The sequence below is a fragment of the Dyadobacter flavalbus genome, from assembly GCF_006149045.1.
Taxonomy (GTDB): Bacteria; Bacteroidota; Bacteroidia; order Cytophagales; family Spirosomataceae; genus Dyadobacter; species Dyadobacter flavalbus.
Window position 1 is genome coordinate 57,672 of the sequence record NZ_VBSN01000013.1, and the last position, 57,671, is coordinate 115,342.

Annotated in this window: 56 protein-coding genes (2 of these 56 cut by a window edge); 31 read left to right on the forward strand and 25 right to left on the reverse strand. The window is 45.0% G+C overall.

What is annotated here, in order from left to right; all coding sequences use genetic code 11:
* A protein-coding gene (locus tag FEM33_RS01790; protein WP_201747682.1) for a GLPGLI family protein crosses the window boundary here: on the reverse strand, positions 1-224 show its beginning. It extends 526 nt beyond the left edge of the window; only the first 224 of its 750 coding nucleotides appear in the window; its start codon is at positions 222-224; its stop codon lies off the left edge, out of view.
* A 19-nt stretch (positions 225-243) separates the two neighbouring features.
* Complete coding sequence (locus FEM33_RS01795) at positions 244-3,045, reverse strand: TonB-dependent receptor domain-containing protein (protein ID WP_310588799.1); 2,802 nt, start codon at positions 3,043-3,045, stop codon at positions 244-246.
* Between the two features lie 272 nt (positions 3,046-3,317).
* Here FEM33_RS01795 and FEM33_RS01800 point away from each other — a divergent pair, with 272 nt between their 5' ends.
* Positions 3,318-3,827 (forward strand): metallophosphoesterase family protein, encoded by a 510-nt coding sequence (locus FEM33_RS01800; protein ID WP_139010410.1) that lies wholly within the window; start codon positions 3,318-3,320, stop codon positions 3,825-3,827.
* A gap of 6 nt (positions 3,828-3,833) precedes the next feature.
* On the opposite strand, the gene FEM33_RS01805 is transcribed toward FEM33_RS01800, so the two are convergent.
* From FEM33_RS01805 to FEM33_RS26255, 4 genes are all read right to left on the reverse strand, one after another.
* Positions 3,834-5,060 (reverse strand): M20/M25/M40 family metallo-hydrolase, encoded by a 1,227-nt coding sequence (locus FEM33_RS01805; RefSeq protein ID WP_139010411.1) that lies wholly within the window; start codon positions 5,058-5,060, stop codon positions 3,834-3,836.
* A 42-nt stretch (positions 5,061-5,102) separates the two neighbouring features.
* Positions 5,103-5,414, reverse strand: a complete 312-nt coding sequence (locus FEM33_RS01810) for a MerR family transcriptional regulator (RefSeq protein ID WP_138279703.1) — start codon at positions 5,412-5,414, stop codon at positions 5,103-5,105.
* 42 nt (positions 5,415-5,456) lie between these two features.
* Positions 5,457-5,885: an SRPBCC family protein gene (locus FEM33_RS01815; RefSeq protein WP_139010412.1), complete on the reverse strand. Its 429-nt coding sequence runs from the start codon at positions 5,883-5,885 to the stop codon at positions 5,457-5,459.
* A gap of 213 nt (positions 5,886-6,098) precedes the next feature.
* Positions 6,099-6,275, reverse strand: a complete 177-nt coding sequence (locus tag FEM33_RS26255) for a hypothetical protein (RefSeq protein ID WP_161597050.1) — start codon at positions 6,273-6,275, stop codon at positions 6,099-6,101.
* Between the two features lie 184 nt (positions 6,276-6,459).
* Between FEM33_RS26255 and FEM33_RS26495 the strand changes: the two genes are divergently transcribed.
* Entirely contained in the window at positions 6,460-6,630 is a 171-nt protein-coding gene (locus tag FEM33_RS26495; RefSeq protein WP_201747683.1) for a hypothetical protein, read from the forward strand.
* A 21-nt stretch (positions 6,631-6,651) separates the two neighbouring features.
* On the opposite strand, the gene FEM33_RS01820 is transcribed toward FEM33_RS26495, so the two are convergent.
* Positions 6,652-7,119 carry a response regulator gene (locus tag FEM33_RS01820; RefSeq protein ID WP_139010413.1) on the reverse strand — a complete coding sequence of 156 codons (468 nt, stop codon included), beginning with the start codon at positions 7,117-7,119 and terminating at the stop codon, positions 6,652-6,654.
* 384 nt (positions 7,120-7,503) lie between these two features.
* On the opposite strand from FEM33_RS01820, the gene FEM33_RS01825 reads away from it, so the two are divergent.
* From FEM33_RS01825 to FEM33_RS26500, 6 genes are all read left to right on the forward strand, one after another.
* Positions 7,504-9,795: an Rv1355c family protein gene (locus FEM33_RS01825; RefSeq protein ID WP_139010414.1), complete on the forward strand. Its 2,292-nt coding sequence runs from the start codon at positions 7,504-7,506 to the stop codon at positions 9,793-9,795.
* Positions 9,795-10,496: a hypothetical protein gene (locus FEM33_RS01830; RefSeq protein WP_139010415.1), complete on the forward strand. Its 702-nt coding sequence runs from the start codon at positions 9,795-9,797 to the stop codon at positions 10,494-10,496. The genes FEM33_RS01825 and FEM33_RS01830 overlap by 1 nt, the downstream gene beginning before the upstream one ends.
* Positions 10,497-10,561: 65 nt before the next feature.
* Positions 10,562-12,667, forward strand: coding sequence for a sensor histidine kinase (locus FEM33_RS01835; protein ID WP_229214038.1), 2,106 nt, complete (start codon positions 10,562-10,564; stop codon positions 12,665-12,667).
* A complete protein-coding gene (locus FEM33_RS01840) occupies positions 12,657-13,757 on the forward strand; it encodes a sensor histidine kinase (protein WP_139010417.1) in 1,101 nt (366 codons plus the stop codon). The genes FEM33_RS01835 and FEM33_RS01840 overlap by 11 nt, the downstream gene beginning before the upstream one ends.
* A complete protein-coding gene (locus FEM33_RS01845) occupies positions 13,754-14,146 on the forward strand; it encodes a response regulator (RefSeq protein ID WP_139010418.1) in 393 nt (130 codons plus the stop codon). Before FEM33_RS01840 ends, FEM33_RS01845 begins: the two co-directional genes overlap by 4 nt.
* Before the next feature lie 637 nt (positions 14,147-14,783).
* Positions 14,784-14,933, forward strand: a complete 150-nt coding sequence (locus FEM33_RS26500) for a hypothetical protein (protein ID WP_171036436.1) — start codon at positions 14,784-14,786, stop codon at positions 14,931-14,933.
* Here the strand turns inward: FEM33_RS26500 and FEM33_RS01855 are convergent, their stop codons facing one another.
* The 4 genes from FEM33_RS01855 to FEM33_RS01870 all read right to left on the reverse strand — a co-directional run bounded on the left by FEM33_RS01855 (position 14,934) and on the right by FEM33_RS01870 (position 19,859).
* Positions 14,934-15,638: an L-ribulose-5-phosphate 4-epimerase gene (locus FEM33_RS01855; RefSeq protein ID WP_139010419.1), complete on the reverse strand. Its 705-nt coding sequence runs from the start codon at positions 15,636-15,638 to the stop codon at positions 14,934-14,936. It abuts the gene before it with no gap.
* Between the two features lie 11 nt (positions 15,639-15,649).
* Positions 15,650-17,140 carry an L-arabinose isomerase gene (gene araA, locus FEM33_RS01860; RefSeq protein WP_139010420.1) on the reverse strand — a complete coding sequence of 497 codons (1,491 nt, stop codon included), beginning with the start codon at positions 17,138-17,140 and terminating at the stop codon, positions 15,650-15,652.
* Positions 17,141-17,152: 12 nt separating this feature from the next.
* The gene (locus tag FEM33_RS01865) at positions 17,153-18,847 is read right to left on the reverse strand and encodes a ribulokinase (protein WP_139010421.1); all 1,695 of its coding nucleotides are present in this window, start codon (positions 18,845-18,847) and stop codon (positions 17,153-17,155) included.
* 307 nt (positions 18,848-19,154) lie between these two features.
* Positions 19,155-19,859: an NUDIX hydrolase gene (locus tag FEM33_RS01870; protein ID WP_139010422.1), complete on the reverse strand. Its 705-nt coding sequence runs from the start codon at positions 19,857-19,859 to the stop codon at positions 19,155-19,157.
* Between the two features lie 431 nt (positions 19,860-20,290).
* Between FEM33_RS01870 and FEM33_RS01875 the strand changes: the two genes are divergently transcribed.
* Positions 20,291-21,133: an endonuclease/exonuclease/phosphatase family protein gene (locus FEM33_RS01875; protein WP_139010423.1), complete on the forward strand. Its 843-nt coding sequence runs from the start codon at positions 20,291-20,293 to the stop codon at positions 21,131-21,133.
* Between the two features lie 210 nt (positions 21,134-21,343).
* The gene (locus FEM33_RS01880; protein WP_229214039.1) at positions 21,344-22,018 is read left to right on the forward strand and encodes a DUF4369 domain-containing protein; all 675 of its coding nucleotides are present in this window, start codon (positions 21,344-21,346) and stop codon (positions 22,016-22,018) included.
* Positions 22,019-22,066: 48 nt separating this feature from the next.
* Here the strand turns inward: FEM33_RS01880 and mtgA are convergent, their stop codons facing one another.
* Entirely contained in the window at positions 22,067-22,753 is a 687-nt protein-coding gene (gene mtgA / locus FEM33_RS01885; protein WP_139010424.1) for a monofunctional biosynthetic peptidoglycan transglycosylase, read from the reverse strand.
* A gap of 134 nt (positions 22,754-22,887) precedes the next feature.
* Between mtgA and FEM33_RS01890 the strand changes: the two genes are divergently transcribed.
* Positions 22,888-24,168, forward strand: coding sequence for a DUF2851 family protein (locus tag FEM33_RS01890; protein ID WP_139010425.1), 1,281 nt, complete (start codon positions 22,888-22,890; stop codon positions 24,166-24,168).
* Here FEM33_RS01890 and FEM33_RS01895 read toward each other — a convergent pair.
* The 4 genes from FEM33_RS01895 to FEM33_RS01910 all read right to left on the reverse strand — a co-directional run bounded on the left by FEM33_RS01895 (position 24,165) and on the right by FEM33_RS01910 (position 27,186).
* Positions 24,165-24,368 carry a hypothetical protein gene (locus FEM33_RS01895; protein ID WP_138279686.1) on the reverse strand — a complete coding sequence of 68 codons (204 nt, stop codon included), beginning with the start codon at positions 24,366-24,368 and terminating at the stop codon, positions 24,165-24,167. The genes FEM33_RS01890 and FEM33_RS01895 overlap by 4 nt on opposite strands.
* Positions 24,369-24,439: 71 nt before the next feature.
* Entirely contained in the window at positions 24,440-25,876 is a 1,437-nt protein-coding gene (locus tag FEM33_RS01900; RefSeq protein WP_139010426.1) for a CCA tRNA nucleotidyltransferase, read from the reverse strand.
* Positions 25,877-26,032: 156 nt separating this feature from the next.
* On the reverse strand, positions 26,033-26,404 hold the full coding sequence (locus tag FEM33_RS01905) for a globin domain-containing protein (protein ID WP_139010427.1): 372 nt from the start codon (positions 26,402-26,404) through the stop codon (positions 26,033-26,035).
* An 8-nt stretch (positions 26,405-26,412) separates the two neighbouring features.
* Complete coding sequence (locus FEM33_RS01910; RefSeq protein ID WP_138280613.1) at positions 26,413-27,186, reverse strand: AMP nucleosidase; 774 nt, start codon at positions 27,184-27,186, stop codon at positions 26,413-26,415.
* Between the two features lie 50 nt (positions 27,187-27,236).
* Between FEM33_RS01910 and FEM33_RS01915 the strand changes: the two genes are divergently transcribed.
* The gene (locus FEM33_RS01915) at positions 27,237-27,686 is read left to right on the forward strand and encodes a type I restriction enzyme HsdR N-terminal domain-containing protein (RefSeq protein ID WP_139010428.1); all 450 of its coding nucleotides are present in this window, start codon (positions 27,237-27,239) and stop codon (positions 27,684-27,686) included.
* Positions 27,687-27,768: 82 nt separating this feature from the next.
* Here FEM33_RS01915 and FEM33_RS01920 read toward each other — a convergent pair whose 3' ends face one another.
* Together FEM33_RS01920 and FEM33_RS01925 are read right to left on the reverse strand one after the other, a co-directional pair.
* Positions 27,769-28,380 (reverse strand): YceI family protein, encoded by a 612-nt coding sequence (locus FEM33_RS01920; protein ID WP_139010429.1) that lies wholly within the window; start codon positions 28,378-28,380, stop codon positions 27,769-27,771.
* A gap of 49 nt (positions 28,381-28,429) precedes the next feature.
* Positions 28,430-28,891, reverse strand: a complete 462-nt coding sequence (locus FEM33_RS01925; protein ID WP_139010430.1) for a MarR family winged helix-turn-helix transcriptional regulator — start codon at positions 28,889-28,891, stop codon at positions 28,430-28,432.
* Between the two features lie 262 nt (positions 28,892-29,153).
* On the opposite strand from FEM33_RS01925, the gene FEM33_RS01930 reads away from it, so the two are divergent.
* The 3 genes from FEM33_RS01930 (at position 29,154) to FEM33_RS01940 (ending at position 32,366) form a co-directional block, all read left to right on the forward strand.
* Positions 29,154-29,729, forward strand: coding sequence for a Maf family nucleotide pyrophosphatase (locus FEM33_RS01930; protein ID WP_139010431.1), 576 nt, complete (start codon positions 29,154-29,156; stop codon positions 29,727-29,729).
* Between the two features lie 36 nt (positions 29,730-29,765).
* On the forward strand, positions 29,766-31,283 hold the full coding sequence (locus FEM33_RS01935) for an alpha-amylase family glycosyl hydrolase (protein WP_139010432.1): 1,518 nt from the start codon (positions 29,766-29,768) through the stop codon (positions 31,281-31,283).
* A 72-nt stretch (positions 31,284-31,355) separates the two neighbouring features.
* Positions 31,356-32,366 carry an SMP-30/gluconolactonase/LRE family protein gene (locus tag FEM33_RS01940; protein ID WP_139010476.1) on the forward strand — a complete coding sequence of 337 codons (1,011 nt, stop codon included), beginning with the start codon at positions 31,356-31,358 and terminating at the stop codon, positions 32,364-32,366.
* 8 nt (positions 32,367-32,374) lie between these two features.
* On the opposite strand, the gene FEM33_RS01945 is transcribed toward FEM33_RS01940, so the two are convergent.
* Together FEM33_RS01945 and FEM33_RS01950 are read right to left on the reverse strand one after the other, a co-directional pair.
* Positions 32,375-32,908, reverse strand: a complete 534-nt coding sequence (locus FEM33_RS01945) for a hypothetical protein (protein ID WP_229214040.1) — start codon at positions 32,906-32,908, stop codon at positions 32,375-32,377.
* Between the two features lie 11 nt (positions 32,909-32,919).
* Positions 32,920-33,438: a hypothetical protein gene (locus FEM33_RS01950; protein WP_139010434.1), complete on the reverse strand. Its 519-nt coding sequence runs from the start codon at positions 33,436-33,438 to the stop codon at positions 32,920-32,922.
* A gap of 202 nt (positions 33,439-33,640) precedes the next feature.
* On the opposite strand from FEM33_RS01950, the gene FEM33_RS01955 reads away from it, so the two are divergent.
* Positions 33,641-34,144 (forward strand): GtrA family protein, encoded by a 504-nt coding sequence (locus FEM33_RS01955; RefSeq protein WP_139010435.1) that lies wholly within the window; start codon positions 33,641-33,643, stop codon positions 34,142-34,144.
* A 4-nt stretch (positions 34,145-34,148) separates the two neighbouring features.
* On the opposite strand, the gene FEM33_RS01960 is transcribed toward FEM33_RS01955, so the two are convergent.
* The 4 genes from FEM33_RS01960 to FEM33_RS01975 all read right to left on the reverse strand — a co-directional run bounded on the left by FEM33_RS01960 (position 34,149) and on the right by FEM33_RS01975 (position 37,821).
* Entirely contained in the window at positions 34,149-35,333 is a 1,185-nt protein-coding gene (locus FEM33_RS01960) for an acetyl-CoA C-acyltransferase (RefSeq protein WP_139010436.1), read from the reverse strand.
* A gap of 225 nt (positions 35,334-35,558) precedes the next feature.
* Complete coding sequence (locus FEM33_RS01965; protein ID WP_139010437.1) at positions 35,559-35,810, reverse strand: DUF6814 family protein; 252 nt, start codon at positions 35,808-35,810, stop codon at positions 35,559-35,561.
* Positions 35,811-35,861: 51 nt separating this feature from the next.
* Positions 35,862-37,397: an MFS transporter gene (locus tag FEM33_RS01970; RefSeq protein WP_139010438.1), complete on the reverse strand. Its 1,536-nt coding sequence runs from the start codon at positions 37,395-37,397 to the stop codon at positions 35,862-35,864.
* A 139-nt stretch (positions 37,398-37,536) separates the two neighbouring features.
* The gene (locus FEM33_RS01975; protein ID WP_139010439.1) at positions 37,537-37,821 is read right to left on the reverse strand and encodes a hypothetical protein; all 285 of its coding nucleotides are present in this window, start codon (positions 37,819-37,821) and stop codon (positions 37,537-37,539) included.
* A 347-nt stretch (positions 37,822-38,168) separates the two neighbouring features.
* On the opposite strand from FEM33_RS01975, the gene FEM33_RS01980 reads away from it, so the two are divergent.
* The 11 genes from FEM33_RS01980 (at position 38,169) to FEM33_RS02030 (ending at position 49,618) form a co-directional block, all read left to right on the forward strand.
* Positions 38,169-38,882, forward strand: a complete 714-nt coding sequence (locus FEM33_RS01980) for a carbohydrate-binding family 9-like protein (protein WP_229214041.1) — start codon at positions 38,169-38,171, stop codon at positions 38,880-38,882.
* 49 nt (positions 38,883-38,931) lie between these two features.
* A complete protein-coding gene (locus FEM33_RS01985) occupies positions 38,932-40,038 on the forward strand; it encodes a lactonase family protein (RefSeq protein WP_229214042.1) in 1,107 nt (368 codons plus the stop codon).
* Between the two features lie 271 nt (positions 40,039-40,309).
* Complete coding sequence (locus FEM33_RS01990; RefSeq protein ID WP_139010441.1) at positions 40,310-41,530, forward strand: aminotransferase class V-fold PLP-dependent enzyme; 1,221 nt, start codon at positions 40,310-40,312, stop codon at positions 41,528-41,530.
* Positions 41,531-41,571: 41 nt separating this feature from the next.
* Entirely contained in the window at positions 41,572-42,822 is a 1,251-nt protein-coding gene (locus FEM33_RS01995) for an amidohydrolase/deacetylase family metallohydrolase (protein WP_139010442.1), read from the forward strand.
* A gap of 281 nt (positions 42,823-43,103) precedes the next feature.
* Positions 43,104-44,846, forward strand: a complete 1,743-nt coding sequence (locus FEM33_RS02000; RefSeq protein WP_139010443.1) for a PQQ-dependent sugar dehydrogenase — start codon at positions 43,104-43,106, stop codon at positions 44,844-44,846.
* Between the two features lie 118 nt (positions 44,847-44,964).
* Positions 44,965-45,399: a c-type cytochrome gene (locus tag FEM33_RS02005; RefSeq protein ID WP_139010444.1), complete on the forward strand. Its 435-nt coding sequence runs from the start codon at positions 44,965-44,967 to the stop codon at positions 45,397-45,399.
* Between the two features lie 22 nt (positions 45,400-45,421).
* The gene (locus FEM33_RS02010; RefSeq protein ID WP_139010445.1) at positions 45,422-46,903 is read left to right on the forward strand and encodes a PQQ-dependent sugar dehydrogenase; all 1,482 of its coding nucleotides are present in this window, start codon (positions 45,422-45,424) and stop codon (positions 46,901-46,903) included.
* Between the two features lie 37 nt (positions 46,904-46,940).
* Complete coding sequence (locus FEM33_RS02015) at positions 46,941-47,399, forward strand: RidA family protein (protein WP_138279665.1); 459 nt, start codon at positions 46,941-46,943, stop codon at positions 47,397-47,399.
* Positions 47,400-47,851: 452 nt separating this feature from the next.
* Positions 47,852-48,100, forward strand: a complete 249-nt coding sequence (locus FEM33_RS02020; RefSeq protein ID WP_139010446.1) for a hypothetical protein — start codon at positions 47,852-47,854, stop codon at positions 48,098-48,100.
* A gap of 181 nt (positions 48,101-48,281) precedes the next feature.
* Positions 48,282-48,683 (forward strand): VOC family protein, encoded by a 402-nt coding sequence (locus tag FEM33_RS02025; protein ID WP_201747684.1) that lies wholly within the window; start codon positions 48,282-48,284, stop codon positions 48,681-48,683.
* 314 nt (positions 48,684-48,997) lie between these two features.
* Positions 48,998-49,618 (forward strand): RNA polymerase sigma factor, encoded by a 621-nt coding sequence (locus FEM33_RS02030; protein WP_139010448.1) that lies wholly within the window; start codon positions 48,998-49,000, stop codon positions 49,616-49,618.
* A gap of 68 nt (positions 49,619-49,686) precedes the next feature.
* Here FEM33_RS02030 and FEM33_RS02035 read toward each other — a convergent pair whose 3' ends face one another.
* The gene (locus tag FEM33_RS02035) at positions 49,687-50,139 is read right to left on the reverse strand and encodes a hypothetical protein (protein ID WP_139010449.1); all 453 of its coding nucleotides are present in this window, start codon (positions 50,137-50,139) and stop codon (positions 49,687-49,689) included.
* Between the two features lie 371 nt (positions 50,140-50,510).
* Here FEM33_RS02035 and FEM33_RS02040 point away from each other — a divergent pair, with 371 nt between their 5' ends.
* From FEM33_RS02040 to FEM33_RS02055, 4 genes are all read left to right on the forward strand, one after another.
* Positions 50,511-51,608: a FecR family protein gene (locus tag FEM33_RS02040; RefSeq protein WP_139010450.1), complete on the forward strand. Its 1,098-nt coding sequence runs from the start codon at positions 50,511-50,513 to the stop codon at positions 51,606-51,608.
* Positions 51,609-51,807: 199 nt separating this feature from the next.
* Positions 51,808-55,242 (forward strand): SusC/RagA family TonB-linked outer membrane protein, encoded by a 3,435-nt coding sequence (locus FEM33_RS02045; protein WP_201747685.1) that lies wholly within the window; start codon positions 51,808-51,810, stop codon positions 55,240-55,242.
* Between the two features lie 22 nt (positions 55,243-55,264).
* Positions 55,265-56,824: a SusD/RagB family nutrient-binding outer membrane lipoprotein gene (locus tag FEM33_RS02050; RefSeq protein WP_139010451.1), complete on the forward strand. Its 1,560-nt coding sequence runs from the start codon at positions 55,265-55,267 to the stop codon at positions 56,822-56,824.
* Positions 56,825-56,967: 143 nt separating this feature from the next.
* Positions 56,968-57,671: the 5' portion of an amidohydrolase/deacetylase family metallohydrolase gene (locus FEM33_RS02055; protein ID WP_139010452.1), read on the forward strand. The gene runs 571 nt beyond the window's last position; only the first 704 of its 1,275 coding nucleotides appear in the window; it begins with the start codon at positions 56,968-56,970; the stop codon falls past the right edge of the window.

Here is a 57,671-nt window from a genome sequence, read left to right on the forward strand (position 1 = left end):
CTCTGCTTTTCATTGAAATACAGAACCATATCGTGCTTGGATTCATCGTCATTTCCCCATGTCAGCTTCATTCGGTCCTTTTCTTCCTGACTGATAAAACTTAATCTGGAATAAACCTGTGTCCAGTGATAAACCTGCTCATAGCTGATTTCTCCTTCCAGTTTCTGCGCAGATACCGGAACAAAGCAGCCAGCAGCCAGCAGCAGCATTACAAATAATTTCATAGCGATGGATTTGATGGTTTTAAAAATTACTGCGTCTGACCGAAGCGGCTATTCCCCGCATGTTATACGTAAAACTCAGCATAAAGTACCTTGACAAAGTGGCTACACGGCGTTCTGTGTAATAATTCTGATTTACGTTCTGCGTTATGCCCAGGTTTTTCTTGAACACGTCGTAGGCAGTCAGGCGTATTTCACCTTTTTTACTTTTCAGCACTACTTTGTATACGGAAAGATTCAGGATCGGCTGCTTCTGATTGAATCCGAACTGGTCATTTCTATAGGTCATGTAATTAAAGCGTGCGTTCAGGTAAATATCCTTTACCGTTTTCCAGTTCATGTCCGCGCCGTAATTGGAATTGAAAATCTTCTGGTTCTGGCTGGTATTAATGGAATATTTCGAATAGTTCAGGTTCCAGTTTGCATTCGTGTACAACGTGAATACATCGCTTGGCGTAAGGTCCAGACGTGCCCCGAAGTTAAAGTTGTTTGTCCGGGTTTCATTTTCAACATTATTGATATAAGTAATGTTGTTGCTCAGATTGATTCCGGTATTCAGGTTCAGATTGCTTTTTGTTTTCTTGATCGGAAACCCGAATCCTACATAGCCGCCAACGTTGCTCCCGCCTGTAATGTTCATGGGTTTGGTTGTGGTGATCAGGTTTTCAAGATTGATTGTCCGGTTGTAAACCACCTGATTGATGTGGTAACTGTAAAACATGTTCACGTACAAATTGGTAAAACTCGCCGGATTGAACATCTGGTACCCGCCGTAAATATTGTGCATGGAAGCAGGAATCAGGTCCGGGTTTCCTTCCACAATGTATAACGGGTTGCTGTTGTCAACGATCGGCTGCAGATCGGTGATCGAAGGTTCACGCACTTCCAGCCCGTAATTCAGGTACAGGTACCGGTTATTTTTCAGATCATAATTCAGGTTTACATTCGGAACCCAGCTGAAATAGGTGCGGTCCACTCTTGTAAAATCGGCCTCGGCTTCATCCAGGGCAAATTTCCCTTTCAGTTTGAACTGCAGACCTGCCAGTCCGAGCGACAGATTCAGGCCCTTGCTCGAATAACGGAATGAAGTTCCTAAACGGTTATAGGTAAAATCATTGGCATAATAACGGGTGAGAAACTGGTTAGTTTCCTGCAGATTTCCTTCAATGTCAAAAACATTGCGGTCCACTTTATCCTTGCGCATGTTGAAGTTGTAGAACGATTCCCAGAATATACTTTTGGAAAGGGGCTCAATATAAGAAAGGCTTCCTTTAAAATTTCCTCTTGTACTTGCTGTCTCGTTGCGCTGATTGATTTCGCTGTTGAGCGTGGAATCCTGCAGAAACCGGTTAACCGAACTCAGCCTTTTGTCTTCTTCCGAATTATTGATGTTGTAACCCGCGCTCACAGCAAAGTTCTTGCCTTTTTTCTTGAATTTATGACGGTACATAAACAGGTTTGCCATAGCCAGCGAATTGTATACACTGCTGTTGTTTACCGTGGACTGGTTGGACAAAACGCCTTCATTCCGGAACGACTGCTGAAAACTTTCATAACTTCCGTCACCTCTGTTGATCCTGGAATTACTGATCAGAATAATGGTATTCAGAGAATCAATTGCCTGTTCAAAACGGAAGCTTGGCCGGTGATTTCCTGTAAAACCAAGCGTTTTGTTGTTGTCGATCGTACTGTAAGAATCATTGGTCAGAAAGTTTTCCGTACTGGAACGCACATCCATGATGGAGTTCGTCTGATTATAAAAATAGCTTGTGCTTACCTTGGTTTTTTTGGTATCGTAGTTGTAATTGGCCCCGCCTGCCCAGTTTTTGGTAAAACCTTCCGAGCCGCCTCCGCCCCAGCTTGGCTGGATCGTAATGTCGTCCCCGCCATAGTAACGGCCGCTGTTGAACCCGAAATCACCGTCGTCGCCCCAGTTGAATGACTGGCTTCCTTTAAAATCCTGATAATCGTTCCGGGCGATGCCCGACTGGTTTGTATTATTGCCGAATCCCAGCAATGAGAACTGCTGCTTGTCGTCGAAACGGTTGTAACTCACTTTCCCTTCCAGCCTCGAATCGGTTCCGACGCCCGCAACGGCTTTTCCGAAACCCCCTTTTTTATGACTGTCTTTCAGTTCCAGGTTGACTGTTTTTTCCCTTTTTCCATCGTCCACACCCGTTACTTTGGATTGCTCCGACTTGCCGTTGAATACCTGAACTTTATTGATCGCTTCTGCCGGAAGGTTTTTGGTAGCCATTTTGGGGTCTTCGCCAAAGAACCTTTTTCCGTCAACGGTTACCCGTTTGACTTCCTCTCCATGCGCCTTGATGTTTCCGTCCGCATCCACCTGCATGCCGGGCAGCTTGCGGAGCAGATCTTCCACGGTGGAGCCCGGCGGCACTTTGAAAGCCCTTGCATCGAATTCAACCGTATCGCCCCGGATGCTCAGCGGAGCCCGGGCCGTTTTGATCACCACTTCATACAGTTCTTTCTGAAGTACTTTCATCTTTAGTTTTCCAAGATCTGTTACTTCACCGTCTGCGGGAACTACTTCGGTCTGAAACGGAACGTACCCGACGTACGAAATTTTCAGCAGATAAGGAATCCGTTTCAGGTTTTTCAGTTCGAAAGCACCTTCCTTGTTCGATCTTCCAAAATTCGTAAGCGACGAATCTGCGGGCAAAAGCAGCATGATGGTTGCCGCCGGCAAAGCTGCACCGGTGGTATCGGTAACGACACCTTTTAACGTAAAGCGTCCTCCGGTTTGCGCCTGCGCAAACATGACATGAAGGAACAAACTGAGCAGAAGCAGGATTTTTTTCAAAGAAGGCGGACGGTTAAGTGAATAGAATCTGGATTTACTAAACTACTTACACACAACAATACGGGAACTGTTGCACCTTATTGACTTTTTACAAGAAAAAAGTATAATTTAATATACATATATTTACTTTTCGGCTCCCAGGAAGTGTAACTTGAAAGTGCCCTCCAAAGTATATATAAGTTACTTTAATTTCGAAAAAAATAAATTTAATTTATTTTGCGGTAAACAAACCCGCTAAACCGGCCCGCGACAAACCTGTTATCAGCATATTAATGAAAACAATCGGACTCTTATCAGACACACACGGTTATCTGGATGAACGTATTTTTGAACATTTTTCCAACTGCGATGAGGTATGGCATGCAGGAGATATCGGCTCGGTCCGGATTATAGAACAGCTGGAAGCTTTTAAGCCGTCGCGTATTGTTTTTGGCAATATTGACAACAGCGACGTTCGTACAAGAACTGCGGAAAACCTTCATTTCGAGCTGGAAGGTTTCAGAATCTGGATGACGCACATCGGCGGAGCGCCGCCGCGCTATAATCCGCAGGTGATGCCTTCGTTAAAAGCCCTTACGCCGGATATTTTTGTTTGCGGGCATTCGCATATTCTTCGTGTAATCCGGGACAAGCCGCTGAACAATATGCTGTACATCAATCCGGGTGCTGCCGGAAGAGAAGGTTTTCACAAGATACGCACGCTGCTCCGTTTTAATCTGCATGAAGGAATTATCAGTCAGATGGAAGTAATCGAACTGGGCAAGCGCGGTGCCATTCAGTAAGCTGCTTCAGAATGTAACCTGCACTTTTTTGGTTTCAGTACCACGGCGGAGCTCTGCTTCCACCTGGTCACCTTTTTCATGGCTTCCAAGTACATCCATATAGTCGTAAATGCTGCCGATTTCCTTTCCTGCCAGCTTGATGATGATGTCGCCTGTCAGCATACCGGCTTTGTCGGCAGGGCGTGCTTTGGTTACGGCATCGATCCGCAGCCCTTTGCCCGAATAACTGTAATCGGGCATGATGCCGAGTGTGACTTTAAAATCCGTTGATGTATTTCCGGAATGCGGGTTTTCTGCTGTCTGAAATGGCGGTTCTGCCGATTCGTTGCCCAGCTTTTCAATCAGACCGGCGATCAGGCTTAAAATGGAAGCTTCACCCTGAAAATTGATCTTTGCAACGTCGTCGCTGATTTTGTGATAATCGCTGTGCCCGCCCGTAAAAAACTGGACAACCGGAATATTTTTCAGGTAAAACGAAGTATGGTCCGAAGCACCCACGCCGGAAGAATCCACGTTAAAGCGAAGATTTTGTTTTTTGGCAAGGTCCGGAATCAGTTTGCCCCAGGCGGGACTGGTGCCCCATCCGGAAATAATCAGTCCTTTGTCACTGCTCAACCTTCCGATCATATCCATATTGATCATGCAGGAAATCTGATCCAAGGAAACTGTCGGATTTTCAGTAAAGTATTTGGAACCGAGCAGGCCCAGCTCTTCTCCTGAAAAGGCAATAAAAAGGATATTATGTTTCTCACTGATTTTGTTCCCGGAAAAACGTGCTGCGAGTTCCAGTAAACCGGTTGTTCCCGAAGCGTTATCGTCGGCACCGTTGTGTATTTTATTTTTGCTGTCCGGCGTAAGTGAACTTCCCTGAAACCCTTTTCCAAGATGATCATAATGTGCACCGATGACAATGGTTTTCTTCGCGCCATTGTCCAGGTAACCGACCACATTTCTGGCAGTCAGCAAATGCGGATTTCCGTCAATTGCAAATGAAACCTGAAAAGGCTGGAAATAACTGCCGTCTGCACCTGCCGGTTTCAGACCTGCATTTTTGAAAATATCCGCAATGTAATTGGCCGCCCTGATTTCTCCCATGGTCGCCGTTCCGCGCCCTTCCAGATCGTCGGATGCAAGGTATTCGATATGCTTCCGGATTGCTGCCGGATCAAAGTCCTGCGCCTGCACTGAAACGGTTGCCGTCAGCAAACTGAGAAAAAGATAGGTGTATTTCATCAAGAACAAGGTTAGTAATCTGCTTTTCGGGAATTGACAATCTTACAGCCTTTCGCGGATATCGACCAGAAAATTGCGGACGCGCATCAGCCTTTGTATGAGCAGCTGTGCTTCCTCCTTTTTTCTGAGCTGCTCTCTGGCCCCTTTGATCGTCCGCCCCTGCTTATCCTTCTGATGCATGATCTTGCGGATAATCTCTATGTCTCTTTCGGTATAGCGCCTGCGGTTTCTGGCGTCTCTTTTCGGATTCAGCTGAGGAAACTTCTTTTCCCAGAACCGAAGTGCGGAGGGTTCGCAGCCCACCATTTCCGCGACTTCATTAGTGTCATAATATAGTTTGGTATTGGGTTCCATAAGGGTCAAAAGTGATTCATACAAATATAATCACCTCGGCACTTAAAGTCTGTTTTCTGAGAGATTTTTGATCTTTTGCAATGCTTTTTCCGCAAATTCCGCTGCTTTTTCAAAGTAATTCTCCCCATCGGGTAAAATGCTGAAATCCCCGACTTCAATGGTTAGCACACTTGCATTTTCATTTTCGCCAAGGCTGTATGTGTAGGCTATGTTGTAGCTGGATGGCGGCAATTCCCATTTCAGAACGTAAAGGCTCAGCCTGAGCAGTTCATAGGGCTCACAATCGGTGACGATTAATCTGGAGGCGCCGGTCCATTCAATGATACGGCCTTTTTCCAGGTAAAAATCTTCAAAATCCTGCGGCAGTTCATCCCATTGACGGATGTATTTTGGTGCGATCAGAACTTCCCAGACCTTTGAAACCGGTGCATTGATTTCAATGCTGTTTTTTACTGTCAATTGTGAGGCCATTATATGATGATGAGGTCAATTTAAAATCATTTACTGCTTGTAACTATCCGTGGTTAAAAACCATGCCTCTGATTTGTAAGACACCTGTTTTGATCCGGCTTTGCAGACAGGTAAAAAGCAAAAATGCCGGAAATCCGGCATCTCTAAACAGGAACACGTTCCTGTTGGTCAGGTTACATAGCAGGCTTCAAAACGACCACTGTAACGCAGGAATTATTCAGGAAGTGCTTGGGTCTGATGGTAAAAATAACCTTCGGTTTCATTTTTGCCGGAGTCCGAATCCGGGCTTTTCAGTCTTCTCAAACTTCTTTCGACTTGTCTGGTGTATGTAGAAAGTGCAACATAAATCACAACACCCGACACGATCCCGATTGCAAGTATCTTTTTCATATAATCATCACGTTAAATTTAGTATCCAGAATTCACATTGATCATTCAATGCCAATTCCGTTCCACAAAAAGAATACCAGCAGAAAGGCATTTACGGTGCAGAAAATGAACAAGCAAACCAGGCTGGTACGATTTTTAACCAGCTAGAATAAAAACATCAATCCACACTTAAAATTCAATAAAAATGGACGTCATCATCTTTTTAAAAGCCGTAGGAAATTTGTTGTTCGCAGCCATACTTTTAATGGCAGTTCTGATTACATCAACTTTCTCCATTCTGGTGTATATTGTCAAAGGCTTCAAACCGGCCCTGATCGGAAAAACGCAGCTGTTTTTCAGCAGAAATAAACGTTAGTCCAGTTCTTAACAGATCTGTTCACGACAAAAGGTTTTGTCTTAAAAGAAATTCCAGCTGCGCATTTGCATCGATCAGTTTTTCAATCAGTTCCTTGTTTTCTTCTCTCAGATGAAAGATTTCGTATGCATTTTTGATTATAATTCTTAATTGCTGCTCATCCCAGGGCTTGTTCAGATAGTAATAAATATGTCCTTTATTTACGGCATCAATTACCGCAGTTATATCAGTATAACCTGTCAAAAGGATTCGCATCGGATCTGAATAAGTTTTTAAAACTTCTATCAAAAAATCGACTCCTGTCATTCCGGGCATTCTTTGATCCGTAATAATCACATGCACTTCATTGTGCTTCAAAAGTTCAAGTCCTTCTCTTCCGGAGGTTGCAATCAGGATATTAAAATCTCGCCTGAAAGCGGCTTTAAATGAGTTGAGATTGTTAATCTCGTCATCCACATAAAGAACACTGATTTTCTGTTTACTTTCCATTCTGAAGATTTCTGGTATTCAAATTGCTGATGATCTAAAAAAGATTTAAAGCAATCATGTTATTTTTATAATATAAATTCGATAATGGTATTATTATTGTAATTACTATTTACATACTTGTAGTCTAAACACCGACAAACGAGTATGAATGAGATTAATTTTATGCATATTAATTATTTATTTTGACTACGAAGTAATCAATGGTAGTTTTATAGAAATAATTTTACCAATTTGTGTATTAATTAAAACATCGATAAGATATAAAATCTTAAATTTAAAATGCCAATACAAGTAGGATATATTTTGAACGAATATCAATTACATTGATGATTAGTTAAATTTAAGAGAAAATAACTCCTAGAATTGATCCAGAATAATTTAAGCATGTATCATAACCCACAAATCAACAGCATTTACAAACCGGTTTTTATATCCAGAGAACTTTATGCGGATCAGCGGAAATTCAGGTCTTTGATGGAAGATTACCGCGAAAAGATTATCCTGGATTTGTTCAGCTCACAAAAAAAAGAGCTTATCAGAATCAGAAATCCCAGAAAACGTTTGTCAGAAGCTGAAATCGACAGCATATATGCCGATTGGTCCTGTGAAAAGGATACTGACCTGGAAGGATGCTGGATTTATTACCCGTGGTCCAACAGATTGTTGCATATTCTGGACAAAGATGAATTTATAGAACTGAGAACAACGCGGAATCATTACAAGATAGCCCCTCAGGAACAAATTGAACTGTCAAAACGTAAAATCGGCATTATCGGGTTATCCGTTGGACATGCAGTAGCCATAACCATGGCGACGGAACGGGTTTGCGGATCGCTGAAACTTGCGGATTTTGACACATTAGAACTGAGTAACCTAAACAGGATCAGAACGGGTATTCATAATATCGGCATCAACAAATGCATCATCACCGCACGTGAAATTGCGGAAATTGACCCGTTCCTTGAAATAGAATGTTATCCGGAAGGCATTACGCACCATAATATAACGGGTTTTATGACGGATCATGGCAAGCTGGACATTCTGGTGGATGAATGCGATGATCTGGAAATAAAGATCTACTGCCGGGAAATGGCCAAAAGCCTTTCAATTCCGGTGGTGATGGAAACCAGTGACCGCGGAATGCTGGACGTGGAAAGGTTTGACCTCGCGGCGGACAGACCGATCCTGCACGGATTACTGAACGGAATTCCGCATGAGAAGCTTAAAAACATTGCACCGGGAGATCGTGTGCCGCTGGTCATGAAAATAATCGATGCGATGAAAAGTTCTCACCGGGGAAGGGCATCGCTTCTGGAAGTGGGCCAAAGCATCAGCACATGGCCTCAGCTTGCAAGTGCTGTAACCCTGGGCGGCGGAGTGGTGACAGACGTGTGCCGGAGAATACTTCTGAACCAGTTTACCGATTCGGGAAGATATTATGTAGATCTGGAAGAGCTTGTAGCAAATAAACTTCCTGTCAGTGCCTCAACCGTTTATAGTAATCCGAACAAGGAATTTGACTTGTCCCGGGCTATTGAAACGACGGACAACTTACCGCAGCATACCCGTGCTATAATCCCTACCGAATCCGAAATCAGGCAGATTGTAGAAACTGCCACAGGCATGCAGTCTATTGGAAACGATTATCCATGGAAATGGCTTTTCCGGAACGGACGACTTCATTTGTTTCACGACACCTTCCGCTCCTACTCTTTTGCAAACTATAACAACATGGCAGCCCATCTTGCACTCGGCGCTGCTTATGAGAATGTTATTACCGAATGCAGAAATATGGGTTATGAGGTGGAAACGGAATTATCTCCGTCTGAAGACAACCCGGATTTACTGGCCATAATCCATTTTACTGCCAAAAACGACAGCCAAGCCCATACCAGGACAGTCACAACAAACACAGAACCAACCGAAGATGAAATAACAAGTAATGACGCTGATCAGCATGCGCCTTTTCAGCTGGATAACCGGACGTACCATTTGCTGCAGCATGCAGTAGAAAGTGTCAGCAATACAGCATTGCAGTTCATTACGGATAAGGATAAAATTGACAGACTCGGGCGTATAATAGGCGAATGCAACCTCATTATGATGCTTAATGACAATGGCCATCACGATTTTTTTGAAAGGAATATGGATTGGTCAACAGACAATAAGACTGCTCATCGTCGCCATGGTGTGATTTCATTCGGCAACAGTCCTGCCCAGCTTGCGGCGCTGGCCATCATGCGTGACAAGAAAGTTGCCAATGCGATCAAAACGATAGGCGGCGGAAACATGCTGGTGGAAAGTGTGCAGCATGCCGTAGGCGCCGCACCGTGCATTGCTGTTGTCCGTTTGCCGAAAAACGGTCATCATAACTTTTTTTCAGGAGGAATCTCGGCCCAGAGATTATGGCTTCAGGCCGAAGAGCTGGGACTTACACTTCAGCCTTTGCTATCGCCGCTGTTCCTTTTTGCCAGAATAGAATCCGGAGACGGCCTTAATGATGCTGAAAAGGACAAACTCCGTGAATTGCAAAGTCAGTTCCACAGGATTATTGAATCCGATTATCAATCAAGTGAAATATTGATCCTGAAAGTTACAAAAGAAGAAAAACCTGTACTCCAGACGCCCCCACATCCATTAGATGAAATCTTGTTTATGGTAAACAACGAATTTTAATGGTAGCCAAAATCCGAGCATATAAGGCACCTGATGATGTTGAAACCAGTAAAAGGTACGTGGACGAGCACCGGAAAGTACTGGAAGCTTTTGGTGTGAAACAAGTGACATCCGCCAATCTTGACTGGCTATATGATCAGAACACGTACGTGATTATTGTAGAGTCCGAGGATGGCGCAAAAATTTACGGCGGCGGCAGGATCCAGATCAGAAATGAAGCAATGAAATTGCCGATGGAAGGCGCAATCGCAAAAAAGGACACCAGAATATACCCGTATATACAAAACCTGGAAAATTATAAACTTGCCGAATTTTGTGGACTTTTTAACAGCAAGGAAGTAGCAGGATATGGAATCGGCAGTATATTCCTGGGTAGAATCGGAGTTGCAATTACTTCACAAATTGGTGTAGATTATTTGCTTGCACTCTGTTCACCGCCTACATTGCGTCAATGTCTCAGGATCGGGTTCGAAATTATCAGGGATCTGGGCGAAAACGGTGCATTTTATTACCCCAAAGAAGGCCTGATTGCAACTGCCATTATTGTAAATGACCTGAAACAGTTGCCGTTTGCCAATGCAGAAGAAAAAGAACGAATACTTGATTTAAGAGAAAATCCTGTTCAGTTTGCGCTGGAAAAAGGCCCGAAGGGCGAAATAGCCTTGTATTACGAACTGGATATGAAGATTGAAGTTATATGAGACTGGCCGGATATTTTTTTGTTGTTTTTACTACTTTCACGGGCTTCACAGCCTTTGGACAAACTGTGAACTTCACAGGAGGGAATGTCATCATTGGAAAATACCTTGAGATATTTGAAGATAAGTCCGGCAAGATGACTTATAATCAGATTATTAAAGAAAAGGATTTCAGACCTAGCACAGACAATACCCCGAATATGGGCCTAAGCCAGTCCACTTTCTGGATCCGGTTTGCCATTGCCAACAAAAGTGCCGACCCCAACCTTTATCTTGAACTTGCGCATCCTACTATACGGGACTGTGAACTGCTGGATGTAAGCGGAAAAGACATAAAATTCGTCAGATATCACGAAAACGATGTTTTTCACATCAGAAAAATCAAGCATCAGAACCTGGTTTTCAACCTTGTGATCAAGCCGGATCAGCAAAAGTTTTATTATCTGAAGGTTAAAGGTTCCAATCAGGTGATTTTGCCCCTTATTTTACATGACCAGGAACATTTTCTGGAATCTTCGCAGCTATCCGAAACCATCAACGGTATTTTTACCGGCATTATCATTGTGATGGTTTTGTACAACCTCTTTATTTACTTCTCCACCCGTGATAAAAGCTATCTGTTTTATGTACTTTACGTTCTGTCGGTTGGACTTGCGCAAACTGCACTTTCAGGCTATGCCTTCAAGTACATATGGCCGAATTCACCGCATTTTAATGCCGTAGCTACCGTCTGGTTTTCGGGGTTTGCGGGTATATTCGCCATGCTCTTTGTGAAGAATTTTCTTCAGTTGAAGGAAAAATGGCCGTTCGGGATCGTCATCATCAATGTGATCATTGTGCTGTATTCCTCCACCGGATTGCTGAATCTGGCCGGCTTCGAACTTCTCAGCTACAGAGCCGTTGACGTTGCCGGCGTGGTTGGTGCCATCGGATTGTTTGTTGTGGGTTTCAAGCTTTCCAAAGAAAATTACCGCCCGGCCAAACTGTTCCTTACCGCATGGACACTGTTTTTGCTCGGACTGTTTCTTCTGGTTTTACGGAATATCAACATCTTGCCGTACAATGCGCTGACAACCTATACCATGCAGCTTGGCTCCATTATGGAAGTAGTTTTGCTTTCCATTGCACTTGCGGACAAAATCAACATTTTCAAGAAAGAAAGAGAAGAATCTCAGGCGCAGGCACTGCGTGTGTCCATGGAAAACGAGAAAATCATTCTGGAACAAAATGCCTTTCTGGAAAAAAGTGTCAATGAACGGACGGCAGAACTGCAATTCGCAAACCGGGAACTCAACACGGCGCTTACGCAGCTGAAAGATACACAGACCCAATTGATCGATTCGGAAAAAATGGCATCGCTCGGTCAGCTTACGGCAGGCATTGCACATGAAATCAACAATCCGATCAATTTTGTAAGCTCCAACATCCGTCCGTTGCGGCGGGACATTGACGATGTGCTGGAAATTCTTGATTCATATGATGAAATCAAACAGGTGGATTCGATAGAAAGCCTTCAGAACAAGATCAGTGAAATCGAGCAGCTTAAAGAAGAGCTGGACCTGGATTATATCAAAACGGAACTGGGCACGCTGCTGAAAGGAATGGAAGACGGTGCAAGCCGTACCGTCGAGATTGTGAAAGGGCTTAAAATCTTTTCAAGAGTGGACGAAGCAGACCTTAATCTTGCCAATATCAACGAAGGGATCGAGTCCACGCTGATTATTCTGAATTACCAGATGGGAAATTCAATCGAGCTGGTAAAAGATCTTGGAAACATCCCGAGCATCGAATGTTATGCAGGAAAGATCAATCAGGTTTTTATGAACATCCTGACCAATTCCATATACGCCCTTTTAAAAGAAAAACATGAAAACAGCAAACCGACCATTTGGGTAAAATCCTGGCTGATGGATCCAGAACACATTGCCATATCCATGCGGGACAATGGCCCCGGTATGAAACCCGAAGTGCGTGCGAAAATATTTGAACCTTTTTTTACTACCAAACAGGTTGGTGACGGAACAGGTCTCGGACTTTCCATCGTATTCAAAATTATCGAAGTTCATCAGGGAAACATTCAGGTAAATACCGAAGTAGGAAAAGGCACCGAGTTCCTGATCACACTTCCTGTAAAACGTAAAATGCGCCCAATCCAAGAATTCAATGAGCAATAAATCTATTTCAATTCTTTACATTGACGACGAAGAGCACAACCTGCATTCCTTCAAAGCCTCTTTCCGAAAGCAGTATGATATCACCATTACGCCTTCCGTAGTGGAAGCCGAGCAGATTCTGGAAAGCAAGGACTTCTGTATTATTCTTGCCGATCAGCGCATGCCGATTATGACCGGCGTACAGTTTTTCGAAAAAATACGGACCCGTTATCCAAAGCCGATCCGCATCCTCATCACCGGCCATACGGATATCGGCGCAGCGATTGACGCGATTAACAAAGGAGAAGTTTTCAGGTTTATAGACAAGCCGTGGGATTACAAATATGTGGAAAATGCCATCACGCACGCCTACGATATTTACAAAACGCGGGAAGATCTCAAACAGCGGAACATGGAGCTGCAGAAAGCCAATGAAGAACTGGACAAATTCGTTTACAGCGCTTCACATGACCTGCGCGCGCCACTGATGTCGGTACTCGGCATTGTAAACCTGGCGCTGATTGAAGACGACGTAAAGTCCCAGAATGAATATCTGGAACTCATTCGGCAATCGGTTAAAAAACTGGATACCTTCATCATCAATATCATTGACTATTACAAAAATGCAAGAGGCGTGCCCGTTGTTACGAGCATTAATTTTGAGGAACTGATTACCGAGGTGCTGGCGACGATCAAGTATTTGCCCGAGTACGGAAATCTTCATTTTACAACAGAAATAGATCAGTCCGGCGTATTTATGTCGGATGTTATGAAACTGCGGATTATATTTAACAATCTGATCAACAATGCCATCAAATTTCAGGACCCGGCCAAATCACAGCCCTTTGTACGTCTTTCGGTAAAATGCACTGCGGCGCATGCCAGGATCGTCATAGAAGACAACGGTTTCGGGATCAAGGAGGCGGATCAGGACAAGATATTCAAGATGTTTTACCGGGCGGGTGCCACAAACAGCGGCTCGGGTATCGGATTATACATTGTGCATGAAGCGATTATCAAACTGGGCGGCGAAATCCATGTAAAATCACAGCCAGGACAAGGGAGCCGGTTTGAAATCAATATTCCTTCCATACAAAACAAACCGTCATGAGCGCACTGTTTAACTTTTTGTTAATTGATGACAGCGCCTTTGATCTGTTGATCTATGAGAAGTTTCTTTTAAAAAGCGGCATTTCAGAATCTGTCAGAACGTTCAATTCTGCCAGAGATGCCTTGAAATTCCTGCTGGATGAAGCAACATCTCTGCCGGAAACGATCATATTGCTGGATTTGCAGATGCCTGATATGAATGGCTTTGAATTCATCGAAGCATACGATGCAGCGCCTGATTTCCTGAAAGAAAAAATCCGGATCTTCATGCTTTCTTCCACGATTGATTCCCGCGATATTGAAAAAGCAAAGGCAAGCACGCATATTATTGACCTGCTTCCCAAGCCTTTAGACATAGCAAGCCTTAAAATGAAGCTTTCCATAAATTAAGCCTCATTTAACAATAACTGCATTTTTCAGCCAATTGAATGCGATAATCGGCTGAATGTAACTTTACGTATATAATTTATAAAACAGGGCTTATTCTAAATATCGTATACACAGTTTGCCCTAAAATGTAACAATTTAAGAAAATAGTAATATTATTTATTCTGAAAACAAGCCGAAAAATCAGTAATTATTAAATTATTTTACTTATATTTATAATTATTATTATAAAATTTCAGGTTTTCCATGTTCAGGTATGTCTTTGTTGGTGTCGCAGAATCCCTGTATATACATTAAAATACTCAATGATTGATGAAAACTGATAGCAAGACCCTGTCCGAAATTTTAAAGCTTCATGCAGAATACGTTAAAGAGGTTGAGTTCAGTGGTATTAAACCTTTGTCAATTGAAATTTACAAAACTAATTCTCACAACTTTGTACGCTGGATTCAGGATGATTTCAATCCCGGAAGCAAACTGCGCAGAGATGTAGCTAATTGACTGTTATTGCGAACACTATACTCAACGTTACCAATTCTTTGAAACTACCTTTCCTTTCTGCTGCAGAAAGGAAGGTAGTTTTTTTTATGTCCGGATCTTTCTTAAGTTTGATGTACAAACCTGAATTTTTATTAACCCTATGCTGTTTACACTCTTTAATTTACTGAAAGGCCGCTTTTCCAAAGATGCGATCAATGAAGCAAAGGCCAGCGAAAAGCGAATGTCCCGTCAGGAAGCCCTTCAGCAGATGAGGAACATCGCCGCCAAGCGTACCGAAAAGAAAAACTGATCAGCAGCTCTGCCCGTAATAGGCATCCTTGCCGTGCTTCCGGAAATAATGCTTGTCTACAAGACTTTGTTTGATAGCCTGTGCCGACGGATTGATCTGTAAAGTCAGAAACGCCATTTTTGCTATTTCTTCCAGCACCACGGAATTGTACACAGCTTTACCGGGATCTTTTCCCCATGTAAAAGGCCCGTGACAAGCTACAAGCACCATTTCCACTTCTTCCGGGCTCAGCCCTTTTTTGGTGAAAATATCCAGAATCTGGTTTCCGGTTTCCAGCTCGTAATCCCTCCGGATCATTTCATCCGACATCACTTCCGTTACCGGTACCGAAGGCGTCAGATGATCTGCATGCGTCGTGCCAAGGTTTGGAATCGGCATGATGGCCTGTGCCCAGGCAACGGCATAAGTGGAATGCGTATGACAAACCCCGCCGATTGAAGGAAAGTTTTTATAAAGCAAGGTATGCGTTTTGGTATCCGAGGAAGGCCGCATTTTTCCCTCAACAACATTATTTTCCAGATCCACAATCACAATATCCTGAACCGTCAGTTTGCTGTAAGGTATGCCGCTGGGCTTAATCGCCACCACGCCCTCATTCCGGTCAATGCCGCTTACGTTGCCGAAGGTGACGATGGCCAGTTCTTCTTTGGGTATTTCCATATTGGCCTCGTAGACCAATTCTTTTAGATAAGTATATCTTGACATGTAACCGGGAATTATTTGTAATAGGCTTCACTCCATCTCAATTCATTTTTGAGTTGGCGCAAGGTTGTATTTTTATCAATAACCACCAGTTCCACACCCGTCATTTCCGCAAATGCTTCAATATGTTCTGTATGGAGGTTCTGGCTGTAAACGGTATGATGCGCACCGCCTGCGTATATCCATGCCGCACAGGCTGTCTGCATGTCCGGCTGAGGTTTCCAGAGAACGCGTGCAACCGGCAGTTTCGGAAGTTCTTCCGCTGTTTCCACCGCTTCCACTTCATTCACCAAAAGTCTGAAACGATTGCCCATATCAATCAGGGAAACATTGATGGCCGGACCGGCTTTCGAGTTAAAAACCAGCCGTACAGGATCTTCCTTCCCTCCGATTCCCAAGGCATGTATCTCGCACGACGGCTTGCCCTTTGCGATTGTCGGACAGATTTCTAGCATATGCGACCCCAGAACGAGGTTATTGGCCGGATTGAAATGATAAGTATAATCTTCCATAAAGGAATTTCCGCCTTCCAGTCCGCTGCCCATTACTTTCAGCGCACGGACCATGGCAGCCGTTTTCCAGTCGCCTTCGCCGGCATAGCCGTAACCGGCCGCCATCATCCGCTGCGAACCGATTCCCGGCAGCTGCTTCATGCCATGCAGGTCTTCAAAAGTATTGGTATAACCCTTGAAATTACCGTCTTCGAGGAAATGCTTCATTCCGAGTTCGATGCGGGCTGCATCGCACAGGGCTTGATACCTTTCGTTCCCTTTTCTGAGTTCCGGTGCAAGTGCGTACACAGCTTCATACTCTTCAGTCAGCAATCCGACTTCCTGATCCGAAACGGCATTGATCACGGCAACCAGATCACCGACCGCATGCGTATTGACGGAAAATCCGAAGGTCATTTCCGCAGCTACCTTGTCGCCTTCCGTAACGGCAACCTGACGCATATTATCCCCGAACCGAACAAACCTGGCGCCCTTCATGTCATGCCTTGCAGCAGCTACACGCGTCCAATGCCCAACGCTGTCCGCAACATGCTGCTGCTGCCAATGCCCCACGATTACTTTACGGTTCAGCCGCATTCGGGTCATGATAAACCCGAATTCCCTGTCTCCGTGCGCCGACTGGTTCAGGTTCATAAAATCCATGTCAATGTCAGCCCACGGAATATCGCTGTTGTATTGCGTATGCAGATGCAGCAATGGTTTTTGCAAAATCTGAAGGCCGCGTATCCACATTTTGGATGGTGAAAACGTATGCATCCATGCAATGATGCCAATGCATAAGCCCGTGCTGTTTGCTTCCTGCATGATGTTATAGATTTCATCAGGCGTTTTTACAACAGGCTTGAACACTACTTTTACCGGAACTGCCGGCAACTGGTCAAGGTAATTACTGATTTTAAGTGAATGTTCATCGACTTGGCGGAGTGTTTCTTCACCGTATAAATGTTGGCTCCCGGTTACGAACCAGACTTCAAATTGTTTCAGATCAAGCATTTAAGAGTTATTTCAAGAGTTAGTTAAAGCAGGAGTTATTGGGCTTTCATTTGTAATCTGCACATGCTGCAAAAATTCATTTTCCAGGAATGCCCCGGACCGGAGATATTTCTGATAAAGCAACTGGTAAATTTCCGCCTGTTCCGGCCGTGGATTGTAAACCGTATCAAACCCTGAACTCATGGCTTGCTGCGCTTCCGGCAGTGTTTGATGAATACCCGATGCAACGGCTGCAAACATGGCTGCACCCAGTGCGCACGCCTGTTCCGAAGCAGCAACTTTAATGGGCATATTCAAAACGTCCGCAAGTGTCTGCATCACAAACGGTGATTTTTTGGCAACACCCCCGATTGCAATCACCTGATGAATCGGGATGCCTTCGCTTCTGAACCTTTCCACAATACTTTTTGACCCGTACGATGTGGCTTCCACCAGTGCCTTGAAAATCCGGGCATGATCGCTGGCAAGGTTCAAGCCCAGGAGAGCTCCTTTCAAGGTATGTTTGGCATCAGGAGTCCGGCGGCCGTTCATCCAGTCTACGGCAACAAGATCTTTTTCGGTGACTGGAAGTTCGGAAGCTTGCTGCGCGAGATATGGAATCAGTTTCTTCGACAATTCATGTGCTTCCTGGTCTCCAAGTAAATTCCTGACCGGCTCTACAATCAGCTTTGCAAACCAGGCATAAATATCGCCAAATGCCGATTGTCCGGCTTCCATACCCAGCATGCCCGGCACAATGGACCCGTCCACCTGCCCGCAAATGCCTTTGATCAGCAAGTGCCCGGCTTCTTCATTGGGCGCGATCAGCATGTCACAAGTAGAAGTTCCGATTACTTTGCACAAAGAATATGGTTCGATGGAAGCGCCGACCGCGCCCATGTGAGCGTCAAAAGCCCCTACTCCGATGATTACATTGTCCGGAATGCCCAGCTTCTCAACCCATTTCGCAGAAATGACACCGAGTTTTTTATCCGAAGTTTCTGTATTTGTAAAAAGCCTGTCACGCATTCCGTCGAGCAAAGGATCGAGTTCCCTGAAAAAGGCATTGGAAGGCAGGCCGTCAAATTCCTGGTGCCATAATGCTTTGTGCCCTGCCGCACAGCGTGATCTTTTCAGTTTCAAGGGATCTGTATCGCCGGTAAGTTCCGCCGATATCCAGTCGCAGTGCTCCACCCACGAGAACGCCTTTTCCCGTACATCCGGATCAACCCTGAGAATGTGCAGCATTTTAGCCCAGAACCATTCCGAAGAATAAATGCCGCCTACATATTTTGTATAATCCACCGGCCAGTTATGTGCCAGCAAATTGATTTCTTCTGCCTCGGCATTGGCTGTATGATCTTTCCAAAGCACAAACATGCCGTTCGGATTATCTTCCATTCCGTCAAGCAAGGCCAAAGGCGTGCCGTTCCGGTCAACGGCTACGGGCGTAGAACCGGTTGTGTCTACAGAAATGCCGCGGATGTTTTCCCGGACCTCGGCCGACGATTTTTCCAGTGCATGCAATACGGCCTGTTCCAGTCCTTCCAGATAATCGAGCGGATGCTGGCGAAACCGGGATACAGAGGCATCGCAGTATTTGCCCTGCTTCCATCTCGCATATTCCTGAACGGCCGTTCCGGCGTGCGCCCCGGTGCGTGCATTTACAATGAGTGTGCGTACGGAGTCCGTACCAAAATCAATTCCAATTACGTAATCTTCGGTCATATAAGGTGAGGAATAAGGTCAATGCGAATTTGTATTTATGGCTTTTGGCTTTTGGCTTTTGGCTTTTGGCTTTTGGCTTTTGAATATAAATTTTTAAAAACAGTCCGTGTTACTGATCAATAGCCTGAAATTTGTTTTGGAATGATATAATTTAATTAATCAGTTAACAAATATAATTAAATATGTTTATAGTGTTTATTTGACACAATTTAAGATGCCGGTTATAATCCAATCAGTTCAGGTTCCCGGTTCACACGGCATGTGTGCATTCTGCTGTCTTTACAGACCAATAAAATACCCTTTTCCCTTACACCTGTTTCATGGAATCCGGCATAAAATTCCAGAACGAATGAAATTTTTCTCTATACTTCAAGGTGTCCAGCCGGTATAAAGTAGCTTTTTTTGTGGCGCTGTTGTTGTTTTTAAAACCGGTATCAATCAGCAAACCGGTGGAAAGCAGCTTTCGGCTGAAATTTCTGCGATCAATCGGAATATTGTAAATGGCCTCATATAGTTTCTGAAGCTGCGGAATTGTAAATAGATCCGGTAAAAGTTCAAACCCGATCGGATGCAAGGCGGCCTTGTATTTAAGATGTTCAATAGCCCTGCAAACCATTTCTTCATGATCAAATATCAGTTTAGGCCGGTTTTCCAGTGAAATCCAGTAGGCATTGTGACTGCGGACTGCCTCCGAATCGTGATAATCAATCCGGATCAGTGCAAAAAACACAACGGAAACGGTGCGCTCCGCCGAATCCCTGTCTACTTTCCCGAATGTTTCCAGCTGCTCGACATAAATATTTTTCAGTCCGGTCAGGTTGTATAATATCCTCGACGCACCATCCGTAAGATCTTCATCCAGATTAAGAAAGCCGCCCATTAATGACCATTTTCCGCTTTCCGGCTCAAAGTTTCTCTTGATCAGCAGTAATTTGATATCCTTTCCGTCAAAACCAAAGATAATACAGTCAATAGCAACAAGTATACGCGATGCTTGCGGATAATTATTCATGTAAACAGAGTTAGAGCAGTGCAGTCCGATGATGCTTATGTTACTTTAATGGTTATTGTGACGCAAGATTTTCTTAAGGTAACACAATTTCATACCAAGAAAGTAAAAAATACAACCGGACTACTTGGCCAAATAACTGCATAAGTAATAAATATTCCCAATAAATTTATGTATCGCTCTAAAATTCCGGCCGGATTCACAAACATAGTTGCACGGCCTATGTAGACAAACCTGCAAGAAAATTCTTCACGCCTGCAAAATCCTGCATGCAACGGCCCCTGCGGGGCCTCCTGTTTCCCGGAAAGCCAAAAGGTGTTGCCGCGTCATACCCCGTAGCGGCCGCCTCTTTCCATTCGGAATGCTTCCATTTAAAAACTATTTGCCGATATTTAAATCCCGAACAACCATCCGTTTTCAATAAACTTTTTACAATGAAAAAAATCATCCTTTGTTTTACTTTCCTGCTGATGTTAACTCAAATTTCACAGGCACAAAAATCGGCTTACATTAACATTGCATCCTATAACCTGCGGTACAATACACCGAATGACGGCATCAATGCATGGCCAAACCGCAAAGAAAATGTCAAAGGATTGATCCGTTTTCATGAATTTGAAATTTTCGGGGTTCAGGAAGCACTTGTCGGACAATTAAAGGATGTAGCCGAATTAACTGATTTTACTTACATCGGAAAAGGCCGTGACGACGGCAGGGAAGGTGGCGAACATTCGGCTATTTTTTATAAAAAAGATCGGTTCAAACTGCTGACATCCGGCGATTTCTGGCTGAGCGAAACGCCCGAAAAACCGGGCAAAGGCTGGGATGCAACTTGCTGCAACCGGATTTGTTCGTGGGGAAAATTCCAGGACGTTATTTCCAAAAAAGAATTCTTCTTTTTCAATGTTCATTTTGATCATCAAGGCGTTGAAGCACGCAAGCAATCCGGTACTTTAATGGTAAGGAAAATCAATGAAATTGCAGGAAAGTCAACCGTTATCCTGACTGGTGATTTCAATTCTACGCCGGACACTGAACAGATCCAATCCATCAAAAGCATTCTGAACGATTCGCACGATGTAACCAAACAGCCTGCATATGGACCCGAAGGCACTTTCAACAGCTTTAAATTCGATGCATTAATGGACAAAAGAATTGATTATATATTCGTCAGTAAAAATATTGAAGTGCTTAAATACGGCGTTTTAACGGATGCAAATGAGCAGCGTTATCCTTCGGATCATCAGCCGGTCTTCATAAAAGCTTTGATCAGATAAAGTTAAAAACCGCCGGTTAAAACAACCTGAACGGTCAGCAGAAAGCTAAATTATTGAAAGATCAAATGGCTGTTTATCGAAAAACATTTCGGACAAATAACAGTTTTCCCAGACACCTTCATGCACTGCTGCTTGATGTTATTTTCAAGCGGCAGTTGACTGATTCCGCTAACAATGATAAAATCAAAAGCTGCGCTGAACCTATCCGGAATGACCCGAATTTTAAAAATTACTTTTGCTTTTCTGTTATTTTTGAACCCGGCATTTGCACAGAATGTCCGAATCAAAATTGACGGCCCGGCCGTAATGAAAGGCAGAAAGGCAATAATCCTTACGCGTGAAAAAGAATTTGCAGCCGTTGTACATTCCATAAAGCTCAGTGGTGACAGCATAAACCTGCAAATGGACCCCGACTTACTGCCGGACCTTTATCAATTGCAGGTTTCAGGAATGAAAGGATCTCTGACTTTTTTCTTTGAATCGGGAATGCGTATTCTGCTGGATACCAATGATGTTTCCCGTTCGCTTATTTCCGGTTCAGCAAGCAACAGCGAATGGCAATATTTTCATAAAAGCATCAGACAGCCTTCTGAACTGAAAGTAAACGACTTTTTAAAGAAGGAAGCCAAAGCCAGAAAAAGCAATTTGCCCGACAGTGTTAATTACTGGAGAAATCTGCAGGAAATTGAAAAGGAAGACTTGAATCTAAAAACCTTGCTGTTTATTCAGGAACATCCCCGCTCCTATGTAAGCCTGTATTTACTGAAAACAAACTGGTATGTATTCCGGCATCAGGAAGCATTTGAAAAGCTGGACAGCTCGCTTTTTCATCACCGTACTTACAGGTATCTGAAAGAAAAGAAAAAGGCGGTCAGCAGAAAATAAAATACGGCATGTCGGATGTAAAATGTACAATTTGATTGACTGGAATATTTACAAATCCGCAATGTATTTTTGTCCGCCGAGTGCACGCATTTGCCTTACAATTTGCCCTGTTCGTTTGTTTACGTAGGACGACGGATTTTTGATAGAAAAGCGGATTGGATTTGGCAAAACCGCCGCTATTCTTGCCGCTTCATACCTTGATAATTTCTTGGCCGATTTTTTATAATAACGCAAAGAAGCTGCTTCCACCCCAAAGGTCATTTTTCCCATTTCTGCTACATTCAGATATACTTCCAGAATACGCTCCTTGTCCCAGATAAGCTCGATTAAAACGGTAAAATAAGCTTCAAGTCCTTTTCTGACCAGGCTTCTTCCGTGCCACAGAAATACATTTTTTGCAACTTGCTGCGATATGGTACTTGCCCCGCGTGCACGTTTTCTTTTTTCAGTTACAGCATTGTAAATCTGGTCAAAATCAAAGCCCCAGTGTTTTGGGAAATTCTGGTCTTCCGACGCTACAACTGCCAGTGCAACTTCCCTCGAAATATTTTCATACGGCTCCCAGTCATGATGAATTTCCGTGTCTTCATCCTCTTTGAACGCATTGAATTTACAGGACAACATATATGGCGTAATCCATACCGGCAAAAACTTGAGAATCAATACCCAGACAATTGAAATACCAAAAAAAAGAATGAGAATTCTTAGCGCAATAAATTGCAAACGGAAGAGCATAAAACTTTTTTACTTCTAAATCAGAAACCAAACGATAAAACCTGCGTACAAATAACAGAAACTAATCAGGTTTAGACAAAGAAAACAAAGCACATTCTTGGTAAATATTTCTACAAATTTCATTTTCTGAATTTATGAATGAAGATATCCTGAGTTTTATATGGCGATTCCAATATTTCCACGCGGCAGGTCTTAAAACGGATGAAAATGCGGCGCTTTCCGTGATTCGTACAGGTTATAGAAACAGCCATGCAGGCCCCGATTTTTCAGAAGCATGCGTCATGATTGACGGTATTCAATGGATCGGAAATATTGAGATCCATATCCGTTCATCGGACTGGTATAAACATGCACATGAAAAAAACAAGGCTTATGAAAGCGTTGTACTGCATGTGGTTTGGGAAAATGATCAGCCGGTAATTCGTCAGGATGGCACTTTACTTCCTACGCTGACCATGCATGGCATTGTAGAACAGTCTGTGCTGGACAGATATATCCGTTTACAGCAGCAACCCGAAGTCATTCCATGTGCAAGCATGTTCCCGGAAGTCAATCCGATTATCAAAACGGCCATGCTCGACAGCGTTCTGGCAAAACGGCTGCATAAAAAATCGGAAGAGGTTTATGAATTATTAACAGAAAACCGGAATGACTGGGAAGAGACAGCATACCAATGGATTGCCCGGCATTTTGGGTTCAAGCTCAATGACGATGCTTTTTTAAATCTCGTAAAAAATATTACCGGTAAAATCATCAGGAAATCAAGCATTGATATTCTGCAGACCGAAGCTTTGCTGTTCGGATGTGCAGGATTAATTCCTGAAAAATCAGATGACATTTATGTGAAAGAATTACAGACAGAATTCCGGTTTTTAAGTGCCAAATACAATCTGACCGGGAAAGTAATGCATAGCCATGAGTGGAAGTTCGCCAGACTGCGGCCCGCAGGTTTCCCGACCGTACGGCTGGCGCAGCTTGCGCAGTTGTTTACAAGAAAAAGCAGCTTGTTTTCCCAGTTGATTTCAGCCAATACATATGCCGGACTGCAGTCCATGTTCCGCCTTGAACAATCCGTATACTGGCAGGAGCATTACCTGTTCAATAAAACGGCGGTTTCCAAAGTGCCGTTTATAGGAAAAGATGCCGTTGATTTACTGATCATCAATGCTGCTGTTCCGCTGCTCGTCGCTTATTCCCGGCAACGGCAAAAACCGGAACTGATGGAAACGGTGATGCATCTTCTGACCGGAATCCCTGCCGAAAACAACCGCATTACGCGGGAATGGAACAAAGTCGGAATGCGGGTAACTTCCGCCGCTGATTCGCAGGCATTGGTTGAATGGTACAATCATTATTGTACAAGCCGGAAATGCCTGGAATGTTCGGTCGGAGCGGCATTGGTGCGCAGTGCCTAGCTTCGGCTTACAAGGTTAACGCCCGTCAGCAAAAAAACGGTTCCTACCAGAAAAGGAACAACGGATTCCCATTTGGAGACGGTTAGCCCGAGCACGGGTTTGTCCGACAAAAAAGCAACGCATGCAAACAACAATACGGAAATGCCGAGTAAAGTAAGAAGTGAGCCGAAAAAACGTTTGAACTGGGTATTATTTTCCATTTGATACAGTTTGAGGAGCATTTTTTATTTAAAACAACCAGTTTTGGTACAGCTGATATATTGTTGCCGAACTATTCAAAAGTCGTACCCGTGGATTGTACCGTAAGGCCTATTTTTTCTCCTTCTCGCACCATATATGCAAATGCGGGTTCATACTCGTTCGGAATAATGCCTTCCAGAATGGCTTCACGGACAATTTCCTTGATGATGCCCACTTCTTTCGCAGGTTTCAGTCCGAACGTTTCCATGATGATTTCTCCGGTTATAACTGGCTGGAAATTGCGCAGTTTGTCCCGCTCTTCCAGATCTTTCAGTTTCTGTTCGACCAGATCGAAGTTGTGCAGAAAACGTTTGACCTTGTCGGGATTTTTGGAAGTAATATCGGCGCGGCACAACTTCATCAATGCTTCTATATCTTCGCCCGCTTCCACAAGCAGACGCCGCATGGCCGAATCCGTAATTTCTTCTTTTGACAACACAATTGGGCGGAGATGCAGGCGAACGAGTTTTTTAACAAACCGCATTTTTTCGTTCAACGGCAGTTTCATGCGCCGGAAAATGACCGGAACCATTCTTGCGCCTACTTCCTCGTGATTGTGAAAAGACCAGCCTACCTTTTTATCGAATTTTTTGGTTGCAGGTTTTGCAATATCATGCAAAATGGCCGCCCAGCGAAGCCAGAGATCGTCGGTGTGCTGCGAAACATTGTCGAGCACCTGCAGCGTATGGTAAAAATTGTCTTTATGTCCTTTTCCGTCAATCGTCTCCACGCCCAGCAACTCAATCATTTCCGGAAAAATAATCGCCAGAATCCCTGCATGATAAAGCAGTTTGAAACCGTAAGAAGGTGTCGGTGAAAGAATGATCTTGTTCAGTTCGTCCGAAATACGCTCCGCAGAAACAATACCGATCCGATCTTTCATTTTGATAATGGCATCAAATGTATCCGGTTCAATATCAAAGTTGAGCTGACTTGCAAACCGGATGGCGCGCATCATTCGCAGCGGATCATCGGAAAACGTAATTTCAGGTTCCAGGGGTGTACGGATGATCTTGCGTTTCAGGTCACGGACGCCGTCAAACGGATCAACGAGCTCGCCGAACGTGCCTTTGTTCAGGCTGATGCCCATTGCATTGATCGTAAAATCCCGCCGGTTCTGGTCATCGCTCAGCGTTCCGTCCTCCACAGCAGGCTTTCGGGAATCGGCCCGGTAAGATTCTTTTCTTGCACCGACAAATTCAATTTCCAGGTCACCCTGCCTGATCTGCGCAGTACCGAAATTTTTGTAGATACTTACAAAAACATCCGGTCCAAGCCGGCCGGCAACCAGTTCCGCAAGCTCGATTCCGCTTCCGACCGAAACAACATCAATGTCCTTGCTGGCACGCTTAAGTATAAGATCCCTTACAAATCCGCCGATTATATATGCCTCCGCGCCCAGTTCAGCCGCAGCATTTGCAACGGTTTCAAGGATCGGAAATCGGATTAACTGCTCTTTGAAATTCATGCGGCAAAGGTAAATAATTCTCGTGGTCCAAATGTCCCGTACTGTAAAATGGTGCTAGTTTTAAACTATAAATATTGACTTCTGATCTGTAATCTTTTAAGTTCGAAATGCCAGCCTGAACGGCCGTTTATCTGGAATTTAAATTCCGGTTTACCCTCAGGTATTAACCATAAAAAAAGCAGTTCTCGGAAAACGGTCAAACAATTCGTCTTTCAGTTCTTTGCTGATCGGCAATTGTCCGACGGCTTCCGACATGCATTGCAGCCACGCCACTGCATCGTCTTCGGTGATGGTGTGCGGCATATGTCGCGCGCGCATCATTGGATGGCCGTAAACATCGGAATAAAGCTGCGGTCCGCCCAGAAACTGCGTCAGAAACAGACGCTGTTTTTCTTTGATCAATTCCTTGTCGCTCCGGAAAAGCCTGGAAATAAGTTCATGGGCAAAAACGAGATCATAAAACTTGTCGGTCAGTTGCCGTAACGCTGCATCGCCTCCGATGCGTTCATATAATGTAAGCTCATTCATTTTTGCAATCAGTTTTCAAACCTGAGGTGTTTTACCGACGCGCCCGAGCGGGCCAGTTCGGTCAATGCTTCAATGCCGATTTCCAGGTGCATCTTGACATAGTTTGTCGTTACTTTCTTGTCGCTTTCTTCCGTTTTCACGCCCTCCGGAACCAGCGGGTTGTCGGAAACCAGCAGCAGCGCGCCATGCGGAATGGAATTCGCAAAACCCACAATAAAGATGGTCGCCGTTTCCATGTCAATGGCCATGGCCCGGATTTCTCTCAGATATTCCTTGAAACTGTCGTCATGTTCCCAGATCCTTCTGTTTGTGGTGTAAACCGTTCCTGTCCAGTAATCCATTTTATGCTTGGCAATGCTTGCCGAAACTGTACTCTGCAGGCGGAACGAAGGCAATGCAGGAATTTCGGCAGGCATGTAATCGTCGCTTGTACCCTCGCCGCGGATAGCCGCGATCGGCAGAATAAGGTCACCAACCTGCGTTTTTTTCAAGCCGCCGCATTTGCCCAGAAACAGTACTGCTTTCGGGTTGATAGCTGATAAAAGATCCATAACCGTAGCTGCCATCGGGCTTCCCATTCCGAAATTAATAATCGTAATGTCCTTGGCAGTAGCCGTTTGCATGGCTCTGCCCTGCCCTTTTACCTCCACGCCGAACTTCTCTGCGAACATCGTTACATAATTCACAAAGTTGGTCAGCAGGATATAACTTCCGAAATCTTCCACGGCAGTTCCGGTGTAGCGCGGAAGCCAGTTTTCTACAATTTGCTCTTTGGTAGTCATCATTCTGTCCTGTTAATTGGCAGCCTTTGCCGGGATGTGTATCTTCGCGTATGGAACCTTTAAATCTTCCTTCCTTTGCTTACAAAGTTAAGCAGGTTAGCGGGAAACCGTATATTTTCGATATTATACGCCGGAAATTCGTTTCCCTTACACCGGAGGAATGGGTCCGGCAGCATTTTATTCATTTGCTGATCACGCATTATGGTTATCCCAAATCCCTTTTTGCGGTAGAAACCGGATTGAAGTACAATTCTCTTGCCAAACGCACGGATATTGTCATTTTATCCGTCGATTCGCTGCCTTTTCTGCTCGTGGAATGCAAGGCGCCGTCTGTTCCGGTGAATGAAGCGGTTCTTGCGCAGATCGGAAGGTATCATTTTACTTTGCAGCCCCGTTTCCTTGCAGTTACAAACGGGATTGATCATTACTGTTTCAAAATCGTAAACGGGCAAATCCATTATCTCGACGACTTTCCCAAATACCGTGCATATAACCCCTGAAACAAGAATGCCTGCCTGAAAAACAGGCAGGCATTGACTTTAACCACAGCTGATTCAATCAGCAGTTTCAAACCGCTGCATATTATTTGTTCGCAACCAGTTTCACATCAATCGTGAAATCGTCGTGGATCATTTTATCACCAAGGTTTTCAAAAAACGATTTGGAGTTATACTTGATGTCATATTTGGAACGGTCAACAACCAGCTTGCCTGTTGCTTCCGCACCTGAAGGCGTATTTTTTACAGTAACAGGAAAAGAAACAGGTTTGGTAATTCCCTTAATCGTAAGATCACCCGTTACATCGTAAACGCCTGTTGCTTTCGGAGTTGCCTTTGTTACCACAAATGTTGCATTCGGATGCTTTTCAACGGAGAAAAAATCATCTGACTTAAGATGGCCGATCAGTTTGTCATTGTATTCCTTGTCGGTAAGATCCGTACAGGTAATGCTTGTCAGGTCCGCAGTGAACTTTCCGCCGGTCAGTTTGGCGCCGTCCATCACGATGGTTCCTTCTTTCAGGGCGATTTTACCCGTGTGTTCGCCGGTTACTTTTTTTCCGGTCCATGTCAGTTCGCTTTTGGAAGGGTTTACTTTCAGATTGGTTACTTTTTTACCATTGTCTTCTGCTGAAACGGAAGCGGAAACAAACAATGCAACGGCTAAAGAGGCTACGAAAAACTTAACTGATTTCATTGAACTTTTCATTTTGATTTGACTTGTTTAATTAACTGTATAATTGAGTTTACTGATTATCTGATTCCCTGAGCTTGTCCAGCAATGCGCTGATGCGTTCGGCGTCTTCGGGCGAAATGATATTGAAGCGGTTTTCCCATTCTTCCACAAAGGGATCCAGTTTTTCCAATAGTTCCAGACCTTCTTTCGTAATTACCACATCCACCGCACGCCGGTCATTCGGGCATGATTTACGTTCTGCAAGGTTTTTCGCAAGCAGTTTATCCACAAGCCTCGAAGTATTCGAATTTTTATCGAGCATGCGCTCGGTTATTTCGCTTACTTTGATCGGTACGGATTTCTGCCCACGCAGAATCCGGAGCACATTATACTGCTGGGATGTAATATCGTAATCCTTGAATATTTCAAGCTGCTTGTATTCCAGCCAGTTGGTTGTATAAACAAGGTTCAGCGCCAGCCTTTGATACGGACTCCGAAATTTTTTTTGTTTTATATCGGTTTCAATAGACATAATCATTTGTCAAATGTATTAAATATGTAGATACATTTAATGTATAAACATCTATTTATTTGATAATAGTTCCGGCAACATCAAAAAAACAGGATTTTTATGTTCAGAATTTTCGACAGCAATGAATCTTTATCCTTTTACAGAGTCATCTGACCGAAATCCGTTGCGTCTTTCAATGCTTTTAATTGACCCCTGAAAAATACTTACTCGCCCGAAAGCTGAAAGTCAGTCGGCGCTTGTTTAAACAAAAACTTTAACCTTCATGATTGCTTTACAGAAGCCGCTTGTACTTGCCTCCCATTCACCGCGAAGGAAACAGTTGCTGACAGACGCCGGATTTGATTTTTCGGTAGAAGTGCTGCCGACTAATGAAACTTTCCCGGCACATTTGCCCGCAGCAGAAGTTGCTGCTTATATTTCGCATGAAAAAGCGGTAATGTTCAGAGGATTAAAGCCCGGTTCCATCGTACTGACAGCTGACACCGTGGTGATTGCCGATAATCAGATTCTTGCAAAGCCTTCGGATTTCAGCGATGCCGTGCGGATGCTCGAATTGCTGTCGGGCAAGAGCCATACGGTTGTCACAGCGGTCAGTATGTTGTGCGGCGAAGAAATCCGGACGGTTTCCGATGCTGCAAAGGTTTATTTCAGAAAGCTGGAATATTCGGAAATAAGCTATTATATTGAAAATTACAAGCCGTTCGACAAAGCCGGTGCATATGGCATTCAGGAATGGATCGGTATGACGGGCATTGAAAAAATTGAAGGTTCTTTTTATACGATCATGGGGCTCCCGGTTCATATTGTTTACCGTTTGCTGAAACCTTATTTCGGATAGCACACTTATACGATTAAATAATTCTCCACACTACACATGAGCGCTGACCAGTCCAGATATATTCCCAGAATCTGCTATGAAATTTTCGTTCGCTCCTTTTGCGATTCCAATGGAGACGGCATCGGCGACCTGAACGGGATTACTTCCAGGCTGGATTATCTTGCCGATTTGGGCATTGAGGCCCTATGGCTCACACCGATTCATCCTTCGCCGACTTACCATAAATACGACGTTATTGATTACTACGCCATTGAACCGGAATTTGGCACAATGGACGATTTCAGGAGGCTGCTCGCGGAAGCGCATGCCAGAAACATACACATTTTTCTCGACCTGATTATAAACCATACCAGTACGTTGCATCCTTGGTTTACGGAAGCCCGCAAAGGTTCGGAAAACGCATACCGTCCGTTTTACTGGTGGATGTCGCCTGCGCAGATTGAAGCACTCGGCATTTCTGAACGGGAAACTTCCGACGATTCGCAGGTTGTATATCCTTGGCACGAAAATCCGCAGGACACGGAGAAATATTACGGACTGTTTTTCAAAGGCATGCCGGACCTTAATTATCATTCGGAACAGCTGCGCGGTGAAATTGAAAAAATCGTACGCTTCTGGCTGACGGAAATCGGTGTGGACGGTTTCAGGCTGGATGCAGCCCGGCATATATATCCGGAATGGGAAAAGGAACAGACGCTCGATTTCTGGAAATTTTTCTCCGGAGTGGTTCAGAAGGCAAAACCCGATGCCTTTACCGTTGCCGAGGTCTGGGCTGAAAATGAAGAAGTGGCACCTTATTATAAGTATCTGGACGCTACTTTCCATTTTGACCTGAGTTTTATGCTGCAGCGGATCGTAATTCAGGAAAGAGACGAGTTGCTGATCGAACAACTGCTGGAAAGCTATGCGCTTTTTGCCAGATACAATCCGCTGTTTATCGATGCCATTATGCTGACCAATCATGATCAGGACCGCATCGGCAGCGTTGTAGGCAATAATAAAAACAAGATAAAACTGGCTGCAAGTATCCTGCTTACGCTGCCCGGACAGCCTTACATTTATTACGGAGAAGAAATCGGGATGCTGGGCACGAAGCCCGACCCGTATATCCGCGAACCATTTTTATGGACAGAGTGCAATGAGAACAATGAAAATACAACATGGATAAATGCAACGTTTACAACTACCAGAACGGTTTCCCCCCTTTCTGTTCAATCAGCTGACCCCGAATCTGTTTTCAGTCATTACCGTAAGCTGATCCGGCTGCGGAAGACGGAGCCTGCACTTGCCCAGATCCTGGCTCCGAACCTGCACCGCGTATGCCTGCACGATGACCAGCTACTGGCGTATTTCCGTCCGCATGTTGACAAGTCGCTTCTGATTATCCATAACCTGTGCAGTTCGCCTAAAAAACTTGTGCTTCCCAACGACAAAGCGGATTTTCTGAATGTTGTTTTTTCGACGGACCCTGTTCATTCCGGAAAGCTCAGCACCATGCAGCTGGCTCCTTTTTCCAGTCTGATCCTTTCCTTATTTCCGAAATTGCAGGGATAATACGGCTGTCAGCAGTAAGTTATGCAGTATGTTCGGCTTTAATCCTAAATCCCGTTTAACCTGAACAAAATGATGAAATCCGGAATTTCTTTGATCTTTCTTCTTTTCGTGCTTGTATATCCCGCCTCTGCGCAGAAATCCTATCCGACCATGGGCAAGATTATTTATGAAGACCCGGCATTTAAAAAACTGCTTCCGGAAGATTCGAAAGTGGAAGTAATTGCCTCGGGTTTTCAATGGTGCGAAGGACCGGTTTGGGTGAAAGACAGCAGTTTTCTGCTTTTTTCGGATGTACCTGAAAATAAGGTATTCAAATGGAATGAAAAGAAAGGCCTTTCCGTTTTCCTTGAACCTTCGGGCTACACCGGACGCGGATATTACAGCGATGAACCCGGCAGCAACGGCCTGATCATCGACAACAAAGGCCGCCTGGTTTCCTGCGAACACGGCGACCGCAGAATTTCGGCCATGCCGCTGAACGCAGGCGGAAAAGTGACGCTTGCCGATCATTTCCAGGGTAAAAGATTTAACAGCCCGAATGATATTGTACAACATGCCAACGGTAGTTTTTACTTCACCGATCCTCCTTACGGCATGAATAAAAAACAGGATGATCCTACCCGTGAAATCCCGCAGTTCGGCGTTTACCGCATTGATCCGGACGGGAAAATTACGCAGCAGATTTCCGATCTGAGCAGACCAAACGGCATTGCATTTTCTCCGGACGGCAAAACGATGTATATCGCTCAGTCTGACCCTGAAAAAGCGATATGGATGGCTTATCCGGTCGCTGAAACCGGAAATGTCGGTAAAGGGAAAATTTTGTACGATGCCACATCTTTGAGCAAATCGGGCATAGCCGGTTTGCCGGATGGCTTGAAAGTGGATAAAGACGGAAATATCTGGTCGTCAGGCCCGGGCGGATTATTCGTGATCAGTCCGGCCGGCAAACTGCTTGGAAGAATCGTTTTGAATGAACTTACTTCCAACTGCGCATGGGGAAATGACGGCTCTATGCTTTATATGACCGTGGACGGTTACCTGTGCCGCATCAAAACCGGCACCAAAGGTGCCGGCTGGTAAAATCAATTTTACTTGTCCGCTACTTTCCTGACCGTTCTCAATGTATTTTCGACATCTCTTTTGACGATCGGCCAGTTTGTTTTGCCCTCGCGGTAAATACGGGTATATGCCTTGTAAAGCGTAATCTGATCCGCACTGATTTGGTCGAGTTCGGTGGATATGGTTTCTTTCTGCGTCTGATCCGCCGTTTTGTACTCGTTCAGCAGCACATTCCAGCGTCTTTCCAGCACGTCGAGTTCGTAAATAATCACTTCGCCTACTTTGTCCATATCCTCGTACTGAACAAGGAGCTGGGCATTGCTGCCGGTACCTCCGCCGGAACCTGCACGGATGCTTAAATCGTCCGCTGTAACTCTGTCATAATCCCTTCTGTAAGCACTGCGGCTGGCAGCATCTTCCCTGCGGTTAATTCTGTCCCTTTCGGCCCGGCTGTACCGATCGCCGGAATAAGTTCCGTGCCTCCGGTCATAGTTCCGCTGCAATGTTTCGGAACAGGAAACTCCCGTTACAAAAAGGATGATACAATAAACTAGATTTTTCAAGATTTCCCGTTTTAAAAGTTATGTCTGAGGCCTACGCTCAGGTTTGGATTGAAGTAAAATATCTTCGGGATCAGTTCTGCATAGCCGCCGCCTTCCACAAAGAAAGAAGCCGGTCTGGTTCCGAAGAAAAATTCGATCCCGACAGTTCCCGACGGCCCTGTTGAAATGTTGGTGGTATGAACCGATTTTACGTCCCGGTTGGGATAGTAGCGCCGCGAATTCACCTGAACCCCGACACCCGCATAGGTCGTGATTCTTTCATTGAGCAAGGGCACATACCACAGATAAGTACCATTGAACATGACACCCACTCCGCCCAGTAAATCATTGCTGACTTTGTAATTATCCTTGCCTTTAAACAGACCGATATAAGTACCGACACTTAAATCCAGTGCATTTCGGTCGCCGTATTTTCGCACACTGACTGCAATGGGCTCGCCTACTTCAAAACCGACAGCCCACCGCTGGACCTGCGCATTTGCCGAAATTACAGAAAGGAAGAATGAAGCGCTGAGAATAAATTTTTTCATAACAGAATACTATGGCCAGAGAAAATCTGTTTTGGCCGTGAAAGAAATAACTATTGCGGGTACAACAAAAATAGTGCCATCGTATATTCATCCGTGAAATACGCCCTGTTGATCAAACTAATGCGACTTTATTGTTTCAGGAGCAATTTCTTTCTAATATTGGGGCCAGTTAAAGTCCGATTTTTTACTAAATATCACACCGGTGGCCCCAATAAAGAAGAAAAGTATTTTCAATGCCAAAGATTTAATAGCGTATTTTCTTGTTGCAGGCACAGGTGCAGTTATCCAATTGGTTTCCAGCAGTTTAATTCAGGATTGGTTTGATATTTCATGGAGCGCATCCATTGTTCCGTCTTATATGGTCGGATTTGTGGTGGGTTTTATCCTCACCAAACTGTTTGCTTTCGACGCCAGAAAAAGCAATCAGACGCGCCGTGAAATGATCAAATTCTTTATGGTTGCATTGGTTTCGCTGGCTGTAACGCAAATATTTACCGTTGGCTCTTTCAAGCTTGCTACCGAAGTACTGGGATTTGAGATTTACAAGTTAAAACTGCCGTTTTCCAGAAAGGAAGTCAACGTCACTGAAATGGGTTCGTACCTCACCGGAATGGGTTTCAGCTTTGTTAGCAATTACATACTTCACAAAACATTTACCTTCAAAAGCACAGGATTTTACAACCGGCTTAAAGTTCTTATCAGCTGATCGCTTACAGCTTTTCCACAATAACCGCGGAAGCACCGCCGCCGCCGTTGCAAATCGTTGCCAGTCCGTATCTGCCGTTGTTTTGTTCCAGAACGGAAAGCAGCGTTGTTAAAATACGTGCACCGGAAGCGCCCAGCGGATGTCCCAGTGAAACGGCCCCGCCAAATACGTTTACCTTGTTAATGTCCAGTCCGAGGATCTTGATATAAGCCAGTGCAACTGCCGAAAACGCTTCATTTACTTCAAAATAATCAATTTCCTCCAGCGACAAGCCGGCTTTTTTAAGTACTTTCTGGGTAGCCAGGACCGGTGTAGTTGTAAACCATGCGGGGTCCTGTTCTGCATCTGCATAGGCTACAATGCGGGCAACCGGGTTGATGCCGGATTCCTCAAGCGTTGCTTTTCCGCTCAGTACAATGGCTGCCGCGCCGTCGTTGATGGTGGAAGCATTGGCCGCGGTAACCGTTCCGTCTTTTGAAAATGCCGGTTTTAACGAAGCGATTTTCTCAAATTTCACACGCCTGAATTCTTCATCTTCCGCTACGAGTGCCGGCTCGCCGCCTTTTGGCGAAGGTACTTCAACAGCAACAATCTCTCCGGAAAAATATCCTTTTCCGGTGGATTCTGCGCTTAATGTATAGGAACGGATGGCATATTCGTCCTGTTCCTCGCGTGAAAGTGAATACCTGGAAGCGGTACGGTCGCCGCAGATGCCCATACCGATCTGGTCGTAAACGTCTGTAAGGCCGTCTTTCAAAAGCCCGTCCACAATTTCTCCGTTTCCGTATCCGTACCCGTTTCTGGCTTTTGGCAGGTAATAAGGAATCTGCGACATGCTTTCCATGCCGCCTGCAACGATCAGTTCCGAATCGCCAAGCTGAATAGACTGGGCACCCATTGTCACAGCCTTCATTCCAGAGGCACAAACTTTATTGACAGTCGTACAGATCACTGATGCGGGCAAACCGGCATAAATTGCTGCCTGTCTTGCCGGGGCCTGGCCCATATTGGCTGAAATGACATTGCCCATCAAAACTTCCTCCACACGTTCCGGATCTGCACCGGATTTTGAAAGCGCATGCCGGATGGCGGTCGCACCGAGCTTTGCCGCATGAACCGATGCCAGACTGCCACCAAAACTGCCGATCGGGGTACGTACGGCGGATAATATAAAAACCTCTTCTTTCATGATTAAATTATTTGTCAGGTTGCCGGGGAATATAAAAACCATACCTGTAACTGGCAATTGACCGGTTTTCATATGCAAGAAAAAAGTTTTTTACATCCGTGCAAGCGGACCTTTTCACCAGAACAGCCGGATCAATGATCCGGCTGTTCCTTTTCCGAGGGCCGTACGGACCCTGTTCTATTGTCTTTTTTGAAAACTGGAAAATATTTCCGGTACAGCGCATTTTTACAGATCCGCCGAACTTTCCGGCAAATGCTCGTACTCGCCTTTCCACGCATAATAACCGAAAATAACAAGCCCGGCACAAATCGGGATAAAAATCAGGATGATAATAGACCATTGCAAAGTTGTATTTGTACGCGCTACACCTTCTGCAGAAGCGGCGATTTTATCCATTGCCTGCATTAACAGAAAGGCAATAATCACAGGGCCCAGCAGCATCCACAATATTCCGAGCAACTTTTTTAATCCATTCATTTTTTTAGTATTTTAAAATAATTATCAGAATTCCGAAAGGTTCTCTTTTACTTAGTCCATTACATTTTTGTCCCCTTTGTTATCAATATAAACCGCACCGATCACGAATGAAAGTGCTGCAATTCCGATCGGGTACCAAAGTCCGGAAAGTGGCGTGGAACCACTGAATGAAGCAACGAGCGTCGCAATAAAAGGTACAAGTCCGCCAAAAACACCGTTTCCGATATGATACGGCAGTGACATGGAAGTATAGCGGATCTGCGTCGGGAACAATTCTACAAGAAAGGCAGCAATGGGGCCATAAACCATCGTAACGAGCAAAACCTGGAAGAAAACGAGTACAATAATGGTAATATATGTACTTCGCGGAAGCGTTACGTCTTTGATAATCGTTTGCGGTTCGGGCATAGGCGCCAGTACATCGTCCGGAATGATGATTACGTTGGACTCCTTGAATGTCATTCCGCTTTGAAGCGTTTTGAAGGAAGTTGTGGTGATTATGGAATCCTTGGTGTCTTTCACAAGGCCCCTTTCCACTATCGGCGCGGTTGCACTTTTCAGTTCGGTTTTTTCAAATTCCTTTACGTTTGTGGCATCTATAAAATACTGGTATATCGGTCTGTAAAACACAACACCCAGCAACATGCCCGCAAGCATGATCCATTTTCTTCCGACCTTGTCGCTCCATGTCCCGAATACGACAAAGAACGGCGTTGCAAAAAGTATCGCCCAAAGCAGGATATAGCGCGACTCATTGAAATCCAGCCTGCAGGTATTTTCAAGAAATGACTGCGCGTAAAACTGTCCGGTGTACCAGATTACGCCCTGCCCCATTGTTGCACCGAACAAGGCCAAAAGCACCATTTTGAAATTCGCCTTTTTCTGAAAACTTTCCTTTAACGGATTCGAAGAAATTTTCCCTTCTGCTTTCAGCTTGGAGAAAACCGGCGACTCATGCATTTTCATCCGGATGTAAACCGAAACGCCAACAAGCAGAATGGACAACAGGAAAGGAATCCGCCAGCCCCAGTCAGCAAACTTGTCTGCACCGATGATGTTTTTGGTAAGTACAATAACGCCCAGCGACAGGAACAATCCGAGTGTGGCCGTGGTTTGTATCCAGCTTGTAAAAAATCCTCTTCTGCCTACAGGTGCATGTTCGGCCACGTAAGTAGCAGCGCCGCCATATTCCCCGCCCAGCGCAAGTCCCTGCACCAGCCGCAGGATCAATACCAGAATGGGCGCCGCATACCCGATGCTTGAATAAGACGGGATCAGTCCGATCAGGAAAGTGGAGCCGCCCATTAAAACCAGTGTCAGTAAAAAAGTATATTTCCTGCCGATCAGATCACCAAGGCGTCCGAAAACCAGTGCACCGAACGGCCGCACGATAAACCCTGCTGCAAAAATGGCCAGCGTGTTGATCAATGCGGAAGCGCCGGCATCGCTCGGGAAAAGCTGCTGGCCTATGATGACTGCAAGGCTGCCGAAAATATAGAAGTCATACCATTCTATTAATGTACCGAGTGAAGAGGCAGCAATTACCTGTGTAATGCTTTGTGTAACATTTTTGTCTGTCGAATGCATTGGTTTAGAAATGGTGAGAAACGAAACATTTAGCTCAATAAGGCGGAAGTGCGGTTTCATTACTCATTGCAAACAAAAAAGCTCCCGTTCGTAAACGGGAGCTTTCTGCTAGTCAGTTATATTTTATCGGCTGATCGGATTACAACAGATCGTCATCGTCGTCGTCGTCATCCAAGTCGATAATTTCATCTCCGTCTACAATAACGGGTTCCTCATCAATGAAATCATCATCGTCATCATCATCAACCGTCGTATCATCAATGTCTACATCATCTTCATCGTCGTCATCATCTCCAACCAGATCCGGGTCTTCTGCTACCGGACGTTGCGTCTGTGTGTTTGACGGATAATCGGGAAATACAGGTGCTTCTAAAATTGGCTTGCTGGTATCAAGTATTGCAGGCTCTCCTCTTTCGCGTATCATGACATTTATAGTTAAATGGTTATAGAATATCTATTTGTTTTAATTTGTTAAATAATCATTCCACAACATGCATTTATATCCGCAAAAAACGCCGTATCCATACAATGAAGGCACATTGTCATTTGGTTATGTGTAAAAACCTGATGAAATTGCTTTAAAATCATTGCTTCGCTTTCCGGAGAAATGGCCTGAATAACGGCTCGGCAGAATACAATGCGTAATTCCATCTACACCTTTAAACCCACAAACCCGACTGTCCGCGCAGGACAATGTTAAAAGATCGTTACCTTTTCTATTTTCCTAAACCCCATTTCTAACCGATGCAGCAAAAGTTTGTACTTCTGTTTATGCTGATGTCCCTTGTAACGGCGCAAAGCCATTTACATGCCGGCACTGCAGATTCTTCCCTTGTCATTAAAAAGACTTCCGACTTCAAAGTAAACGGAGAAGGAAATGCGCCGAACTGGGCCGCAGCGCAATGGTTTGATATCACCGTTCAGAAAGGCCCCAGACAGCCGGCACCCGGAAAGCAATTTTCCACACAGGTCAAAATCCTGTATTCTGAAAAGGGAATGTACTTCCTCTTCAACTGTACGGACCGGAGGCTGACGGCCACCATTACTGAAGATTTTGGCGCATTGTATGAAGAAGACGTCGTGGAAGTCTTTCTGTGGCCGGATACTTCGGTCCCCATTTATCTTGAATACGAACTTTCTCCGCTGGATTACGAACTTCCGATCCTTGTTCCCAATATAAACGGAAGAGCGCAGGGTTGGAAACCATGGAACTACAACGAACGCAACCAAGTACAGCATGCAACCAGCGTACAGGGCGGCCAGAAAAAAAGCATGGCATCCGTAGAAGGCTGGAAAGCTGAATTTTTCATTCCCTTTGCACTCATGAACCCGATTGCGCCGCCCACCGCGCCAAAATCCGGCACCAGATGGAAAGGCAACTTTTACCGCATTGATTACGACAGTGAAACAACTTACTATTCATGGCAAAAAACAGGCGGCAGTTTCCACGAATTCAAGAAATTCGGCACGCTTATCTTTGAATAAACCCCATATACTTTTCACAAACAGCATTTTACATCTCACAAAACCCGATATGAAACAAACCATTCTGACGTTCATTTGTCTACTTTCAGCAGCCATGACTTTTGCACAAAAAAACGGATCAAAGGAAATTCTTTACGTGGGCACCTACACGCAAAAAGGCGAAGGCATTTATGTTTACGAGTTTGACCGCAAAAATCTTTCCTACAAGGAATTACAGGTCCTGACCAGCAAAAACAGTCCTTCGTTCCTGGAATTTCATCCGAACAGAAAATACCTTTATTCAGCCAATGAAGGCAACAATACGGTATCGTCTTACGCCATTGATGCCGCAAGCGGAAAGCTCAAAAGCCTGAACGCCATGCCATCGCTCGGCAAAGGTCCGTGCCACGTGAGCGTAGACCCGAAAGGCAGGTTTTTATACATTTCCAATTACGGAAGCGGTCAGCTCGGCGTGTATCTGCTCAACAAGGACGGCAGCATCGGCGCAGCAGCCGACTCCATTCAGGATAAAGGCGGGCCGTCCCAGAAACCGCACATGCATTCGGTAATTCCTTCTGCCGACGGCAAATACATCTATGCGTCAGACCTTGGAATCGACAGGATCATGGTTTATTCTGTTCATCCGGAAACCGGGAAACTTACGCCGGCTGCTGTTCCGTATGCCGAGGTAAAATCCGGAGACGGGCCCCGTCATTTCGCCATTCACCCTAACGGAAATTTCGGTTATTCGGCGTGCGAACTGGCCTCGGTTGTCAATTCCTTTCAGATCGTTAAAAATTCCGGCGCTCTCGTTCCGATGGAAAGGGTAAGTATGCTGCCTTCCGACTTCACGGGTAAAAGCTACGCCGCCGATATTCATTTTTCTCCCGACGGAAAGTATCTGTATGCGTCCAATCGCGGCGACGAAAGTCTGGCGATGTATGCAGTGGATGCTGCAACGGGGAAACTGACCGTAGCAGGCCATATGTCCACACATGGAAAGCACCCGCGCAATTTTCTGGTTGATCAGAAAGGAGAATTCGTTATTGTCACCAACAGGGATAACGACAATGCCGTCTTTTTTACAAGAAATGCCGCGGACGGAAAACTTACCTATTCAGGCAAGGAAATCAGCATTCCAACTCCGGTTTGTGTAAAACAGCTTTTCCTGGATTGATTGCCTGATTGTAATGGTTAAAGGGCTGAAACAAAGTACTGACGCTTCCGGCAGAGTAAATTTTACAGGAATTTGCATTTAACGATAATAACATCAGAATAAAAAAGCATCAGGATTCATGCATGCCAAACATTATTCTCATATTTATAATAATTAAAAAAAATTATTATACAAAGAAGAGTATTCCTGCATATAATCTGCATCCTTATGCTGTAAAACGATTGTTGTTAATCCCAAGAACCTTTATCACCTTATTTCGTCCTTTACCATTATGATAAACCGCAGAGATTTAATCAAGCATTTATCCACTTTTCCGCTGATCGGCGGATTTCTGGGACAAAGCAGTTTTGATACCGCCGGCCTGATCGCCAAGGGCCCTGCCAGAAACATTGCAAAAGAACTCGGCATCCGTACTTTTATCAATGCAGCGGGTACCTACACGTTCATGACCGGCTCGCTGATGCAGGACGAAGTTGTGGAAACCATTCAGGGTGCGTCCAAGGATTTTATGATTCTGGATGAAGTACAGACCAAAGTAGGCGAAAAAATTGCTTCCATTTGTCACTCGGAAGCAGCCGTTGTCACAGCCGGCTGTTTCTCAGCGCTGACGCTCGGACTTGCCGGCGTCCTGACCGGAATGGACCAGAAAAAAGTCGAAGCGCTGCCGCATCTGGAAGGCACCGGAATGAAATCGGAAGTAATTATCCAGAAAGGCCATAACATCGGCTATTCGCATGCACTTACCAATACAGGTTGTAAAATCGTTCAGGTGGAAACGCTGGAAGAACTGGAAAAGGCAATTAATGAAAAAACGGCCATGCTCTGGTTCCTGAACATTCAGGCGGACCTGGGCCAGATCAAGCATGAAAAGTGGGTGGAAATCGGCAAAAAGAACGGCATCCCGACCATGATCGACATGGCCGCCGACGTTCCGCCTGTTGAAAATCTCTGGAAATTCAACGACATGGGCTTTGATCTGGTTTGCGTTTCGGGTGGAAAAGCCATGCGCGGTCCGCAAAGCGCAGGCATCCTGATGGGTAGAAAACACTTGATCGAAGCAGCAAGACTGAGCATGCCGCCGCGCGGATCCACAATCGGCCGCGGCATGAAAGTAAACAAGGAAGAAATCCTCGGCATGTACGTTGCGCTGGACAACTTTGTGAAAATGGATCATAAAAAGGAATGGAAAATGTGGGAAGACCGCATTTCGCACATCAGCAACGCGGCCAAAAGCGTAGCCGGCGTAAGCACGGAAGTGACCGTTCCCGAACTCGGAAATCACACGCCTACCCTGAGAGTTTCATGGGACTCGGCGAAAGTCAGTCTGCCGGTAAAAGTTCTTCAGGAAAACCTGCGCAAGGGAAATCCGTCGATTGAAATCATGCCTGCGGAAAACAATTCACTGACCATTACCGCCTGGATGCTGAAATCAGGTGAAGAGAAAATCGTGGCGTCCCGGCTGAAAGAAGAACTATCCAAAGCCGTTGTCTGAAACGCAGTAGTACCTTAATGCTATTCCTAAGCCCTTTAAAAATGAAATACAGATTCCTGATTGTTTTTTACCTGCTGTGCATTCAAAGTGCGGCTACATTTGCCCAGACTTACAGCATCCTCATCAAAGGCGGTACCGTCATCGACCCGAAAAATAATCTTAACCAGATTATGGATGTGGGCATATACGAAGGGAAAATAAAGAAAATTGCCAAAGATATCAATCCGTCGGAAGCCCGGCAGGTTGTGGATGCCAAAGGCATGTACGTTACACCGGGATTGATTGATATTCACGGCCATGTGTTTTTTGGAACCGAGCCGAACCATTATCTGAGTAACGGTCTGGTTGCGGTGCCGCCGGACGGATTTACGTTCCGGGTAGGCGTTACAACGATTGTGGATGCGGGCGGGGCCGGCTGGGAATCTTTTTCGGAATTTAAAAACAACGTCATTTTCAATTCCAAAACACGTGTCTTATCTTTTCTGAATATTGTCGGCGAAGGCATGCGCGGCGGAAATTACGAGCAGGACACCAGCGATATGGACCCGAACCTTGCCGCTGCGGTTGCGATCAAAAACAGGAATGATATTGTCGGTTTCAAAGTGGCACATTTTATCGGAAACGACTGGAAACCCGTTGACAATGCCGTTAAAGCCGGAACGCTGGCCAACATGCCGGTAATGATCGATTTCGGAGGAAGCACGCCTCCGCTACCACTGGAAGACCTGTTCATGAAACACCTTCGCAAAGGCGATATTTTCACTCATGCCTATACCTTGCTGGAAGGCAATGTAAGGGAAACTATCGTGGATGAAGCCACGCAGAAAGTGAAACCGTTTGTGCTGGAAGCGCGCAAGAAAGGCATTGTGTTTGATGTAGGTTACGGTGGTGCCAGCTTTAATTATTCGCAGGCAATTCCGGCTGTCAAAGCTGGTTTTTACCCTGAAACCATCAGTACCGACCTGCATACGGGAAGCATGAACGGCTCCATGAAAGATATGCTCAGCATTATGTCCAAGTTTTATGCAATGGGCATGGACCTGCCTGCTGTCATCAAGGCAAGCACGTGGACACCAGCCAAAGTGATCAAGCGTGAAAACCTTGGCCACATTTCGGAAAATGCCATTGCCGATGTTGCTGTTTTTTCAATGCGAAAAGGTAACTTCGGATTCTATGACAAAACCGGCTATAAAATGGAAGGCAAGGAAAAACTTGAATGCGAAATGACCATCATGGGCGGCAAAATCGTATACGACCTGAACGGCATTGCAAAACCGATATATCTGAAGTGAGTGTTAGATGTGAGATGTGAGATGTAAAATGTGAAATGTAAAATGTGAAATGTAAAATGTGAAATGTAAAATGTGAAATGTGAGATGTAGCTTTTAGCAATTAAAATAATGCAGGTAATTGATATGAAGAGCCAAAAGCTAAACGCAAAAATATCATCTCACATTTCACAAAAAACATTTCACTTTTCACAAAAAACATCTCACTTTTCACAAAAAACATCTCACATTTCACCAAAAACATCTCACTCAAAAACCCTTTCCTAAACCCTTAAACTTTACTCATGTTCACCAAACGTTTAAAGCTGTCCGCCTCGCTGCTGCTGTTGTTTGCATTGGGGTTTACGCAGCATTCTGATCAGGAAAACCTGCCTGTTAATACAAAAAATGGCGGGTTGTTTTTGCCGGAAGGTTTTGAAGCAACCGTTGTTGTGGACAGCCTGCCCGGAAGAGCCAGACATCTGGCCATCAACGATAACGGCGACATCTATGTAAAAGCACGCTTTGCCGACAAAGGCGAATCGGTGATTGCCTTGCGTGATACCAATCAGGACGGACGTGCCGATATCATCAAAAGGTTTGGCGGCGCTGCAAAGGAACGAGCTTACGGAACCGCCATGCGGATTTACAAAGGCTACCTTTATTTCAGCTCCGAACTGGTCGTTTACCGTTACAAACTGACACCCGGAAAGCTGGTTCCCGAAAGTGAAGAAGAAGTAATCCTGACGGATGATCATCCGCACGGCATGCACGAGCACATTGCAAAGCCGCTTACATTCGATGACAAAGGTTTTATGTATGTGCCTTTCGGTGCCAATTCCAATGCATGCCAGGAAGAAAACCGTACGCCGGGCTCAGTCGGGATGGACCCCTGCCCGATTCTGGAAGATCATGGCGGAATATGGCGCTTTGACGCAAACAAAACAGGTCAGCACCAGAAAGACGGTCTTAAGTTTGCAACCGGACTGAGAAGCGTTGTTGCGCTTGACTGGAATTTTGCAGACAACAACCTGTATGCCGTTCAGCATGGCCGTGATGATCTGCTTCGTCTCTGGCCGCAGCTATTTTCGGGCTGGCAAAGTGCGTTGCTGCCGTCGGAAGAGTTTTTAAGGATAAAGGAAGGCACGCATGCAGGCTGGCCTTATTGCTATTATGATCAGATGCAGGGCAAAAAAGTGCTTAACCCGGAATACGGCGGTGACGGAAAAGAAGTGGGCCGTTGCGATCAGTACGAAAAGCCGCTGATCGGATTTCCGGGTCACTGGGCACCCAACGACATTTTATTTTATCAGGGAAACCAGTTTCCCGAACATTATAAAAACGGATCTTTCATTGCATTTCACGGATCGACAAACCGCGCTCCATATCCGCAGTCGAGTTATTTCATAGGTTTTGTTCCATTCAAAAACGGTCAGCCTTCGGGTGAGTACGAGGTTTTTGCGGATGGCTTTGCCGGCGTTGACCCGATTGTCAATACAAGCGATGCCGTTTATAGGCCAATGGGCATCGCCATGGGTCCGGACGGCGCCATTTACATTGCTGAAACCGAAAAAGGTAAAATCTGGAAAGTAACGTATAAAGGCAGCAAGAAGAAATTCACAAAAGCTTCCCTTGCCAAAATGGAAAAAAGAAAATCCATGTCCCATATCCGCACGCCGGACATTGTAAACGACAATTTGGATAAAGACAAACCCGTAGCCGGCGGAAAAGTATACAGTGTGTATTGCGTTGCCTGCCATCAGCGGAATGGCCTCGGCGATTCACAGCGCTTTCCTCCGCTGGCCGGCTCGGAATGGGTAACAGGTGACAAGGAACGGCTGATTAAAGTGCTGCTGAACGGCCTTGAAGGTCCGATTGAAGTAAAAGGACAATCTTACAACAACGTCATGCCGCAGCACAGCTTTTTAAAAGACGACGAAATTGCAGAAGTTTTAACGCATATCAGGACCAACTTCGGTAACAATGCCGGTGAAGTAAGCACCGAAGATGTATCGAAAGTAAGAGCCTCGATTGACAACCTGAAATAAAGTTGTTCTCCTTCCTTCCCCGTTAAGTTGGATATTACTCTCCGGCAAATTGAGTGTTCCTTTAAGGGGATGGAGGGAGAATGGCAAAAGTAGCAAAAAACAATTTTTTAAAACATTAATGCAAAAAAATAAATATATAGCCGCCAGCCTGTTTTTATTTTCCGGTATAGTCCTTGCCGGGTTTTCACCGGAAAAAGTAAACAGCTTCAGTCAGGAAAGCCAGGATCGCTGGGTTGCGCCGGCATGGGCAGATACGCTCAAAAGCCCGTATCACGAAGAACCGCTGACGCTGGCCCAGGGTGAAGAACTGTTTACTTTATATTGCGCATCATGTCATGGAGATGAAGGTTACGGCGACGGCGCTGCCGGCGGTGCGCTCGGCCAGAAGCCAGCAAATTTTCACGACACGCTGATCAAAAAGCAAAGTGACGGTGCCCTTTTCTGGAAATTGTCCAACGGAAGAGGCAACATGCCGCCTTTCAAAGATGTATTTACAGCCGAACAAAGATGGCAGCTTGTAGCATACATACGCCATTTAGGTAAAAACGAGTAAATCCTGAACCCTGAATTATACCATGTTCACATTCCGATGCATTTTCAAACCCGGCCTGGCTGCCTTGCTTGTTGCCGGCATCGCATTTCATGCTTCCGCACAAACCAAGGAACAGGGCACGGCAACGCCGAAGTCGCTTCGTGACGATATTACGATCGAACACTACATGAAAGTAGAACCCGAGGCGGTACGGATTATACGCCATCCGGTTACAGGTGAAATTTATTACACCACATTTTTCGGGGATGTGCTTAAAATCGTCGTTGTAAACGGCCAGCCTGAAAGCAAAAAACTGCTTTCTGCCGAAGATCATGGCATTATCCGACTGCAGGGCGCTGCTTTCAAGGGAAATACACTTTTTCTGGCGGGTAATATCAACGTCAACAACAATAAAGGAAACAAAGGCCGCATGGTCCGCTATGAAATGAAAAGCGGCGTGGAAAAGCCCGAAATGACTGTGGTTTTCAATACGGTTGAATACGGTGCTAACAAAACGACTTTTGACCATGGCTGGAATGCGCTGGAAATCAGTCCGGACGGGAAATACATTTATGTAAATACCGGCGCACGCACGGATCACGGCGAAGTTCAGGATAACGGCGGCGAATACCCGAATGCAAGAGACAATGCTTTGACTGCCAAAATTTTCCGTTTTCCGATTGATTCCAAAGATCTTTTGCTATCCGCAGATGAAGCCAAGCTCAAAGCCGACGGATACATTTACGCAGAGGGAATCCGCAACGCATATGATATGGCGTTTGATCCGAAAGGAAATCTGTTTGCCGTTTCAAATTCAGGCGATTACGATCATCCCGAAGATATGTTTTGGGTAAGACAGGGACATCATTACGGTTTTCCGTGGATTATGGGCGGCATCGAAAATCCACAGCAGTATCCCGACTTCCAGCCCGATCCTGAAAAAGATCCTTTTCTGAGCAAATTTGCTTTTGCATGGCTGATGAAGTACTTTCACAACGATCCGGAATTCCCTAAAAGACCGGCTAACGTTCAGTTTACACCTGCTGTACAGAATCTGGGCCCGGATGCAAACGAGTACCGCGACAGAAAAACAGGTGTTGTCATGGACGGCGATACAACCGGCGTAACGGTCGGAACTTTCAATGCACATTCCTCGCCGCTTGCGCTGTTCTTTGACAATGAAAATGCACTCGGGAAAGATCTGGCCGGCGACGGATTTGTAATCCGCTACACCGGCGGGCCAAGAAACGGCGTAACCAATCCGAGTCCGCTGAGAAGGCAAGGCCGGGATTTGCTGGATCTGGATCTTGTTTATGACAAAGCAACCGACAATTACAAGGTAAAAACAACGCGCTTGATCGAAGGATTTACCGCTCCTACTGACGCGCTTCTGGTTGGAAACATTTTGTACATTATTGAATATGGCGGAAAACAGGGCGGTAACAAGGCCGGCGGCAGCATCTGGAAAGTAACTTTGCCGGCAAATGACAAACTGGCAAAAAGAAGCAAGAAAAAAAGATCATAATTAAATAGCATTAAACAACCTTATTAAAATATCCATTATGAAGTCTGAAAGAAGATCCATTCTAAAAAAATTATTCGCTTCTGTTGCAGGTGTGGCAGGACTTGGCGTTGCTTCAAAAGCGAAAGCGGATGTTGCTCCTGAAAAGGAAGTCGGCGATGTGGTCATGTATCAGGACGTTCCCTTGTTTTCCGGTCATACCAAGTTCAACAACATGGTTTTTATAGCCGGAAAAGGTGCGCATTTTGAAGGGGACATTACAGCACATACCAAGCATGTACTGGACGAACTGGAAAAAGAATTGATCAAAGCAGGTTCTTCCATGGAAAAAGTATTGAAATGCAGTGTTTTCCTTCACGACCTGAACGATTACAAAGCCATGAACGAAGCCTATAAAGGCCGTTTCGGAAACAAGCCACCATGCCGTACAACCGTTGCCGTTTACGGCGGCGTTCCGGGCGATTCACTTGTGGAAATCGACTGCATTGCCTATATCTAGAAAATTCGAAAGTATATCTAATTAGCAAAAGAGCCGGCCGGACTTTACAGACCGGCTGGCTCTTTTGTTTGTATTTGTTCGCAGAACTTAAAAGTTGGTGAATGCAAATTCAATGCATTTTACAGAAGATTATGATTTCATTGTATAAGGAAAATCGAACAGGCGCCTTAAAACAAAAAATTAATTTCCCCTAAAAACAATCATATATACCTTTCGAAAGAACATTTTAACCGTTAATTCATTGTAACGTAAAGTATTGAAATTTCCATTTCACTCATTTGCATTCCTCGGCAGAACTACCGAATATCGCACTCCTTTAAAACATAATTTATATGAAAAATCTTGCAAGAAATGCCCTGTTATGGTGCGGGTGTGGTGAAAGTCCCCCGGATGCTCATTATGTGCATAAGGACACCTAAGACAGGGTTTATTTTTAATCCTTTAAACATAAAATGAAAACACACACAAATTTATCTGAATCTCAGGATTCAAGATTACTTGCCTATGGATTGGAAGTAAAAGAACTACTTTCCATGACCAACACTGAAACTTGGACAAATGAACTCTGGACGATGTTCAGTGGATACATGCTGGCTCAAAATGAATTAGGTTACAGTCCAAGCATAAGTAAAACCTTTTTCACTTTCAGAGATTTACTACTCTTTTTCGAAAAAGTTGAAATAATAAGAAACGAAAAGTAATTTTCTAACAAAAAAGCACCTGAATATACAAAGAGGTGCTTTTTTGTTAAATAATAATTGTCACAAAGCCCCCCTTTCCTTGTCGCGATCTCACCCGCACGATTTAGCCGCCGGCATTTACCTTTGTCCTATTCAGATTATTTGGAAATCACCTGTTTTTAAATCTTAAACCATGGAAAAAATGGATTTGAATCCTTACCTTATGTTTGACGGGAACTGCCGCGAAGCGCTAGAATTTTATCATACCATTTTCGGCGGTGAACTGAACCTGATGACTTACGGCGACATGGACGGAAGCTGTCCTGCCGGCATGCGTGATCATGTGATGCACGGAACATTGATGGGCGGCGAAATCGAGTTTATGGCTGGCGATGCACCCGAAGGAATGCCGCTGGGTGCAGGCAAAATCAATCTGTCGCTCAGCGGGTTTGATGAACCTTCCCTGCGCAGCAAATATGAGGCATTAAGTGAAAATGGCACCATTGTCGTACCGCTCGACCGCCAGATGTGGGGCGATTTTTTTGGTGCTTTTCAGGATAAGTTCGGAATAGACTGGATGGTTAATATCAGAACTTCGCAGTAAAAACAGCATTGTTGTCAGACTGAAAGAAACAGGCAATTCAAAACGTAAAATATCGTGTGTTTTATATTTCCGATGCATGCGGCTTTCTCTCAGTCTGATATTTTTTTATGGATTTTCAAACGGTAAATTCCTTTCTGCAGCAACGGCCTTAGAATGCCCTAACCGGGCCGGTCAAAATATTTTCACATATTCCAATTTATATTTGGGTTAATTGAATTTAACCAAGATATTATTTCCCCTTTAAAATTAAAGTTGAGCTTAAATTTCTTTATTAGGCATTTTTGAAGTTACTTTGTTGCCTGACCCAATTTGATTTGAACAAGAGACAACGCATCGCTGAAGAGAACGAACTTCTTTTAAATCTCTGGCACCAATCCCAGGCCGGCGACAGTCTTGCATTTTGTCAGCTGGCCGACAAGCAATACCGCACGTTGTTCAATTACGCCACCAGCTTTACCTCAGACCGGGAATTTATCAAAGATTCCATTCAGGAACTGATGATCCATATCTGGGAAAAAAGGCAGAGTATTCACATCCAGTTTGTCACCATTTATTTTCTGAAAGCCTTGCGAAACCAGCTTTTTCAGGAATTCCGCCGTCATCATCCTGCCGTAGCGCAGCTGGACGTAGGTGAAGTTGATCAGATTTCCGATTATCAGACGGTAGAAACCGAGATTGAAAGGAATGAGCTTTTCAATGAAAACAAGGCGAAAGTAAGAACTGCACTGGAAGAACTTCCGCGTCGTCAGAAAGAAGCCATATTCCTGAAATATTACGAAGGAATGGATAACGAGCAAATCGCCGATCTCATGCAGGTTAACCGCCAGTCGGTTGCCAATCTGCTGTTTAAAGGAATTGCCTGCCTGAAATCACAGATAAAAGTCGTTGGAGCGGTTATCTATATTCTTATAATTTCTGCAATAGCTCATTATTGATCATATAAAAGACTGATCATACTGACCAGCCTTTTACGACATTTTGAACTATTAACTTCCTTTTACTTTTACCATTCTTTTACCATCTTAAAATCAATGCGGGTTTTCTCCCCAATCCTTGCATAACCTAATCCTATATTATTAGATGAAGGATCATCAATTGGCTTGCCAAAAACCTTTTCTTCTGATCCCTTTATCTTTGTAAAAGGGACAGATACTTCAATTATTTCAAATTTTCCGGGTACATCCACGGTGATATCATAGTTACCCAGCTTGTTGGTAAATGCATTCTGCAACAGCACGCGTGGTTCATTGCCGGCTTTACCATAAATCTGAACCTCTACGTTTTCGACACCTTTTTCATCTTTATCGACGATAGCACCGTAAATTCCTGATATACTTTCTCGATCTTCATCGTGCTTGCAGGCGGTGAACTGAAACAGAACGACTAGCAAGATCAGGCTGCATGAAATGGTTTTACACAAACCGCTGATAACATGCCTATTTTCTACATTTTTCATAATGAATCGATGTTTAATTGTTAATGAAACCATTTGTTTACTTGCCTCGAAGTAAACCAAACCGGTACGATGAAGCGAAGATGATGAGCAAGCGGCTACAGTTCAGTGAGCAAAAGGTAAAAACCGGCTTATTGGAAGGTTAGTCAAAAGGTTGCTTGAACGTACATTGTTTGCTTCTGATAAGCAGTAAAACATCTGCATTCCTAAATTCCTGTAATGGAGAATGGGATTTCCAAAAGCAGGAAACAGCTCTTGAAAATGGCATAAAAAGGAGTTCCATGTTCTTTTTGAAAAATAATTTTCAGAAAAAGAGTATTGACCCAAGAAAGCTGCATCCTTAGTATAATTAGCCGTACTATTATTTGCCTTATATGCAAGATTACCGAAATTTTCTTCCGGAAGAACTGGCCGCCGATTCCTCATTCAGACGGTGGATTTTGTTCAGTGACCCGGAGGAAGCTGTGTTCTGGACGGAATGGCTGGAAAACAATCCTGACAGGCACGAACTTGTTGCAAGTGCTAATAACATTCTTGCGCAGACCGAAGCAGCATTCAACAACATTTCGGAGGACGAAATTGCCAATGAAATTTACAGGCTTTCGCACGCCATCGGTGAGAATACGGCTAAAAGATCATTTTTGCAGATCCGTTTCAGACCGCACTGGTATCATATGGCCGCCTCCGTTCTGGTTCTGATTTTTGCTGGATGGTGGTTTAACAAACAAACGGCTTCACAGCAGCAGTCGGATCAGTATAAAGTCATTCTGGGACAAATTTCGGAGCCACTCGTACAGCAGGAAAACAATTCTGAAAAAGCACGGCTGGTCTTACTGGAAGACGGAAGTTCGGTTTTGTTACAGCCCAAAAGCCGCATTACATATCCGAAAAAATTTGAACACGGCAAAAGGGAAGTATTCCTGATCGGTGAAGCTTTTTTTGAAGTGGCCAAAAACCCGGATAAGCCGTTTTATGTATATGCACATACACTGGCTACCAAAGTGCTGGGAACCAGTTTCAAAGTAAGTGCATTTGACGACAGCGAAGTTAAAGTGGTTGTAAAAACCGGAAAGGTTTCGGTTTTCCCGATGACAAAAGAAGCATTGTCAAAACAGCAGTCGAATGACCGGCTTGGCGGAATGGTGCTTACGCCCAATCAGCAGATTGTGTTTGCCGCGAAAGAACTCCGGCTCACAAGAAGCCTGATCCCCAACCCGAAACTGCTCGAAATGCCCATTCAGCGGCAATCGTTTGAATTCAAGGGCACACCGATTACGGAAGTGTTCGCGGCACTGGAAAAGTCTTATGGTGTAAAAATCGTGTTTGATGCAGAAGTAATGCGCAACTGTTACTTGACCGCATCCTTGTCCGACGAACCGCTTTTTGAAAAGATTAACCTGATATGCAAAACGCTCGGTGCTGAATATGAGCAGCTTGATGCAAGCATTATTATCAACAGTAAAGGTTGCTGACAATAATCCTCAATAAATAATGACAAACCCGTTAATGCCTATGACAACAGTTTATTCTTTCAATTGCCTGTAAAAGAGCCGATGATGCTGCAACATCACCGACTCACCCAATCCCCAGTTTATTTACGCTTATGATATCCGTATGACGGCTATCACGGGAATTTAATGCCGAATTTCAAACCCGACAAAAACCAAAATTATGTCAAAACAAGTACAATTTCAAAATGCTTTACAGCGGATCATGCGCATTTCACTGTATCAAGCCTTGCTTTCCATTGCCTTTGGCACGCTGGTGCATGCCTATGACGTGCGCGGACAGAAAGTCCTGGATCAAAAAGTAACGTTACGATTGGCCAACGCCGAAATGGAACAGGCTCTGGAAAAGATCGAGCATGTGACAAAGGTCAAGTTTATGTACAATCCGGTGATTTTCAACAGCCAGAAGTATTCTTTCAAATTTCAGGATGAAACGCTCTCGCAGGTTTTGGGAAAAATACTGGCTCCGCACAAAGTGACGTATGAAGTAGTGCAGGACCGCATTATTCTGAAAAGGGAATCGGCTGCTTCCGAAGCCAGCCCGGCTGCAAAGGATGCTCCCAAACGCAATGTTTCGGGTGTGGTTACGGATGAAACGGGTTCCGGCCTGCCGGGCGTGAGCGTACTTGTAAAAGGCACGCAGCGCGGTACCTCCACCGATGCCGAGGGTAAATATTTTATAGATATACCGGATCAGGAAGTAGCAACTGCTGTATTAATTTTCAGCTTTGTAGGCTACACCTCCCAGGAAGCTCCTGTCGGAAACCAAACGATGGTTTCGGTACAGCTTGCACCGGAAGCGAAAGCACTTAATGAAGTTGTTGTAACTGCATTGGGTATTTCAAAGGAGAAAAAGGCACTTGCTTATGCTGTTACTGAAGTAAAAGGCAGCGAGTTCACACAAGCACGTGAAAACAACGTGGCCAATGCTTTGACGGGTAAAATTGCCGGTGTGAATGCAACGGGTATGTCGACCGGCCCCGGCGGTTCCAGCCGTATCATCATCCGCGGTAACGGTTCTCTGAGCGGAAATAACCAGCCATTGTATGTCATCAACGGGATGCCGATGGACAACAGCGTTCCGGGAGGCGGCAACGCATCGGACGGAAATGGTAACAACACCGACCGCGGTGACGGTATAGGCGGTATCAACCCCGACGACATTGAATCGATCAGTGTATTGAAAGGCGGACCAGCAGCGGCTTTGTACGGTGCACGTGCGGGAAATGGCGTTATTTTGATCACAACAAAAAAAGGACGTGCGCAAAAAGGCATCGGTGTGGAATTCAACAGCAACTTCACAACGGAAAACCTTGCGATTATTCCGGACTGGCAATATGAATACGGTCAAGGCGTGGATGGTGTAAAGCCAACTACCCAAACACAGGCAAAAAGCTCGGGACGCTTGTCATACGGTGCCAAAATGGACGGCTCGCCGGTGATCCAGTTCGATGGCCAGCTTCGCCCCTATTCTCCGCAAAAAGACAACCTCAAAAACTTTTACAGAACGGGAACAAACTACATCAACTCCATTGCATTTACCGGTGGAAATGAAACAATTAATTTCCGTTTTGGTTTAAACAATACAAAATCCAACAGCATTGTTCCCAATTCCGATTTCACAAGAAGAATTGCCAACCTGAATGTGAATGCATTTCTTGGCAAAAAGTTAAGCATCGAAACCGTTGTTCAGTACAACATTGAAGACGGCCACAACCGTCCGAAAGTAGGTTATGCAGACTACAACCCGCACTGGGCAACGCATTTGATCGCCAATACGGTGGATATCCGCAACCTGGCTCCGGGCTATGATGCCGCCACAGGCAGAGAAGTAGAATGGAACCCGGTTCCTGCTGCGCCAAACCCTTATTTTGTCATTAACAAATTCAAAAACGACGACCGTAAGAACCGTTTTTTAGGCCAGGCAAGCATACGTTACGACCTGCTTGAAAATCTGTTTATCAAAGGAAGCGTGAGCCAGGATTACTACAACTTCAAATACGAATTTGTGGTGCCTACCAACAATGCTTACGAGCCGCTGGGACGCTATGAATCCAACAATACGACTTCTTCGGAAACCAACGGAATGCTGACTTTGAATTACAACAAGGATTTTGAAAATTTCAGCTTCTCCGCATTGCTGGGCGGTAACACGCAGCGCAGCATTTATGATGAAATGGCTTACCGAGGTACCGAATTCACCATTCCAGGATTTTACAGCTTTACCAATCTTGCGACATCCACAACGACGCCGGTATATCGGAAAAGCGGAATCAACTCTGTTTTCGGCTCAATCGACCTGGGTTATAAAGGATTGGCTTACCTGACCATGTCTGGACGTCAGGACTGGTTTTCGGTGTTGAACAAATCAAATAACAGCATTTTCTACCCGGCTGTGGGCGGAACGGTAATTCTTTCGGAGGCCATCGATATGCCAACGGCCATCAGCTTTGCGAAAGTTCGTGCCTCATGGGCACAAGTGGGTGCAGTAAACGTGGATCCTTACAGAATTTACCAAAGCTATCAGATGGCGCAAGGCGGCCACAATGGTCGTCCGGTGCAGCAGCTGGCTTCGGCGTTGGTGCCTAACCCTGATTTGCGTCCGCTTACTTCAACGACTTACGAGGCTGGTCTGGAAGCCCGTTTCCTCAACAACCGTTTCGGTCTTGACCTTACTTTTTACAACCGTAAAACTACCAATGACATTGTTCAAAGCTCCATCGCAGCTTCTTCGGGATACACATCCGCATTGCTGAACGTAGGCGAGCTGAGCAACAAAGGGATCGAGCTTTTGCTGACTGCAACACCGCTTCGTAAAACCAATTTCATGTGGGATATCAGCTACAACATGGCTTATAATCAAAGCAAGATCGTGAAGCTGGCCGATAACCTGCCAAGCCTTAGCATCGGAACCGGCGTAGGCGGTGGCTTGATCAACAATAAGGTGGGTGGTACTTATGGTGAAGTTTGGGGTTACAACAAGAAAACCGACGACAACGGAAATGTGGTTTTCAACACTGCAAGCGGCTATGCAGTAAGAGGTAATCTTGAAAAACTGGGCAACGGTATTCCTCCGCTGACCATGGGTATCACCAACAATTTCAAATACAAAAACTTCTCGCTGAACATTCTTGTCGACGGTAAATTCGGAAGCGTGGTGTACTCGAACATGTATCAGTATGCTTATCGTTTCGGTTTGCCAAAAGAAACACTTCCGGGTCGTGAAACGGGTATTACGGTTACAGGTGTAACGCCGGAAGGCGCTCCGTTTACCAAAACGTGGGAGAAAAAAGACGTAGATACTTATTATGACAATGATAAAAATTACACAGGCATTTTCACATTCAACAATGACTTTGTGAAGCTGCGCCAGGTTATCCTGAGCTACAACCTGAATGTCAGCAAGCTTTCATTCCTGAAACTGCAGGCTGCTTCGGTGTCATTGGTTGGCCGCAACCTGCTGCTGATTTACAAAGACAAGCGCAATAACTACTTCGATCCTGAGTCAAGCTATACCAATGGCAATGCGCAAGGTCTTGAAGCATTTGGTGTGCCAAGAACAAGAAGTCTGGGCGTGAACCTGACAGTGAAGTTTTAATCATTAAAAGATTTTAGTGAATATGAAAAATTTAATTAAAGTATTATACCTGGCTCCGGCCCTGTTCATTGCTTCCTGCGACAATGGTTTTGAAGAAATGAATATAAACCCAAATGCTTCCACGGAAGTTGTTCCGGGCTTTCTTTTCACACGGGCGCAGCTGGTAACCGTTAGCAACAACTTCACAGGCGCCGCTTACCTTACGATCGGTGGTTCGATGCAGCATTTCGCAACTTATAAGGAAGTTCCTGCGGCAGGTGACAAATATTTCAATTTTGGTTACAGCCAGGGAAGCTGGAACTTGTATGGAGGTGATCCGGTAAGCCAGGGCGCGGTAATTGACATTGCGCAAGTGATTGACGCGGTTTCAGAAAATCCGGCAGACGTTAACAGGCTATCCGTTGCCCGCATCTGGAAAGCTTACCTGTTTCACCGCCTGACCGACCTGTACGGCGACATTCCTTATTTCGAAGCTGGAGAAGCACTTTCGAGCCAGAACTTCACACCAAAATATGATACGCAGCAAGCAATCTATGCAGATTTGTTGAAAGAGCTGGAAGAATCGATCAATGCATTTGACGCATCCCAGCAGACATTTGGTAACGCGGACCTGATTTACGGCGGTAACATTGACAAGTGGAAAAAATTCGGCTACTCGCTGATGCTTCGTCTGGGCATGCGTCTGACAGAAGTGGATGCAGCTATGGCCGAGACATGGGTAAAGAAAGCCATTGCCGGCGGCGTGATCACAGCGGACGAAGACATTGCAACGATTGCCTACGTGGATGGTTCCATCACAGCCAGCCGTAACTTCATCTCGGCAGGTTTGATGTCGACGGATTATGTAACGCCCGGCGGCGACAATGTGGAAGGCGGAAAACTAGCCAAAACACTGATCGACCATCTGAAAACGACCAAAGACCCGCGTCTGAATGTCATCTCGGTTGTATGGACGAAAGCTTCTGCTACTGCTCCTTATGTTGCAGATACGGCAACGGCTTTGCAAAAAGGAATGCCAAATGCGGCCTTTAACTCGCTGCCTGCGGATTTCGATACCTATTCTGAGCCAAATCCAAACACGATCCTGAAATACAGTGCACCTTTGCTGGTTTTCACACCTGCGGAAGTGCACCTTTTGCTGGCAGAAGCAGGACTGAGAGGCTGGTATTCGGCCACAACGCCTGCGGCTGAATACAATGCCGCAGTAACGTCGGGCATGAAACAATGGGCGGCTTTCGGAGCGGGCGGCATTATTTCCGATGCAAAAATCGCTGCTTACCTGAAGCAAAATCCATTTAAAGAAACCGGGACACTGGCTGATAAAATGGAGCAGATCCATACGCAGAAATGGGTTGCGCTGTTTCTGGAAGACGAATACGAAATCTGGTCCAACTGGAGACGTACAGGTTATCCCAAACTTACTCCGACCAACTATCCCGGCAACCTGACAGGCGGTCAGATTCCAACACGTTTTGTGATTCCGGATTCAGAAGAACTTTATAACGGAGTAAACTTCTACGAAGCAAGAACAAGACAAGGTGGCACCAATACACTTTCGAGCAAGGTTTGGTGGGATAAATAAAATACAGATTTAACATGTAAAATCAGACTTTCCGGAAGTATCGGGAAGTCTGATTTATGCTTCCACAGCCAGCCGAAGCAGCATTTGAAACCGGGAAATTCCAGAACAAATACCCTTTTACCAATTATTCCTGAACCTTAATCATGAACAAGAAATCTCTATTGGCCTGTATGGCTTTCATCTTTTCTCTGCATGCCGCCAGTGCGCAGAAGTACAGCATTGTTATTAAAGGCGGAACTGTCATTGACCCGAAAAACAACATGAATGCCGTCATGGATGTGGCGCTGAAAGGCGACACCGTGATGCTTGTTGCCAAAAACATCGATCCCAAAGAAGGCAAGCAGGTGGTGAATGCAAAAGGCTTGTATGTAACGCCGGGACTGATCGATATGCATTCGCACAACTTCTACGGCACCAACATGGATCAGACATACAGCAATGGCCCCAACGCTCTTCAGCCGGATGGTTTCACGTTCCGTACAGGCGTTACGACCGTTGTGGATGCCGGCTGCTCGGGATGGAGATCTTTTCCTGCTTTCAAAAAACAAACGATTGATGCATCCAGAACCCGCGTACTGGCATTTCTGAATATCGTCGGAGAAGGCATGCGCGGCAGTACTTACGAGCAGAACGTGGAAGATATGGATGCCGCTGAAACGGCCCGGGTTGCCAAAGAAAACCCGGAAGATATAGTCGGCATCAAACTGGCGCATTATAACGGCTACAACTGGACGCCGACTGACCGCGCTGTGGAAGCCGGCAAGCTGGCCAATGTTCCCGTTATGATCGATTTTGGCGGAAGCAAGCCCGTACTTCCGATTGAAGAACTGTTCATGAAACACCTGCG

What these genes read in the sequence shown, in the direction of transcription:
- FEM33_RS01800 (WP_139010410.1), top strand. Translation starts at nt 3,318, where the DNA reads ATGAAAACAATCGGACTCTTATCAGACACACACGGTTATCTGGATGAA.
- FEM33_RS01805 (WP_139010411.1), bottom strand. Translation starts at nt 5,060, where the DNA reads ATGAAATACACCTATCTTTTTCTCAGTTTGCTGACGGCAACCGTTTCA.
- FEM33_RS01810 (WP_138279703.1), bottom strand. Translation starts at nt 5,414, where the DNA reads ATGGAACCCAATACCAAACTATATTATGACACTAATGAAGTCGCGGAA.
- FEM33_RS01815 (WP_139010412.1), bottom strand. Translation starts at nt 5,885, where the DNA reads ATGGCCTCACAATTGACAGTAAAAAACAGCATTGAAATCAATGCACCG.
- FEM33_RS26255 (WP_161597050.1), bottom strand. Translation starts at nt 6,275, where the DNA reads ATGAAAAAGATACTTGCAATCGGGATCGTGTCGGGTGTTGTGATTTAT.
- FEM33_RS26495 (WP_201747683.1), top strand. Translation starts at nt 6,460, where the DNA reads ATGGACGTCATCATCTTTTTAAAAGCCGTAGGAAATTTGTTGTTCGCA.
- FEM33_RS01820 (WP_139010413.1), bottom strand. Translation starts at nt 7,119, where the DNA reads ATGGAAAGTAAACAGAAAATCAGTGTTCTTTATGTGGATGACGAGATT.
- FEM33_RS01825 (WP_139010414.1), top strand. Translation starts at nt 7,504, where the DNA reads ATGTATCATAACCCACAAATCAACAGCATTTACAAACCGGTTTTTATA.
- FEM33_RS01830 (WP_139010415.1), top strand. Translation starts at nt 9,795, where the DNA reads ATGGTAGCCAAAATCCGAGCATATAAGGCACCTGATGATGTTGAAACC.
- FEM33_RS01840 (WP_139010417.1), top strand. Translation starts at nt 12,657, where the DNA reads ATGAGCAATAAATCTATTTCAATTCTTTACATTGACGACGAAGAGCAC.
- FEM33_RS01845 (WP_139010418.1), top strand. Translation starts at nt 13,754, where the DNA reads ATGAGCGCACTGTTTAACTTTTTGTTAATTGATGACAGCGCCTTTGAT.
- FEM33_RS26500 (WP_171036436.1), top strand. Translation starts at nt 14,784, where the DNA reads ATGCTGTTTACACTCTTTAATTTACTGAAAGGCCGCTTTTCCAAAGAT.
- FEM33_RS01855 (WP_139010419.1), bottom strand. Translation starts at nt 15,638, where the DNA reads ATGTCAAGATATACTTATCTAAAAGAATTGGTCTACGAGGCCAATATG.
- araA (WP_139010420.1), bottom strand. Translation starts at nt 17,140, where the DNA reads ATGCTTGATCTGAAACAATTTGAAGTCTGGTTCGTAACCGGGAGCCAA.
- FEM33_RS01865 (WP_139010421.1), bottom strand. Translation starts at nt 18,847, where the DNA reads ATGACCGAAGATTACGTAATTGGAATTGATTTTGGTACGGACTCCGTA.
- FEM33_RS01870 (WP_139010422.1), bottom strand. Translation starts at nt 19,859, where the DNA reads ATGAATAATTATCCGCAAGCATCGCGTATACTTGTTGCTATTGACTGT.
- FEM33_RS01875 (WP_139010423.1), top strand. Translation starts at nt 20,291, where the DNA reads ATGAAAAAAATCATCCTTTGTTTTACTTTCCTGCTGATGTTAACTCAA.
- FEM33_RS01880 (WP_229214039.1), top strand. Translation starts at nt 21,344, where the DNA reads ATGACCCGAATTTTAAAAATTACTTTTGCTTTTCTGTTATTTTTGAAC.
- mtgA (WP_139010424.1), bottom strand. Translation starts at nt 22,753, where the DNA reads ATGCTCTTCCGTTTGCAATTTATTGCGCTAAGAATTCTCATTCTTTTT.
- FEM33_RS01890 (WP_139010425.1), top strand. Translation starts at nt 22,888, where the DNA reads ATGAATGAAGATATCCTGAGTTTTATATGGCGATTCCAATATTTCCAC.
- FEM33_RS01895 (WP_138279686.1), bottom strand. Translation starts at nt 24,368, where the DNA reads ATGGAAAATAATACCCAGTTCAAACGTTTTTTCGGCTCACTTCTTACT.
- FEM33_RS01900 (WP_139010426.1), bottom strand. Translation starts at nt 25,876, where the DNA reads ATGAATTTCAAAGAGCAGTTAATCCGATTTCCGATCCTTGAAACCGTT.
- FEM33_RS01905 (WP_139010427.1), bottom strand. Translation starts at nt 26,404, where the DNA reads ATGAATGAGCTTACATTATATGAACGCATCGGAGGCGATGCAGCGTTA.
- FEM33_RS01910 (WP_138280613.1), bottom strand. Translation starts at nt 27,186, where the DNA reads ATGACTACCAAAGAGCAAATTGTAGAAAACTGGCTTCCGCGCTACACC.
- FEM33_RS01915 (WP_139010428.1), top strand. Translation starts at nt 27,237, where the DNA reads ATGGAACCTTTAAATCTTCCTTCCTTTGCTTACAAAGTTAAGCAGGTT.
- FEM33_RS01920 (WP_139010429.1), bottom strand. Translation starts at nt 28,380, where the DNA reads ATGAAATCAGTTAAGTTTTTCGTAGCCTCTTTAGCCGTTGCATTGTTT.
- FEM33_RS01925 (WP_139010430.1), bottom strand. Translation starts at nt 28,891, where the DNA reads ATGTCTATTGAAACCGATATAAAACAAAAAAAATTTCGGAGTCCGTAT.
- FEM33_RS01930 (WP_139010431.1), top strand. Translation starts at nt 29,154, where the DNA reads ATGATTGCTTTACAGAAGCCGCTTGTACTTGCCTCCCATTCACCGCGA.
- FEM33_RS01935 (WP_139010432.1), top strand. Translation starts at nt 29,766, where the DNA reads ATGAGCGCTGACCAGTCCAGATATATTCCCAGAATCTGCTATGAAATT.
- FEM33_RS01940 (WP_139010476.1), top strand. Translation starts at nt 31,356, where the DNA reads ATGAAATCCGGAATTTCTTTGATCTTTCTTCTTTTCGTGCTTGTATAT.
- FEM33_RS01950 (WP_139010434.1), bottom strand. Translation starts at nt 33,438, where the DNA reads ATGAAAAAATTTATTCTCAGCGCTTCATTCTTCCTTTCTGTAATTTCG.
- FEM33_RS01960 (WP_139010436.1), bottom strand. Translation starts at nt 35,333, where the DNA reads ATGAAAGAAGAGGTTTTTATATTATCCGCCGTACGTACCCCGATCGGC.
- FEM33_RS01965 (WP_139010437.1), bottom strand. Translation starts at nt 35,810, where the DNA reads ATGAATGGATTAAAAAAGTTGCTCGGAATATTGTGGATGCTGCTGGGC.
- FEM33_RS01970 (WP_139010438.1), bottom strand. Translation starts at nt 37,397, where the DNA reads ATGCATTCGACAGACAAAAATGTTACACAAAGCATTACACAGGTAATT.
- FEM33_RS01975 (WP_139010439.1), bottom strand. Translation starts at nt 37,821, where the DNA reads ATGATACGCGAAAGAGGAGAGCCTGCAATACTTGATACCAGCAAGCCA.
- FEM33_RS01980 (WP_229214041.1), top strand. Translation starts at nt 38,169, where the DNA reads ATGCTGATGTCCCTTGTAACGGCGCAAAGCCATTTACATGCCGGCACT.
- FEM33_RS01985 (WP_229214042.1), top strand. Translation starts at nt 38,932, where the DNA reads ATGAAACAAACCATTCTGACGTTCATTTGTCTACTTTCAGCAGCCATG.
- FEM33_RS01990 (WP_139010441.1), top strand. Translation starts at nt 40,310, where the DNA reads ATGATAAACCGCAGAGATTTAATCAAGCATTTATCCACTTTTCCGCTG.
- FEM33_RS01995 (WP_139010442.1), top strand. Translation starts at nt 41,572, where the DNA reads ATGAAATACAGATTCCTGATTGTTTTTTACCTGCTGTGCATTCAAAGT.
- FEM33_RS02000 (WP_139010443.1), top strand. Translation starts at nt 43,104, where the DNA reads ATGTTCACCAAACGTTTAAAGCTGTCCGCCTCGCTGCTGCTGTTGTTT.
- FEM33_RS02005 (WP_139010444.1), top strand. Translation starts at nt 44,965, where the DNA reads ATGCAAAAAAATAAATATATAGCCGCCAGCCTGTTTTTATTTTCCGGT.
- FEM33_RS02010 (WP_139010445.1), top strand. Translation starts at nt 45,422, where the DNA reads ATGTTCACATTCCGATGCATTTTCAAACCCGGCCTGGCTGCCTTGCTT.
- FEM33_RS02015 (WP_138279665.1), top strand. Translation starts at nt 46,941, where the DNA reads ATGAAGTCTGAAAGAAGATCCATTCTAAAAAAATTATTCGCTTCTGTT.
- FEM33_RS02020 (WP_139010446.1), top strand. Translation starts at nt 47,852, where the DNA reads ATGAAAACACACACAAATTTATCTGAATCTCAGGATTCAAGATTACTT.
- FEM33_RS02025 (WP_201747684.1), top strand. Translation starts at nt 48,282, where the DNA reads ATGGATTTGAATCCTTACCTTATGTTTGACGGGAACTGCCGCGAAGCG.
- FEM33_RS02035 (WP_139010449.1), bottom strand. Translation starts at nt 50,139, where the DNA reads ATGAAAAATGTAGAAAATAGGCATGTTATCAGCGGTTTGTGTAAAACC.
- FEM33_RS02040 (WP_139010450.1), top strand. Translation starts at nt 50,511, where the DNA reads ATGCAAGATTACCGAAATTTTCTTCCGGAAGAACTGGCCGCCGATTCC.
- FEM33_RS02045 (WP_201747685.1), top strand. Translation starts at nt 51,808, where the DNA reads ATGTCAAAACAAGTACAATTTCAAAATGCTTTACAGCGGATCATGCGC.
- FEM33_RS02050 (WP_139010451.1), top strand. Translation starts at nt 55,265, where the DNA reads ATGAAAAATTTAATTAAAGTATTATACCTGGCTCCGGCCCTGTTCATT.